This window comes from Xanthobacter dioxanivorans (assembly GCF_016807805.1).
Taxonomy (GTDB): Bacteria; Pseudomonadota; Alphaproteobacteria; order Rhizobiales; family Xanthobacteraceae; genus Xanthobacter; species Xanthobacter dioxanivorans.
Genome location: NZ_CP063365.1, coordinates 1 through 51,160, shown reverse-complemented (window position 1 = coordinate 51,160; position 51,160 = coordinate 1). Strand labels below are relative to the sequence as shown.

At 63.5% G+C, this 51,160-nt stretch carries 68 protein-coding genes and 4 pseudogenes; 30 read left to right on the top strand and 42 right to left on the bottom strand.

Annotated elements, in window-relative coordinates:
* Positions 1–61 precede the first annotated feature (61 nt).
* A complete protein-coding gene (locus EZH22_RS31315; protein WP_203197125.1) occupies positions 62–430 on the top strand; it encodes a protelomerase family protein in 369 nt (122 codons plus the stop codon).
* A 405-nt stretch (positions 431–835) separates the two neighbouring features.
* Here EZH22_RS31315 and EZH22_RS31310 read toward each other — a convergent pair whose 3' ends face one another.
* The 12 genes and pseudogenes from EZH22_RS31310 to EZH22_RS31260 form a co-directional block, all read right to left on the bottom strand.
* Entirely contained in the window at positions 836–1,228 is a 393-nt protein-coding gene (locus EZH22_RS31310; protein WP_203197124.1) for a hypothetical protein, read from the bottom strand.
* Positions 1,229–1,238: 10 nt separating this feature from the next.
* Positions 1,239–1,652: a hypothetical protein gene (locus EZH22_RS31305; protein WP_203197123.1), complete on the bottom strand. Its 414-nt coding sequence runs from the start codon at positions 1,650–1,652 to the stop codon at positions 1,239–1,241.
* A 1-nt stretch (position 1,653) separates the two neighbouring features.
* Complete coding sequence (locus EZH22_RS31300; protein ID WP_203197122.1) at positions 1,654–2,097, bottom strand: hypothetical protein; 444 nt, start codon at positions 2,095–2,097, stop codon at positions 1,654–1,656.
* Between the two features lie 26 nt (positions 2,098–2,123).
* Positions 2,124–2,336: a hypothetical protein gene (locus EZH22_RS31295; protein WP_203197121.1), complete on the bottom strand. Its 213-nt coding sequence runs from the start codon at positions 2,334–2,336 to the stop codon at positions 2,124–2,126.
* Positions 2,337–2,346: 10 nt separating this feature from the next.
* A complete protein-coding gene (locus EZH22_RS32305) occupies positions 2,347–2,784 on the bottom strand; it encodes a hypothetical protein (RefSeq protein WP_229646563.1) in 438 nt (145 codons plus the stop codon).
* Positions 2,785–2,895: 111 nt separating this feature from the next.
* A pseudogene (locus EZH22_RS33120) lies at positions 2,896–3,084 on the bottom strand (helix-turn-helix domain-containing protein); the annotation flags it as partial.
* Between the two features lie 332 nt (positions 3,085–3,416).
* Positions 3,417–3,635 carry a hypothetical protein gene (locus EZH22_RS31285; RefSeq protein WP_203197119.1) on the bottom strand — a complete coding sequence of 73 codons (219 nt, stop codon included), beginning with the start codon at positions 3,633–3,635 and terminating at the stop codon, positions 3,417–3,419.
* Between the two features lie 10 nt (positions 3,636–3,645).
* Positions 3,646–3,969: a hypothetical protein gene (locus tag EZH22_RS31280; protein ID WP_203197118.1), complete on the bottom strand. Its 324-nt coding sequence runs from the start codon at positions 3,967–3,969 to the stop codon at positions 3,646–3,648.
* A gap of 13 nt (positions 3,970–3,982) precedes the next feature.
* On the bottom strand, positions 3,983–4,417 hold the full coding sequence (locus EZH22_RS31275; protein WP_203197117.1) for a hypothetical protein: 435 nt from the start codon (positions 4,415–4,417) through the stop codon (positions 3,983–3,985).
* 122 nt (positions 4,418–4,539) lie between these two features.
* Complete coding sequence (locus EZH22_RS31270) at positions 4,540–4,968, bottom strand: hypothetical protein (RefSeq protein ID WP_203197116.1); 429 nt, start codon at positions 4,966–4,968, stop codon at positions 4,540–4,542.
* 12 nt (positions 4,969–4,980) lie between these two features.
* On the bottom strand, positions 4,981–5,229 hold the full coding sequence (locus tag EZH22_RS31265; RefSeq protein ID WP_203197115.1) for a hypothetical protein: 249 nt from the start codon (positions 5,227–5,229) through the stop codon (positions 4,981–4,983).
* A 14-nt stretch (positions 5,230–5,243) separates the two neighbouring features.
* The gene (locus EZH22_RS31260; RefSeq protein WP_229646564.1) at positions 5,244–5,846 is read right to left on the bottom strand and encodes a recombinase family protein; all 603 of its coding nucleotides are present in this window, start codon (positions 5,844–5,846) and stop codon (positions 5,244–5,246) included.
* A 143-nt stretch (positions 5,847–5,989) separates the two neighbouring features.
* On the opposite strand from EZH22_RS31260, the gene EZH22_RS31255 reads away from it, so the two are divergent.
* The 12 genes from EZH22_RS31255 (at position 5,990) to EZH22_RS31200 (ending at position 9,243) form a co-directional block, all read left to right on the top strand.
* A complete protein-coding gene (locus EZH22_RS31255; protein ID WP_203197113.1) occupies positions 5,990–6,232 on the top strand; it encodes a hypothetical protein in 243 nt (80 codons plus the stop codon).
* Positions 6,220–6,420, top strand: a complete 201-nt coding sequence (locus tag EZH22_RS31250; protein WP_203197112.1) for a hypothetical protein — start codon at positions 6,220–6,222, stop codon at positions 6,418–6,420. Before EZH22_RS31255 ends, EZH22_RS31250 begins: the two co-directional genes overlap by 13 nt.
* A 77-nt stretch (positions 6,421–6,497) precedes the next feature.
* Positions 6,498–6,803, top strand: coding sequence for a hypothetical protein (locus EZH22_RS31245; protein WP_203197111.1), 306 nt, complete (start codon positions 6,498–6,500; stop codon positions 6,801–6,803).
* A 12-nt stretch (positions 6,804–6,815) separates the two neighbouring features.
* On the top strand, positions 6,816–7,112 hold the full coding sequence (locus tag EZH22_RS31240) for a hypothetical protein (RefSeq protein ID WP_203197110.1): 297 nt from the start codon (positions 6,816–6,818) through the stop codon (positions 7,110–7,112).
* An 11-nt stretch (positions 7,113–7,123) separates the two neighbouring features.
* Positions 7,124–7,378 (top strand): hypothetical protein, encoded by a 255-nt coding sequence (locus EZH22_RS31235; RefSeq protein WP_203197109.1) that lies wholly within the window; start codon positions 7,124–7,126, stop codon positions 7,376–7,378.
* A gap of 11 nt (positions 7,379–7,389) precedes the next feature.
* Entirely contained in the window at positions 7,390–7,617 is a 228-nt protein-coding gene (locus tag EZH22_RS31230; RefSeq protein ID WP_203197108.1) for a hypothetical protein, read from the top strand.
* A gap of 11 nt (positions 7,618–7,628) precedes the next feature.
* Complete coding sequence (locus tag EZH22_RS31225; RefSeq protein WP_203197107.1) at positions 7,629–7,874, top strand: hypothetical protein; 246 nt, start codon at positions 7,629–7,631, stop codon at positions 7,872–7,874.
* 9 nt (positions 7,875–7,883) lie between these two features.
* Positions 7,884–8,096 (top strand): hypothetical protein, encoded by a 213-nt coding sequence (locus EZH22_RS31220; RefSeq protein ID WP_203197106.1) that lies wholly within the window; start codon positions 7,884–7,886, stop codon positions 8,094–8,096.
* Between the two features lie 11 nt (positions 8,097–8,107).
* Positions 8,108–8,362, top strand: a complete 255-nt coding sequence (locus EZH22_RS31215; protein ID WP_203197105.1) for a hypothetical protein — start codon at positions 8,108–8,110, stop codon at positions 8,360–8,362.
* 10 nt (positions 8,363–8,372) lie between these two features.
* Complete coding sequence (locus EZH22_RS31210) at positions 8,373–8,615, top strand: hypothetical protein (RefSeq protein WP_203197104.1); 243 nt, start codon at positions 8,373–8,375, stop codon at positions 8,613–8,615.
* Between the two features lie 17 nt (positions 8,616–8,632).
* Positions 8,633–8,905 (top strand): hypothetical protein, encoded by a 273-nt coding sequence (locus EZH22_RS31205; protein WP_203197103.1) that lies wholly within the window; start codon positions 8,633–8,635, stop codon positions 8,903–8,905.
* Positions 8,906–8,928: 23 nt separating this feature from the next.
* Positions 8,929–9,243, top strand: a complete 315-nt coding sequence (locus tag EZH22_RS31200; RefSeq protein WP_203197102.1) for a hypothetical protein — start codon at positions 8,929–8,931, stop codon at positions 9,241–9,243.
* Positions 9,244–9,385: 142 nt separating this feature from the next.
* Here EZH22_RS31200 and EZH22_RS31195 read toward each other — a convergent pair whose 3' ends face one another.
* Positions 9,386–11,236, bottom strand: coding sequence for a 3'-5' exonuclease (locus EZH22_RS31195; protein ID WP_203197101.1), 1,851 nt, complete (start codon positions 11,234–11,236; stop codon positions 9,386–9,388).
* Positions 11,237–11,367: 131 nt separating this feature from the next.
* Between EZH22_RS31195 and EZH22_RS31190 the strand changes: the two genes are divergently transcribed.
* Positions 11,368–11,553: a hypothetical protein gene (locus EZH22_RS31190; protein WP_203197100.1), complete on the top strand. Its 186-nt coding sequence runs from the start codon at positions 11,368–11,370 to the stop codon at positions 11,551–11,553.
* Positions 11,554–11,644: 91 nt separating this feature from the next.
* Positions 11,645–12,007: a DUF736 family protein gene (locus EZH22_RS31185; protein WP_203197099.1), complete on the top strand. Its 363-nt coding sequence runs from the start codon at positions 11,645–11,647 to the stop codon at positions 12,005–12,007.
* 76 nt (positions 12,008–12,083) lie between these two features.
* On the opposite strand, the gene EZH22_RS31180 is transcribed toward EZH22_RS31185, so the two are convergent.
* The 7 genes from EZH22_RS31180 to EZH22_RS31150 form a co-directional block, all read right to left on the bottom strand.
* Positions 12,084–12,452: a hypothetical protein gene (locus EZH22_RS31180; RefSeq protein ID WP_203197098.1), complete on the bottom strand. Its 369-nt coding sequence runs from the start codon at positions 12,450–12,452 to the stop codon at positions 12,084–12,086.
* Positions 12,453–12,775: 323 nt separating this feature from the next.
* Positions 12,776–13,924, bottom strand: coding sequence for a protelomerase family protein (locus EZH22_RS31175; protein WP_203197097.1), 1,149 nt, complete (start codon positions 13,922–13,924; stop codon positions 12,776–12,778).
* A 165-nt stretch (positions 13,925–14,089) separates the two neighbouring features.
* Complete coding sequence (locus EZH22_RS31170; protein WP_203197096.1) at positions 14,090–14,596, bottom strand: hypothetical protein; 507 nt, start codon at positions 14,594–14,596, stop codon at positions 14,090–14,092.
* 29 nt (positions 14,597–14,625) lie between these two features.
* Positions 14,626–15,228 carry a hypothetical protein gene (locus EZH22_RS31165; RefSeq protein WP_203197095.1) on the bottom strand — a complete coding sequence of 201 codons (603 nt, stop codon included), beginning with the start codon at positions 15,226–15,228 and terminating at the stop codon, positions 14,626–14,628.
* A 10-nt stretch (positions 15,229–15,238) separates the two neighbouring features.
* Positions 15,239–15,892 (bottom strand): hypothetical protein, encoded by a 654-nt coding sequence (locus EZH22_RS31160; RefSeq protein WP_203197094.1) that lies wholly within the window; start codon positions 15,890–15,892, stop codon positions 15,239–15,241.
* Positions 15,893–15,903: 11 nt separating this feature from the next.
* Positions 15,904–16,413: a hypothetical protein gene (locus tag EZH22_RS31155; RefSeq protein WP_203197093.1), complete on the bottom strand. Its 510-nt coding sequence runs from the start codon at positions 16,411–16,413 to the stop codon at positions 15,904–15,906.
* A 3-nt stretch (positions 16,414–16,416) separates the two neighbouring features.
* The gene (locus EZH22_RS31150) at positions 16,417–17,883 is read right to left on the bottom strand and encodes a hypothetical protein (RefSeq protein WP_203197092.1); all 1,467 of its coding nucleotides are present in this window, start codon (positions 17,881–17,883) and stop codon (positions 16,417–16,419) included.
* A gap of 179 nt (positions 17,884–18,062) precedes the next feature.
* Between EZH22_RS31150 and EZH22_RS31145 the strand changes: the two genes are divergently transcribed.
* A complete protein-coding gene (locus EZH22_RS31145) occupies positions 18,063–18,428 on the top strand; it encodes a hypothetical protein (protein WP_203197091.1) in 366 nt (121 codons plus the stop codon).
* A gap of 240 nt (positions 18,429–18,668) precedes the next feature.
* On the opposite strand, the gene EZH22_RS31140 is transcribed toward EZH22_RS31145, so the two are convergent.
* The 12 genes and pseudogenes from EZH22_RS31140 to EZH22_RS31085 form a co-directional block, all read right to left on the bottom strand.
* Positions 18,669–19,340, bottom strand: a complete 672-nt coding sequence (locus EZH22_RS31140) for a tetratricopeptide repeat protein (protein WP_203197090.1) — start codon at positions 19,338–19,340, stop codon at positions 18,669–18,671.
* A gap of 13 nt (positions 19,341–19,353) precedes the next feature.
* Positions 19,354–21,225: a TadE/TadG family type IV pilus assembly protein gene (locus tag EZH22_RS31135; RefSeq protein WP_203197089.1), complete on the bottom strand. Its 1,872-nt coding sequence runs from the start codon at positions 21,223–21,225 to the stop codon at positions 19,354–19,356.
* A 3-nt stretch (positions 21,226–21,228) separates the two neighbouring features.
* A complete protein-coding gene (locus tag EZH22_RS31130) occupies positions 21,229–22,089 on the bottom strand; it encodes a type II secretion system F family protein (RefSeq protein WP_231711642.1) in 861 nt (286 codons plus the stop codon).
* A 61-nt stretch (positions 22,090–22,150) separates the two neighbouring features.
* Positions 22,151–23,128, bottom strand: coding sequence for a type II secretion system F family protein (locus tag EZH22_RS31125; RefSeq protein ID WP_203197087.1), 978 nt, complete (start codon positions 23,126–23,128; stop codon positions 22,151–22,153).
* Positions 23,125–24,516: a CpaF family protein gene (locus EZH22_RS31120; protein WP_408647768.1), complete on the bottom strand. Its 1,392-nt coding sequence runs from the start codon at positions 24,514–24,516 to the stop codon at positions 23,125–23,127. Before EZH22_RS31120 ends, EZH22_RS31125 begins: the two co-directional genes overlap by 4 nt.
* Before the next feature lie 21 nt (positions 24,517–24,537).
* Entirely contained in the window at positions 24,538–25,932 is a 1,395-nt protein-coding gene (locus tag EZH22_RS31115) for an AAA family ATPase (protein WP_203197146.1), read from the bottom strand.
* Positions 25,929–26,672 carry a CpaD family pilus assembly protein gene (locus tag EZH22_RS31110; RefSeq protein WP_203197145.1) on the bottom strand — a complete coding sequence of 248 codons (744 nt, stop codon included), beginning with the start codon at positions 26,670–26,672 and terminating at the stop codon, positions 25,929–25,931. The genes EZH22_RS31115 and EZH22_RS31110 overlap by 4 nt, the downstream gene beginning before the upstream one ends.
* Positions 26,673–26,682: 10 nt before the next feature.
* Positions 26,683–28,145, bottom strand: a pseudogene (locus tag EZH22_RS31105) (type II and III secretion system protein family protein).
* Between the two features lie 31 nt (positions 28,146–28,176).
* Complete coding sequence (cpaB, locus tag EZH22_RS31100; protein ID WP_203197144.1) at positions 28,177–28,983, bottom strand: Flp pilus assembly protein CpaB; 807 nt, start codon at positions 28,981–28,983, stop codon at positions 28,177–28,179.
* 10 nt (positions 28,984–28,993) lie between these two features.
* Complete coding sequence (locus tag EZH22_RS31095) at positions 28,994–29,506, bottom strand: prepilin peptidase (protein WP_203197143.1); 513 nt, start codon at positions 29,504–29,506, stop codon at positions 28,994–28,996.
* An 82-nt stretch (positions 29,507–29,588) separates the two neighbouring features.
* Positions 29,589–29,771, bottom strand: a complete 183-nt coding sequence (locus tag EZH22_RS31090) for a Flp family type IVb pilin (protein ID WP_203197142.1) — start codon at positions 29,769–29,771, stop codon at positions 29,589–29,591.
* Between the two features lie 186 nt (positions 29,772–29,957).
* Positions 29,958–30,140 (bottom strand): Flp family type IVb pilin, encoded by a 183-nt coding sequence (locus EZH22_RS31085; RefSeq protein WP_203197141.1) that lies wholly within the window; start codon positions 30,138–30,140, stop codon positions 29,958–29,960.
* Positions 30,141–30,470: 330 nt separating this feature from the next.
* Between EZH22_RS31085 and EZH22_RS31080 the strand changes: the two genes are divergently transcribed.
* The 4 genes from EZH22_RS31080 to EZH22_RS31065 all read left to right on the top strand — a co-directional run bounded on the left by EZH22_RS31080 (position 30,471) and on the right by EZH22_RS31065 (position 32,808).
* On the top strand, positions 30,471–30,980 hold the full coding sequence (locus EZH22_RS31080) for a pilus assembly protein N-terminal domain-containing protein (RefSeq protein WP_203197140.1): 510 nt from the start codon (positions 30,471–30,473) through the stop codon (positions 30,978–30,980).
* 13 nt (positions 30,981–30,993) lie between these two features.
* The gene (locus EZH22_RS31075) at positions 30,994–31,572 is read left to right on the top strand and encodes a TadE/TadG family type IV pilus assembly protein (RefSeq protein WP_203197139.1); all 579 of its coding nucleotides are present in this window, start codon (positions 30,994–30,996) and stop codon (positions 31,570–31,572) included.
* Positions 31,573–31,606: 34 nt separating this feature from the next.
* The gene (locus EZH22_RS31070; RefSeq protein WP_203197138.1) at positions 31,607–32,167 is read left to right on the top strand and encodes a TadE/TadG family type IV pilus assembly protein; all 561 of its coding nucleotides are present in this window, start codon (positions 31,607–31,609) and stop codon (positions 32,165–32,167) included.
* 140 nt (positions 32,168–32,307) lie between these two features.
* On the top strand, positions 32,308–32,808 hold the full coding sequence (locus EZH22_RS31065) for a helix-turn-helix domain-containing protein (protein ID WP_203197137.1): 501 nt from the start codon (positions 32,308–32,310) through the stop codon (positions 32,806–32,808).
* 35 nt (positions 32,809–32,843) lie between these two features.
* Here the strand turns inward: EZH22_RS31065 and EZH22_RS31060 are convergent, their stop codons facing one another.
* From EZH22_RS31060 to EZH22_RS31050, 3 genes are read right to left on the bottom strand one after another with little or no spacing between them, the layout of a single operon-like run.
* Entirely contained in the window at positions 32,844–33,173 is a 330-nt protein-coding gene (locus EZH22_RS31060; protein WP_203197136.1) for a hypothetical protein, read from the bottom strand.
* Positions 33,174–33,185: 12 nt separating this feature from the next.
* On the bottom strand, positions 33,186–33,710 hold the full coding sequence (locus EZH22_RS31055) for a hypothetical protein (protein WP_203197135.1): 525 nt from the start codon (positions 33,708–33,710) through the stop codon (positions 33,186–33,188).
* Positions 33,711–33,721: 11 nt separating this feature from the next.
* On the bottom strand, positions 33,722–36,265 hold the full coding sequence (locus EZH22_RS31050; protein WP_203197134.1) for a TraM recognition domain-containing protein: 2,544 nt from the start codon (positions 36,263–36,265) through the stop codon (positions 33,722–33,724).
* Between the two features lie 252 nt (positions 36,266–36,517).
* On the opposite strand from EZH22_RS31050, the gene EZH22_RS31045 reads away from it, so the two are divergent.
* Positions 36,518–37,024, top strand: a complete 507-nt coding sequence (locus EZH22_RS31045; RefSeq protein ID WP_203197133.1) for a P-loop NTPase family protein — start codon at positions 36,518–36,520, stop codon at positions 37,022–37,024.
* A 19-nt stretch (positions 37,025–37,043) separates the two neighbouring features.
* Here the strand turns inward: EZH22_RS31045 and EZH22_RS31040 are convergent, their stop codons facing one another.
* Positions 37,044–37,667 carry an SOS response-associated peptidase gene (locus tag EZH22_RS31040; RefSeq protein ID WP_210352046.1) on the bottom strand — a complete coding sequence of 208 codons (624 nt, stop codon included), beginning with the start codon at positions 37,665–37,667 and terminating at the stop codon, positions 37,044–37,046.
* 99 nt (positions 37,668–37,766) lie between these two features.
* On the opposite strand from EZH22_RS31040, the pseudogene EZH22_RS31035 reads away from it, so the two are divergent.
* Positions 37,767–37,946, top strand: a pseudogene (locus EZH22_RS31035) (winged helix-turn-helix transcriptional regulator); the annotation flags it as partial.
* Between the two features lie 323 nt (positions 37,947–38,269).
* On the opposite strand, the gene EZH22_RS31030 reads toward EZH22_RS31035, so the two are convergent.
* From EZH22_RS31030 to EZH22_RS31005, 6 genes and pseudogenes are all read right to left on the bottom strand, one after another.
* Positions 38,270–39,178, bottom strand: a complete 909-nt coding sequence (locus tag EZH22_RS31030; protein WP_203197131.1) for a LysR family transcriptional regulator — start codon at positions 39,176–39,178, stop codon at positions 38,270–38,272.
* Between the two features lie 21 nt (positions 39,179–39,199).
* On the bottom strand, positions 39,200–40,138 hold the full coding sequence (locus EZH22_RS31025; protein WP_231711643.1) for an enolase C-terminal domain-like protein: 939 nt from the start codon (positions 40,136–40,138) through the stop codon (positions 39,200–39,202).
* 339 nt (positions 40,139–40,477) lie between these two features.
* Positions 40,478–41,353, bottom strand: a pseudogene (locus EZH22_RS31020) (dioxygenase family protein).
* Between the two features lie 160 nt (positions 41,354–41,513).
* On the bottom strand, positions 41,514–42,065 hold the full coding sequence (locus EZH22_RS31015) for a flavin reductase family protein (RefSeq protein ID WP_203197130.1): 552 nt from the start codon (positions 42,063–42,065) through the stop codon (positions 41,514–41,516).
* Positions 42,066–42,095: 30 nt separating this feature from the next.
* Positions 42,096–42,698 carry an FAD synthetase family protein gene (locus tag EZH22_RS31010; RefSeq protein ID WP_203197129.1) on the bottom strand — a complete coding sequence of 201 codons (603 nt, stop codon included), beginning with the start codon at positions 42,696–42,698 and terminating at the stop codon, positions 42,096–42,098.
* A 1-nt stretch (position 42,699) separates the two neighbouring features.
* Positions 42,700–43,503, bottom strand: a complete 804-nt coding sequence (locus EZH22_RS31005) for an IclR family transcriptional regulator (protein ID WP_203197128.1) — start codon at positions 43,501–43,503, stop codon at positions 42,700–42,702.
* A 335-nt stretch (positions 43,504–43,838) separates the two neighbouring features.
* Between EZH22_RS31005 and EZH22_RS31000 the strand changes: the two genes are divergently transcribed.
* From EZH22_RS31000 to EZH22_RS30965, 8 genes are all read left to right on the top strand, one after another.
* Complete coding sequence (locus EZH22_RS31000) at positions 43,839–45,344, top strand: 4-hydroxyphenylacetate 3-hydroxylase N-terminal domain-containing protein (RefSeq protein WP_203197127.1); 1,506 nt, start codon at positions 43,839–43,841, stop codon at positions 45,342–45,344.
* A gap of 54 nt (positions 45,345–45,398) precedes the next feature.
* The gene (locus EZH22_RS30995) at positions 45,399–46,754 is read left to right on the top strand and encodes an IS1380-like element ISPme1 family transposase (RefSeq protein ID WP_012112698.1); all 1,356 of its coding nucleotides are present in this window, start codon (positions 45,399–45,401) and stop codon (positions 46,752–46,754) included.
* 409 nt (positions 46,755–47,163) lie between these two features.
* On the top strand, positions 47,164–48,651 hold the full coding sequence (locus tag EZH22_RS30990; protein ID WP_203195512.1) for an aromatic/alkene/methane monooxygenase hydroxylase/oxygenase subunit alpha: 1,488 nt from the start codon (positions 47,164–47,166) through the stop codon (positions 48,649–48,651).
* 96 nt (positions 48,652–48,747) lie between these two features.
* Complete coding sequence (locus tag EZH22_RS30985; protein WP_203195511.1) at positions 48,748–48,996, top strand: toluene-4-monooxygenase system B family protein; 249 nt, start codon at positions 48,748–48,750, stop codon at positions 48,994–48,996.
* Between the two features lie 7 nt (positions 48,997–49,003).
* Positions 49,004–49,279 carry a Rieske 2Fe-2S domain-containing protein gene (locus EZH22_RS30980; protein ID WP_333473748.1) on the top strand — a complete coding sequence of 92 codons (276 nt, stop codon included), beginning with the start codon at positions 49,004–49,006 and terminating at the stop codon, positions 49,277–49,279.
* A 97-nt stretch (positions 49,280–49,376) separates the two neighbouring features.
* Positions 49,377–49,673: an MmoB/DmpM family protein gene (locus EZH22_RS30975; RefSeq protein WP_203195510.1), complete on the top strand. Its 297-nt coding sequence runs from the start codon at positions 49,377–49,379 to the stop codon at positions 49,671–49,673.
* 24 nt (positions 49,674–49,697) lie between these two features.
* A complete protein-coding gene (locus EZH22_RS30970) occupies positions 49,698–50,720 on the top strand; it encodes a ferritin family protein (RefSeq protein WP_203195509.1) in 1,023 nt (340 codons plus the stop codon).
* Between the two features lie 69 nt (positions 50,721–50,789).
* Positions 50,790–50,957, top strand: coding sequence for a 2Fe-2S iron-sulfur cluster-binding protein (locus tag EZH22_RS30965; RefSeq protein ID WP_203197148.1), 168 nt, complete (start codon positions 50,790–50,792; stop codon positions 50,955–50,957).
* Positions 50,958–51,160: the final 203 nt, after the last annotated feature.

The window sequence follows — 51,160 nt, the reverse complement described above, 5'->3', positions numbered from 1 at the left end:
AATTCGGCCGGGCGCTTCGTATGTCGCTGCGCGAGGGCGTCACTGAGGCATTCGACGACCTGTGGCGGAGACTGAACCTCTTGACCCCTACTCATTCCGCAGCCTCTACGTCACGGTAGCCTATCAGCAGTTCTGCTCGCGCCAAGTCTCTATGCCGAGCTACATCTGCGCGATCCTGGGACACTCCAATGAAGGCGGAAAGGGGCTTGAGACCGCCCACGCCTACATGGACTACTTCCTCATGGAGGAGGATGAGGAACCCAGCGCCGCCGGAGTTCGGCCTACCCGCCGGCGCCTGGATCAGGCCCGAGAGCGCATTCGCGAGCGGCTGGAAGCCATCGGCAAACTGCCGGCAGGAGATGCTGACAGCGACGAGCTCGAGGACCTGCAGGCCGATTTGGCAGCCGCCTTAGGGGACAGCTCCCCATAAGAGGCCGCCAGCGGGCCCTGGCGGCCGCGACCGCCTTCGCTCCTATCATCTGGACACCTGCCGCCCGGTCTGCGCCGGACATCAGGGCGTGCAGGATGGCGGATCAGCCTAGTGAACTAGCCAGAATCGATAGCCCAGCGGTCATAGCGGCGATGCCGCTCCAGAGCGCACCCCGCCTATTCAACTTTCCGCTGCTCTCCAGGGCCGAAACTACCCCCACGATCCAGCCGTTCGACGCTTGGTTCGGATCGACCGGCTCCGACAGGCCACTTGGTAGATCTCCGACCGCCCAGCTCGGGCCGACCGACACTGCCGATGCTCGGAACCAATAGAAGGCCGCCAAGAAAGCAGACAAGGCACTCGCGAACCCGAAGACAGGTGACAGGGCTGACACCATCCCCCTCCTCAGTTGGAAGCCTTCGGCCTGATGAAACCGGCCTTATCCATCGCCTGGCGCAGCGCCTGCAGGCCCAAGAAAGGATCTGCAGCCGCCTCCAGTGCCAGCGGATCTCCACGGCCCGCCAGGCGTAGCAGGAGGGTGCCGCACCGGTCCGCCATTCCCTCGGCGAGTTCCGTCGACGCATTCGTCCCGGTCTGATAGCTCCGGAAGGCATGCACGGCGCCTTTCAGGACCTGCACCACCTCCTTTCCAGCGACTGCCCGAGCTTCGAGCTCGTTGCCCAGCGCCACCAGCTCCGACCCGGCGCCGGTGGCGGCCGCCATGGCCACGCCCCGGAGCAGGAGATCCAGCTCCTCCCGCGACACCGACAGGTACAGGCGCTCCTCAACCTCGCTCATGACCCACTCCTCAGTTGGAAGCCTCGCTTGCCGCGCGGTCCGTGTCAGACGCCAGCGCGTGCAGGATAGAGGATTGGTCCGCTGGCGCGACGCCGCTGGCGGCCAGCACCTCCCGCAGGCGAACCTCCAGCCCATCCATCCGAGGATCACCCCAGGCTCCCGGCGCTCCATGTTCGGGCGAGGCGGCATCGAGCCGGCGGATAGTTATCACGAACTGCTCGTCCCCGCCTCCAAAGGACACCTCCCCCGCACTACCTGGCGCCGGCAGGTCGCCATCAAAAACGAAGGAGACGGCGGTCTTGAAGAACTCGCTTTGCGCATCCCGCGTTTCCAGCGCGACCGTGGGATCGGCACCGAACCGCGCCAGGACAATGCGTCCCCCGATCGCCGTATGAGCCAGCCTCATCTTCTGCAACCCACTCATCTCAATCTCCTCCGTTGGAAATAGGCGCTGCCGCCCTTGCGGCGGCTCGACGAGCAGCTGTGGCGGTCGGAAAGCCCCCGACAATGCCCGAGCGGCTCCCTGCAGTTCCGGTCCTGTAGGCCCACCAGCCAGCCTTCTCCGGATCTTCCAGGACGAGATCATCGGCGGCGCCTTGCTCCGTTGTCCGATGATGCTCGGCTCGGCCAGCTTCGGTGATCTGCCAGGCCTTGTAGGTCGCGTAACTAGTCGAAGCTTCCGCGACGTGCCCCCGCGCCTCGAGCCGCCGGCAGGCGGAGAGCACCTGGCTCGTCGTCAGCTCGCGCCCCCAACCGTAGTCGCGCCACGGCGCCGCAAGGGTGTTTCGCAGCACATAGGTCACAAGCCTGCTGTCTTTGGTCAGCACATCGATCACATCGCGGTCGAGCCGCCTCACGTCGATCGCCATGGCCGCTCCTCAGTTGGAACCCCAGCCTAAGACGGCAATTCCGGAAACAAATGGCGCCGCACCGAAGCGGTGACGCGCGCCAGCTCCTGGTCCGATCCTACCATCTCCTCCAGTATCCTCTTCATGTCGGCGCAGTCGTTGGCCTCCTGCCGCAGTGGTGGGAGGCTTTCGATCGACGCTATGGCGTAGGCCAGTGCCTTAATCAGGATCTGCCGGTCTCGGCCCGTGATGTCAGCCACTTTGCGCTCCTCAGTTGGAAGCCTCAGCGGCGGCCCTCTCGGTGTCGGACGCCAAGGCATGAAGGATGGAGGACTGGTCCGCCGGCGCCACGCCGCTGGCTACCAGCACCGCACGGAGCCGGACCTCGAGCCCATCCATCCCGGGATCGTCCCAAGAGCCGGCCGGCCCGCCACATTCTGGCTGATCCACCCCCGGCGCGGGAATGGCCTGGTGGTGGATTTCCCGCCGCATCTGGACGGATACCAGCTTGAGCATGGCGCGCCGCTCTTTGGGATCGTCGGTGGACGCCACGATCTGGCCGAAGTGCTGGGCCGCCAAATGCCCGAGCGTCCATGGCAGGACCGTCACGCTGGCGGACTCGGCGGCCTCGAAGGCCATAGCCACCAGCTCGGCGAAGAGCAGCGCATCCAGGCTCTGCTCCTTGAGAAGGTCCAAGCCGCTCGCCATGATCCTCTCCCCAAGACCCCCGGCAGCTTCCCCTTGGTCTGAAATGGGAGAGTTTTGAGTAGCTCCATTTAGCGCGCGCCTCGCGCATTCGAGCGGAGAAGGCTTCGAATAACGCGTGGGCCAAAGAGCCTCCGGCTGAAGCCCCAGGAATTCAGCTATCGCTCGCTCTCCGGCAAGATGACGGCGAACCAGCGCGCTGCGACATGCTGACGGATCTATGCCGGCGGCAGTTGCGATTGCCGTCAGGTTGCTTCCGCGCCTTTGAACTTCCGCCCTTATCGAGTTCTTATTCCAGGCCACCTTTGTCGCTCCTGTAGCTCCTCACTTTGAATGCATCTGCCGGACATCGAGCCGCGCCGGCGGCCGAGTGTCGGGCCTCACGGACAGTTCAATCTGCGGCCCCGGAGGCTCGCAGGCCTTGATGCCATCGTATTCGCTCACACCGAGCGCCCAGAGGCATTCACCGGCGCATCGCAAGGCAAGCTGCCGTTGTGCCGGCCCTATGGCAGTAACGGAGACAGCGTGCCAACCCGCGAAGGAGCTGAGAAGTGCTCGCCGCTGCCTGGCCTCGCATGATGCATCCATGTGGTCCCGCACCTCAATTGGAACCCGCGCCGGCGGGCCCCAGACATTCAACGACAGCTCTCGCAGGTCGCCGGCCGGCCGTCGTCCCCGATCAGCTCGCCTACCCACCACCACCATTCGCAGTCCGAGCAGCGCTCCAGGCCCGCATCAAGCATGAGGTCTTCCACCTGGTCCTCATCCACAGCGAGGCGCTCGGCGATCTCGCCGATGCCGGCGCAGGTCCCCTCAAACTCCTGCGCGGCATCCTTCATCTCCGCCGGCCACATGCTCGCCTCCTCAGTTGGGGTACGTAGGCTGGAGGTCGCCGTTCACGACAGCTCGGACGAGGCTCTCGAAGTCAGCCATGTGCATTAGGCCACAGCCCCCCTTCGCGACCGCGATGCCGTCGTAGAAGGCTCGCAAGGTGACGATCGCCGAGCGGCCTGTCGGCTTCCCTTCTACGATCTCCATAGACAAAACATGCCCGAGCGGAGGCCGGTCCTCGTCGTCGCTCGGCGCGACAAAGCAGGGCTCGTCTGGCGCCATCGGCATGAAGAATAAGCCGTCCTCGTTCCGGGGCACCAGCCGCTCGAACGCTTCCAGCATGTCCTGCGTAATCACCGCCTTTCCCTCCTCAGTTGGAAGCGCCGGCCTGCGCAGCAGACACCGCGCGCCGGCCCTCGTCGGTGTTAAGCCAATCGTCGGCAGCCCCCGACGTTTCAAAGCCGGCGCTCACGAGCAGACCGGCCCGTCGAGCGCGGGCGAAGTCCGCGTCAAGCCCTTGGCGACGAACCGCGGCGAGGGTGACATAACGTGGGTCGCACTTGCTCACGACCCGCGCCAATGACAGCAAGGCCTTTGAATCCACCACCGGCTCATCAGGGATCTCGCCTCGCGCTGCGGCCTCAGCCGCCTTAGCGGCGCCGGTGAAGCTGCTGAAGACGCGCACGCGTCCTCCTGGCGAGCGAACGATACCATGCTCCTCGGTACGAGCCGCAAACGGCCGGGTGGTGGGCGCATGCTTGTAACCGTCGGCCGACCAGCCAGTAGCAGAGTAGATGACGCTCACGTCGCCCTTCCGCCACGCTGCATGGCGATCATCGCTCCCAGCGTCCTCGGACCAGCCAACCGTCTCTTCCGCTGATGGCATGTTGGGGATCGTCAAATTCCACTCCTCAGTTGGAAGCCGCATCAATCGAAGCCAGCATCTCTACCCTCCTTCACTGCCCACGCCCCAATTTTCATAAGCGTTTCCACTTGGGACTTGATAGATGATTGAAACGTTTTGAGGAGCGCCATGCGTTCATGCGAACTGTCGGACAGAGGAACCAACTCTCTTAAGATGTATGCAGCCAACCGGCCCGATTGGGCATCCGACACTTTACCATTCTGTAATTCCGGACACGTGGCCCTTATCTCACCGGCACATTCAAATATCATACTAATGATAGCGTATAATACGACAATATCTCTGTATTCCACTTCAATCGATTTTCCACCCCGCGTGAATGGGTGCGGGAGCGCCATGAGTTCTTCCATTGTTTTTGTTCGATTTCGCCGTGGTTTGGCGCCATCACCTTCCTCACGCCGGGGAGCGCTTTCCTTGTTGTTTGAAGGCACCTCTTCCCCTCCTCAATTGGAAGCAGCCAGCAGCTCTCTGCCGGCTAGGGTCGGCTCGAACATCCGGCGGGTGGCGTCGAAGTCCGCCGGCTGCATCAAGCCCTGGGTCATGCCAGAGGGGATGACCAGGCGGTGCGCAGCGCCCACTAGGACAAGTGCCGTGGCAGCATCATGCGGTCCACGGACGAAGCCTTCATGATGCTCGTTCTCTACAATCCAGCGCAACGCCTGCACGGCGGTCTTTGCGACGACCTCCGACATTATGCACTCCTCATTTAGCTATCGCTGATCTCTTTGGCCTGTAGTGCAGCCAATTCAGCTCGGAGATCATCCCCGTTATTGTAAAGAGTGGACTTACTGACGCCCACCAGCGGCGCAATCTTGGTAAAGGTCAAACCCTTGCGCATGTGATCGACCACCAGCGCTCGTTTCTCCGGCGGTAGCGTCGAGCGGCGGCCCGGCATTCTGCCTCTCTCCTTTGCCGCTGCAATGCCAGCCTTGGTGCGTTCGGCAATCATTTCGCGCTCGAGTTGGGCGAATACTCCGATCAGATGATACATCGCCTTACCGATGGCGTTGGACGTATCGATCTGCTCGGTCAGTGAAATCAGCTCCGCACCCTTCGTTCGTACCAAGTCTGCGGTCTGGATCAGTTCGGACAAGTTCCGGCCAAGACGGTCGATTTTCCAAACGACCAGCTTTGCGCCGGGCCTTAGTGCCTTGAATGCCGCCGTGAGGCCAGGGCGGCGCTTCATGGTTGCGCCGCTCAAAGCTTCATCGGTAAAAATTCGGTCCCTTTCAACGCCGAACCTCGTCAACGCGTCAATTTGCAGATCTAGACGCTGATCGTCCGTGGACACCCTGGCATAGCCATACATGGCGGGCTTTTGCTGTCTCATATCTCCAACTTAACACGAGAAAATGGGGCCCGAAACATTTTATGGAATTATTTTTTGGAACGCCGATTGACGGCTAGATTGTTTTTTGGAATGATTTGTTGGACAACACAAGGACGTGACCGGTGACTGATAACGCAGTTTCGATCCTCAATGCCCTTGGTCACGGGACGTGGACGGAAAGTTATTCCGGGGGGATGATAAGCAACCCTGATCCGGTGTTCGGCGGAATTGTCGATAGTGCAATTGCGACCGCCGAGTGGTTCGTCATCTTCAACGCTCCGTCGCTCAAGGCGCTGGAAGGATTTCCCACGCGCGAGCGAGCGGCAGAAGCTTTCGTGATTGGAGTCAGAGTATGCGACGTGTAAATCTCAACATTGGCGACCGCATCACATTCAAGGCTGCGACACGCGACAGCTACAAGAAGATCACCCGCGTCGTCACCGGGTTTTGGTCCAATGGCTGCCCCACTGTACGCGCCCACGGCTGGTCTGATTTTGTCGTGCGCTGGAATGAAATCTCGGCGGTTCTGCCGACTGAGAAAGGCCGTCCCTGAAAATCGAACACCGGGCGGCCGTTCGACGCGCACCGCCTTGGCCGCAGATAGCCACTTCCAACTGAAAGACGCAGACCATGGCCATCTACACCAGCAAAGAAGACATGCACTTCGCCGAGTGCTGCCCCATCACGATCTACCGCGATGGCAGGCCGATACTTGCCGTTGTCGGCGAGGGTCAGCCGGCCGAAAAGGCAACTGAAGTGGACCGCGCTTTGGCTGAGGAGGTGCGCCGAGCTCTGGCCAACGCGCCGAAAATGCTGGAGCTGCTGCGCGTCATTAGAGGCCTGCCTGACGCGATGGTCGCCCTGGCACGCGCCGGGCATGGGGAAGCGTTCATGGCCGTCATGGGCGATGCCCCCGGCTGCGCCAATTCCAACTGAGGGACGAAAGCCATGACCATCAACAACGATCTTCCCGAGGCCTGCTACGCATTCGAGGAAAGCACGCAGCAGGTGATCGGCATTCTTCGCGGCGAAACGGGCTATCGCGTGGCCAGCAATGTCCCTCCGCACGTGGCCGGGAATGAGCTCGCGGCGCGGTCGTGGATCGACAACCGGAACAACAGCATGGGCGTTACGCCCGCCCAGCGCGAGGCGATGGTCTCAGGCTCGATGTTCGGTTGGCACCTGCCCATCGCCGACCCGGCCAAGCACATTAACGCGAAGCCCTACACCGCTCCTTCCCACTGAGGGACCAGCCGATGATTTTCCAGGTCCACTACGAGGTGCTTCGCTCGGTCGATTGCCACCCATGCGGCCCGCGCATTCGCACCTTCGATGCCAGCAACCACGTGGAGGCCTCCGACCTCGCCAGGCGTGCCTATGGCGAGGATCGCGTAGACGCTATCAGGATCGACGGGGTGAGCAGCCGCGATCACGCCGGCCAGGAGCTCTGGCACTTCCTCCGCCCCGGCTTCGCCTGGGGTGGCCGGCGCGCCGGCGCCATTTCCAACTGAGAGACGAGACCATGAGCAGGATCACGGCGCCAACGCGGGCGCAGGGCGACCTTCTGCGGCACATCCGGCGCAATGGCTGCATCGGTATGGACGCAGAGAGTGACGTGGGCTGCCAGGGGGCTGCGCTTGACCGTGTGTTCGACGCTATCCACCGCAGGGGCTGGATCGAGGGCGAATGGGGAGGGTCAATCGACCTGACGGCCAGCGGCCTCTCTGCCCTCAAGGCCATTTCCAACTGAGGAACGATCAAATGGCGAACCCTCGTCTGAACGTCACAGAACAACGGGAGCTGCGCCACCTCTCCGCGATCCGTGCCGCTGGAGGCACCCTTCCTGTTGTCACGGGCGCGGCGGGCGGAGGAATTGACGGCCGCAGCGCCAAGGCACTGGCAGGCAAGGAGATGGTCCGGCTGAGTCCGAACAGCGGGAAGCTCCTGTGCATCCTGACCGACCAGGGCGCGGCACGTCTCGCTGCCCTATTGCACAAATCCAGCTGAGGGACGCCCATGTCCGACTTCACCGCGGCCGCCGCGGCACTCCTGAAAGAGCCCCGCTACATCACCCGCGAAGAGGCGGAAGCCGCCGCCGCTGTGCTCCGCGCCTGCAACGGGCACGATCTCGACACCTGGTCGAACGGCGAGTTTGACGAAGAAGCACTCGGCGGCATGGGCGCCGACTTTCTCACCGCCGTGCGAAATCCGCGCCGCGTTTCCAACTGAGGACCAACACGATGGACCCGAACTATCTCGGCTGGTGGTACGCGACAGGCCCCGACAAGCCGTTTGCTCCCAGCGACCCTGCCTTCAACATCCACCACGTGGTGGCGGATGACAGCGCCACCACCGGGTGCGTCACGATCCGAAACGCCTGCGGCCAGACCTTCGCCCTGTCCCGAGATCTGATCGCGAAGATTGGTTCGCCTGCCGGCATGATCTGGGATCGCAGCCAGCGAGCCTATGTGCCGCTGGCCGGCGCGTCCTGCTGAGGGGTCGATCATGCCCGAGATGATCGACTGGAATCTGACCAACGCCGGCTCTTTCTGGTTGTTCGAGCCCCGTACCGATGAAGCTGCCGATTGGGCCGCCGAGCACTTCAATGAGGAGGCCAGCCTCGATCAATTCGGCAACTACCTGGTCGAGCCACGGTACGCCATGGACCTTGCGCACACCCTCTGTGAGGAAGCCGGGTTCACCATCACCATCGAGGGGCGGGAAGTCGCGTCGCTCATGCCCAACTGAGGCGAGAGACCTCAACCATGAACAAGCAGCGCCGAAAAGCTATCGAACACTTTCGCAAGCGGTTGGATGAGCTCAAGCTGGCAGCCGAGGAATTGCGCAGCGACATCGAAGCGCTGCGCGACGAGGAGCAGGAATACTACGACAACATGCCTCAGAGCTTCCAGGATGGAGAGAAAGGGCAAGCGGCTGAGGCCGCAGTTTCCTCCTTCGACGAGGCCATGTCCGCCCTGGACGAGATCGAAAGCCAGGTCGGCGAGGCAGATGGCCATCTTGAACAGGCCGCGGCCTGAGCGCGCCAAGGGAAGGACCAACCATGAAGATGCCTGCTCCCTACTGGACCATGACCTACTCGGCATCCCGGCGGGCGCACCATCACCGCTGTCGCGGCTGCAACCGCATTATTCAGGATGGCGAACCCATCCTCATGGCCCGGATTGTGAGCAGCAAGACCACTTGCCTCCACGAGGCATGCGCGGATCGTGCGAGCTTTGGGGGCTACACCGAGCGCCAATATCTTGAAGCGCATGGCATGGCCTATCTCGCAGCCTGCGGCTGGAAGGAGGCAGTACATTTCATGGCGACCGCCCCCATCTGCAAACCTGGCGACAAGATCGCCGCCTCCAACTGACGGACGAGAAGGATAGCCTGCACCTTCAGGCCGCCCCCAGAAGCGCGAAAGGCCGCCCCTGGCGGCCTTTCTCATATCAGAGGCCCCGCAAGAGGCCTGACCGGCCGAAGCCCGCCCGTGCCTCGCGCAAGGGCGTTCAGCTTCACATCGACATGGCCTCGGCGGTCGCCAGCTTCGCACGGCTATCGCGGCCGGTGAGTGCGGCCATCGCGACCGCCAGCCCCTGGATGCGGCCTGCGTTCACGGCCTCGGCCGGGATAAAGGCGCGCACCGCTGTGCATCCCGCCTCGATGTGCGGGCCGGACGTGAGCCACACCTGTGCGGCGGGATGGGAGCCGGCCAATTTCCCGACCGGCGCGGCAAGGCCCCGGGCGCCCCCGGTCCGGACATCCTCGACAATCTCCTCGACCAGCACGCCAAACTTGCCGTCCTGCTCGACGATGAAGCACGAGCGATCGCAGAGCACTTGCCGAAGCGGCTCCATCACCGCTTCGGGCGGCTGCGGCCCGTCATCGTCGTAATCACCTTGCATGTCGCCGAGGAAGCGGCAGTCCTCCTCCTGTCTCACCTCCACGCGCGCGGCAGTGGACACACGAATGACCTTCTCCGCGGCCACCGATGGCGCCGCGGCCGCCTCCCTGAGCACCGCCTGCAGGGTCTTGTTGATGTTCAGCTCCTTTCGGGCCCGCGTGGCGCCGACATACAGCAGATTCAGCTCCTCTCGGTACTCATCGACCTTGCCGGCGCTGCGCGCTTTCGCGAACTCCTCCCAATCGAAGCACTCACCGAGCTCGACGGTGTCCCACTCGAGCCCCTTCGAGCGATGCAAGGTGGTGAGGACGAGCTCTGCCTCCTCGGCCGTTCCCGACCGCAGCTTCAGCTCCGCCAGCCGCTGGGGAAGGACCACATCCTCGTTTTGAACGAGTTTGATGATCGCCTTGAGCTCCGGATCGTTGATCTGCTCGGCATATGCCACCACCCGGTCGAAGCTCTTGAGCTTCCGGATCTCGGAATCGCGGATTTCGCCACCGGTGTGCGCATAGAGCCGATGGACATCGAGGATGCGTTCCAGCCGATAGTTCTCGAGGCCGCCCTTGCCCACAAAGTGGAGCGTCTTTCCCGGCGAGTTGATCGCCTTCTGGATGACGCCAGCGTTGGTGCGCGCGAGGAACGTATAGGCGCCGCCCGGCGATGCCCCGTGCTGCACGGTAGACGACGCCCCACAGCCCTCGAGGAGCTTTTGCTCGCCCAACTGCCGCAGGACGGCGTTTGCCGCTGCAGCGACCTCCGGACCGAAGCGGTAGCTCTTCGTCAGATAGTGGCGCGCGCCATCGAACTGCTCCAGGGCATTGACCGCGCCCCGGAAGCTGTAGATGGATTGAAAAGGATCTCCGACAACGACCAGCGGCTTCTGCTGCCGCATGAGAATGCCGAGAGTGACCGGGTTTACGTCCTGGGCCTCGTCGAATATCAGCCCGTCGAACGGCACCGGCCGCCGCTCCAGGGCGAAGATTTTCAGATACCCGTCATGGGGCATCAGAATGTCTCTGTTCCGGGGATTGCTCATCCCGGCCCAGACCTCTTGCGCCAGCGGCAACGCTTCGGAGGCGCCCGCGACAGCCTCGAGGCTGTCCTCGTCCGAGTTGAAGAACCGCTTCAGCAGTTCCAGTGCTTTGCCTGCCTCCTGGAAGCTGACGCCGAAGGCCTCGGATATATCGACGGCCTTGGGATCGCCGACTTTCCCTCGGTAGCGGTACCCGACAGCCCTGTATGCGAGACCATGGCCGGTCAAGGGCGTGACGTTCTCCGGAAAGCGCTCCAGGGCGTCCTCTCGGTTGGCCTTGTTGAAGACGAGGTAGCCATACGTCATGTGCTCCCTTGCCCTGGTGTAGCCGACCATCGTTGTCGTCTTTCCGGTGCCGGCCCTGGCTTCCACCACCAGGCGCTCGTCCTGCGAGTTGATGATGGCACTCTGCTCCTCAGACCAACGCATGGCGAAATCTCCGGTCAAGTCCGCTCAGCATAGCTTATCATGATTGATCGAGGCTTGTCGCACGCCCATATTCGGCTGTGACGGCGCTCGGCGGACGGCCTGTTCACCGCGCTCTTTTGAGGGGTCCAACGATGAAATCCAGCGCGACGCCTTCTCTCCAAGCGGCGGACCGGTTCGACCAACGTGCTGCAAACGCGCGATCTTCCTATGCCCAGGCGGCATGGAGCATCACGGCTGACGTGTTTCGCGAGGTGGCGGCCGAGCAGCAGCGCGCCGAGCCGCCAGAGCCGGGGACGCCTGATCCGGCCGCCGAATAGTGCCCCTTGCCACTGCCAAAGCGACGATTAGTATTGGCTTGGGCCGGCTTATCGCCGCTCATCATCGTTCATCGCAGGAATAGGAGCACACATGGCGGAACAGAAGGCCAATACCATCGAATTTGACGACAAGCGCGAGCACGCCTCCGGCTGGATTGCCACCCACTGGTGCGACTTCCCATTCGAGGCCCACATTGACCCCGACGCGCGCAATTCCAATCGTCCGCTCTACCGGGTCTTCGGACGGTCGCCCAAGGGTACGCCGATCGAGATCGGCGCGATCTGGGAACGCAAGAACCGGGAGAATGGCAACACCTACCTCTCCCTCCAGATCCGTGATACGGGCGTTGAGGGACGCGAGTACAACGGCAACATCGGCCGTCTGCCCGGCTCCCACACCTCGAACGACGATCTGCTCCTGGCGATCATCGAGAGCCGCCCCTTCGCGGCCTGATCCGCAGGGCCGTGCCAGAACAACAAAAGGGCCGCCCAGGGGCGGCCCTTTTCGTTTCAGCGATGCTCCAAGGGCGTCAGCTCGTGGCCCACATCAGCACCCAGCTGACCAGGTAGGCGCAGACCAGCCCCACCAGCAGGACCGTCATCGGAGACACGGGACGGGTGCCCACGGCCCACCGCATCGCCTCCACCACCACCAGCACGAGGGCGGTCGCAAGCCACGTCGCCACAGACACCACCGCGGCAGCGTCGAACCGAAGACCGGAATGGCTGGCGACGGACACGAGGTGATCGACGAGAGTCAGAAGCGGGACCTCGAGCAGCCAAAGGCTGAGGACGGCGACGACCGCAACGAGAAACTTGGTGAGCTCCTGCGCGGCCCAGCCCGTGACCAGGGCCGGCCGCATCCCTGGGAAGTCGAACGTCTGATTGCGATCGCTCATGAGGAGAACGCCTCCCTTCGGTCGGAACCGCCCGGAGGCCAGCCCCGCGCGGCTTCACCGCTTCTTATCGTTGAGCCCACTGCCATCCTATCACCGTAGCGCCTTCCGGCACTTCTGTCCGCTCCACCCGCCGGCAGCGGAACCGGCCGACCATTCGAGCGCCCGGCCGCGCGGGACGGAACTCGAGGATTTCATAGGCCGTGCGACCGCGAGCCGCCATCAGGTACACCCCGATCGTGGGCAAAGGTCCATCCCAGGCGTTCACGGTCAGGGTCACATCCTGGCCCACCGCTCACCCCTCTGCAGCCATTCAGATCTCAACTTCATCCGAGGCCAGGCCCTCCGCCATAGTCCAGATGAGAAGCGGCAATGCCAGGCTCCTCCTCTTCCAACGCGGGGGCCTCCGTGACGGCCAGAAGCTCTTTGCTCCAGGCCGAGGAGACCGCCGGATCGTCGCCCTCGCCATGCACGTCGCCAATCTCGAGGAGACCGACCTCCTCGAGGCGATCGAAGATCCTCTTGCGGAGCACGTCCCGCCGGGTGGTCGCGGTGTCGAGGGCCATATCCCCGTCGCCCGGGTGCTCTGGCACGGCGAATTTCATGTAGGCGAAAGAGGTCTCCAGATCCTTGGCGGTGTGGCCCAGGACGGCGGCGAAGAAGCTGTTCTTGGTGAAGCGCCCCTTCGCAAAGTGCTCGAAGGCGAGCTCTGCATAGAGGGCTCGAAAGGTGTGAGCCGTCGTGCCCGCACCTTCGGGCATGAGATCGGCGAAATGCGTGGGCATCTGCTGCCGCAGCAGCCCGCGATCGGAGAAGGCCCGTTTGAAATCCTCCGCCGTCATGTCCGCCCACCGGATGCGGCGCACGTCGCCGGCGGCGACCGTGAGGTCGCTGGCCGCCGTCTCCGCCTGGCGCAGGCGGGCGAATGCCTCGACGATCTCGCCGGCGGGCGCAAGCGTCGGGATCATGAAGGCCTGGCCCGCGCGGGAGCCTTCGGCGCCGCGTGTCTTGGCCTGGCCGGCGAACATGACTGCCCAGCGGGAGAATGCCCGGCCGGGGCCCTGGTTGAGCTGGACACGCTGGACATCCCCGACCGAGAACACCTCCAACGGCCTGCGGCCAGTGAGGACGATCAGCCCGATCCCCACGTCGAGCGGGTCGGGCGACTGCAGGAGGTCGCGGGCGCGCTCGACGATCTCGCGCCAGCGCGGCACCGGCATCAACTCGGCCAGTGTCGCGACCCGCGCGACCTGGGCGCCCTGCACCTCGCGCACCCACTCGTCCGGCGCGACGGCGACCGGCAGATAGATGCTGTCCTCCCCAAGGGCGGCCTTGATCTCGGTCCGGTAGCGCGACACGTAGTTCACGCGGGTCGAGACCGCCTTGTCGGCCAGGCCCTCGAGCGCGAGCTTCCACAGTGCCCCTGCCTCTTCAAGGCTGGGTCCTGCCCGCAGCTGGTCCACGAAGGCGGCCATCTGGGCCTGCAGCTTCGGCGGCCGGCCGGCCTGGTTTAGCGAAGCCCTGGCGACACGATCGGCCGCCGTGACGACGGGCGCGGCCGTGGCCGTCTCGGAAGTGCGCGGCAACCGTATCATCGTTTCGATCCTCCCAGCCGGATGAAAGCCGCGACCGCGGCGGGGCTACGGCGCCGGCGACGCAGCGGCATAAAGGGCGAGCTCTAGGCGCCCTGCCTCGAGTGCCTTCTCATGAAGCGCACTCCCGAGCTCGGCAAAGCGCGCCACATGGGCCGCGGCCTGCTCGTCGGCCGAGGGGCCGGTGAACCCTCCCGCCCCCTCGAGCGCAACGACAGCAATTCCAGCTGCCCCGGCCTGCAGGGCCCATCCCTCCCGCTCGGCGAGATCCGCAAGCATCTGGGGCCAGCCGGGCACAACCTCGACGACGGCCCGGACAGCATCGCTGGGCTCCGGATTGTCGAAGGCAAGAATCTCGTCGTCCTGCTCGTCGTCCACACTGATGGGAAGCTCGGTGCCAACCAGGGCCGCGGCACCCCCGTCTGGCAGCTCGAACATTGCAGGCTCGAGGAGGCCCTGTGCGACGAGCACGGCATCCTCGGCAGAGGGCGCATCAACCTCGATCTTGGCGATCATGTCGGTCAAGGCCCCGAACCGGACCGTAAATTTGGCCATCTCGGCTCTCTCTCCCTGTTGCTCTCTGCTCAGGGGCCCCCCGGCCCGGCGGCCATAGGCGCCAGGTCGGGTGAGGGCGAATTCTTCTCGAGCAATGTGGCAATGGCAGCCTGGGGATCGAGGACGGGTCCGGACGTGTGCCAGACAACCTCCGCCAGCACGGAAGGGACAAACATCCAATCGTAGGGAATGAGGTTCAACTCCGGGAGGGCGTTTGCTCCGCCAATGCCGTCGTAGACATGCAGGATCGCCGGCGCGAGCCCAATAGCGAACTGCCTCATGTGGGCCGTGCCGACTTCCTCCCACACCTCCATCATCCGATCCTCCCAATTGGGAGGCTCCTCGGGGGACTTGTCCTTGGACTCGAGCATCGCTTCCCACAGACACACGGCGGCCTCCATGAGGAGTTCCTGGCCGTGCTTCGTCTCGAAGCCAACGCCGAAACCCTCCTCATGCAGACGCTGCAGTTCCTGCGCCGCGAAGGTATCCAGGACGGAATAGGACCCCTTTCCGTCCGGCAACCCGAAGTCGATCGCCTGCTGCCGTGCCGCCGAGGACACGGGCGTGAACGTCCACGTGTGGCCGCGGTTCTGGCTCCGGGCCACGGTGAAGTCCCTGGTCGCTGCCGTCATCGTCTGCTCCTCAAAGGGCCGGCGCCGTCATGGGCGCCAAGGCAGGCGCTGGCGAATGAAGGTCGCGCATCGCCGCGATGACGCCCTGGATGTTCATTGAGGGCCCATAACTCTCCCACTCGACATGGGCGAGCACCGCGGGGATGAATTCCCAATCATAGGGGACGAGGTTGAGCTCCTCGAGCGTGTCAGATCCCCCGAGACCGTCGTAGACGTGCAGGAACTCGGGGGCGAGGTCGGCGGCGTAGCGCCTCATCTGCACCGTGCCGACCTGTTCCCAATGTTGGTCCAGCTGCGCTTGCCATTCGGCCCCCTCCGCAGGGTCAGCTTTCCTCGCCTCCCGTTCCACGGGGCTTACACGTCTCGCCTCGAGCATCGCCTCCCAAATGCAAAGCGCAGCCTCCAAGATGGAATCTTGGCCGTGGTCCGTCACGAAGCGGACGCCGAACTCCTCGTCATGCAGACGCTGCAGTTCCTGCGGCGCGAAGGTATCCAGGACGGAATAGGACCCCTTTCCGTCCGGCACCCCGAAGTCGGTCGCCTCCACGGCCCACTGCCGTGCAGCCGACGTTACCGGCGTGAAGGTCCACGAGTTGCCGCCAACCTGGCTCCGGGAGACGGTGAATTCCGACTTCGCACTCTGGATCGATGAGATCGCTGCCATCGGTCTTCACCTCAAAGGGCCGGCGCCGCGGCGGCCGGAGCGGTTTCGGGGCTGTAATAATCGGCGAGATAGGCCGCGACCTCGCTGCGCACCGCGCCGAGCTCTTCGCCCACCGCGTCCAGGCCTCCGTTGAGGCCTTCAAGGAGCTGCTTCATCCCGCCATCGGTCGAGACGGTGCTGGCATAGGTGACTTCTTCGTTGAGCTCGCGGGAATCGAGCTCGATCCACGCCGCAGCCGCTTCGGTCTGCTGGACAACGGCCGCCTGGACCGTCTCGAAGAACCTGCCGAGCTCGGCTCCCAGGCTCGCCAGAAACTCCCGCACCTCGTCGGCGTTGGCCGGCACGGCCTCGATATGCGTTTCGAGGGCTGGCGCCTGCATGAAGCTCAGGCGCTCTACCAGCTCGCCCAGGGCCTCGCATAATGCGCCGGGATGGATCTTTCCGGGATAGGTCCCGTCCGTCACCGCCGGCAGGGTTCCATCCACCTCATCTGGAAGATCTGATTCAGGACGTGCCGACATGGCTCAGGCCCCCATGGAGCTGGACGGCGAGGCCGGCGCCTGGCGCCGTTCCGCCGCAAACTGCGGGTCGCGGCCCGCCACCGCCGCGATCGCGATCGCGGCCACGGCCTCGTCCGACAAGCCCTGCGGCTTGCCGAAAGGGGTGTAGTGCCGGACCCGGGGGTTTTCCGGCATGATCGTCTTGACCTGCGGCTCCGGCCGCGTCGCGAAGCCGCGCTCCTGCGAGGTAATGCCGGTGGCGATGCCGACGACGCCGGTGAACCACTTCTGGTCATCGAGCAGGCCCATATCGGCCTTGCCGTCCTGCAGGCGTGCCTTGACGCTCGGAAAGACACCAAAGGTGGAGCCGGGCATGACAACAGCTCGCAGCTCGCCGTTTCGCATCTGGTGCGCCAGGGCGGCCGCCTGCTCGAGATCGGCAGGCAGGATCTCGTCCCGGTACTGGAAGCGTCCCACGGCCTCCTCAACGCTGCGTCCGGACAGTGCTCCCACCAGGATCGCGGCGGCCATGCCGGACTGTCGCGTATGCTGCTGCCCGTACACGAAGGCCTGCATCATGCGCCGGGCGGCCATGCCCATGTCGATGTTGCTCAGATCGGCGCGGCCAGTGTCGTCGAGGGTGAAGAGCGCTCGAGCCGCAGCCCCAACGGGATCAACCAGCTCACCCCCCTGCGCGGACCGGTAGACGAGGTGAGGCAGGGCGTAGAGATTTTGCTGGCCGGCGTTGTCCTCGGTCGCGATCATGATCTTGCGCGAGGCGAGCTTGTTCTCGAGATCGATCGGATTGAACATCTGCTCGATCTCCGGGCCGAAGTCCGGGTTGAGCGCGACAGCCTTGTCCGGATGGATGATCGACGCCCGGAAAAGGCCGCTGTTCATCAGGTTCACGACCTGGATGATGCCGGCACGGGCTTCCTCGTAGGCGACCGGCGCCGCAACCTGGGACGGCCATTTCGCGAACAGCGTCCGCTTGCCCTCGATCTCATAGACGGAGTCGAAGCCGACGACAGCGCCGGGCTTGTATCGGTCCAGCATGGGGCGGTTGTTGAAGCTGTTGTGGAGGCGAACCTCCCGCTCCTCGAACGATTCATTGCTGGTAGGCGCCACAGGCAGGATCTCCGCTGCACGCAGGGAGCTCATCAGCGTCACGTAACGCTGCTGGCCAGTGGAGATGTCCACGCCCTTGACGGTGTTCGCGACCTCAGTCCCGGTGAGCGTGTCCTTGCTGGTCAGGACCTCCTCTACCCTGATCGCAATGTTCGGGACTTGCCGGACGTTGAGGTCGGGCACATTCCGGGTGGGCTGGGAGGCCTTCTTCGCCGTCTGCGGGCGGGTTCCGGCGCCATCCGCCGGCCGCGCCTGCGCCTCCGGCCCGCGCGGCGCAGCTGCCGCCGGCGAGCGCGGGCGGCCATCGGTCTTCCGACGTGCATCGGGGGTGTCGGGACGCGGGTTGCCCGGGCGCGTATTCATTGTACTTCCTCTCGATCATGGTGAATGGCGCGGCGCGAGCTTATCACGCTTCATCGTCGTTTATAATCGCTTATTGACGCAAAGCCCGAACGGTGCATGTCTCTGAGGCGCGCCGGCCGGATGGCGCAAAAGGCCGAGTGGGCGCATATTGCGGGCCATCAAGCTGGCGGGAGGCGAGGATGACGGTCGAGGATCTTGACGAAGAAGACGCGCAGCTCGTGCGCATGGTGAATACGCTCCGCGCCCAGCTACAGGGCCAGCGCATCGATCCGCGCATCGTGGCCGCCCTGGACCTCTTCGGAAGCGAGGACGGCTCCTATGAGCGTGGAGGCGCCACCTATAGCGTGGACAACGGCGGGTTCGACGTGTCGGTGTCATGGGGCGCGGACCCGAACCGCGCGGACCGCACCCTCTATTTGATGGGCGACACGCTCCTGTTCGTCGCCAAGGGCGACGGCGAGGAGGTGGAGGAGCGCCTTTCGATCCATGATGCCGTCGCCAACACCTTCCAGCTGGTTGAACTCTCCGAAAGCCTCAATTCCTGACGGGACGAGCACCGGTCATCAACGAAAAGGGGCCGCTCGATGCGGCCCTTTTTGCGTTCCAGCGGGCCTGATCCGCGGCCCACTCGCACTGAGGTACCGAACTGGCCCAATAAGCCGACACGAACTGGCTCTTTGCGGCGCTGCAGCTCTCGCTAAACACTGATGCGTTGGCTCTATCCCTGAAATGAGCCAACCGGCCGGGCGGCGAATTTCGGTTCGTCGCCCGCGGTCGTTTTTGGATCAGGCGCTGCGGCCCTTCGCCGGCGCGCGCATCTTCTTCAGCATCGAAACGTTGCTGGCGGCTTGGTCCGGCGGCAGATCTTCGCGATAGACCGCCTCGGCCTCCGCATCCTTGCCCTGCAGGGAGAGGACCATCGCGAGCGTCTGGCGCACCCGAGCATCCGCCGCGGGGCTGCCAGCGGCAGAACGCGCCATCTGCTCCGCCTCCTGCTTGCTTCCGCCCATGGCGAGGCTGAGAGCGAGGTTCGCTTCGATGCCGGGATCTCCGGGACGCAGGTTGAGGGCCCGCCGGAAATAGGCCTGCGCCGTCGCCTGGTCGCCCTTCTGCGCGGCCACGACGCCCTGCGCCACCAGGATCGAGGGGTCGGGATTGTCGGGCGTGTGCGCCCGAGCGAGCACCTCCTCGGCATCGCCCAGCGCGCCCGTTCCGATCAGACTCTTGCCGTAGGCCGCCCGGAGGGCCTGGTTTCCGGGATCACGCGCCACGGCGACGCGAAGCACGGCCGCGGCCTGCTCTCGCTGTCCCACCGCCTCAAGCTGCTTCGCTCGCGCGATGATCCCCGCGGGAGATTCTGGCGAGGCCTGAGCCGTGACCTCCTCTCCGGGCACCGAGGAGCATCCCGCCAGCGCGAGCGACGCTGCGCCCATCGCAATGACCATGAAGCGCTTCATCTGCATTCCTCCCTCACCACGACGCGTTGCTGGGGAAGGAGCGACCGCCACCCCACAGGATGCGAACGGCGCCGCCCTGGCCCTTGCCAATTCCGAGATAGACGACGCCCTGCAGGACCGGCGCATTGTTGCCGCCGGCGCCCACGACGACGGTCAGCACCTGGCCCGGCGTCACCGTGATGTTGTTCGCCCAGCTGAGCTCACCACCACCGCCACTCTGCTGCGGCGCGCCGAACGTGACCGTTCCGCCGCCACCGCCCCAGGACCCGCCGTTGGCGCTATTCGCCTGATAAGTGGACCACGCGCCATTCCCGCCGCCGGAACCCCCGTTCAGTCCGCCGGCCGCACCGTCCGGTCCCTGCCCATAGAGACCCACGCCGCCGCCGCCCTGACCTTGACAGCCGGCCACCTTGGTCACACCCGGATTGCAGGTGCTGGTCAGCTCGGCATCGCCGCCGCCGCCGGCACCGCCAGTCCCCACCTTGGGCGCGTAGGCGGTCTGATTTTTCGCCCGCGAGGTGCCGCCTTTGCCGCCATTTCCGGAATACCCGCCGGCCCCGCCTCCGCCGGCGGCGACGTATTGGACAAACAGCGAGGGAGCGACATAGCCAGCGCCTCCGCAACCACCCCCCTGTTTGGAGCCGCCACACCCGCCGTTGACCTTGGTGCCGCCGTTCGCGGTCAAGGTGAAACTGCCTCCCGTCACGGAGCTCTGGCCGCCGTTGTACTGGAACGACACGCTGTTGTAGGTCCAGGCGCCGCCGGCGCCTCCGCCGATAGCGACGGCCGAAATCGAGGTGATGCCGGGCGGCACCGTCCACTGATACGTGCCCGGCACCGTCCAGATCGCGTCGCCGGGATTCTGGACGCAATTGTTGGTCTGGTTCCGAACGCTGCCCGTGTCGGCCCAGCTGTTCCACTGATAGGCGCCCGTGGAGGCCGGGCAGTAGGCGCTGCGCTGCTGCTCCGCCTGCCACAGCGCCTGTCCCGTCTGCCCTGCAGGGCAGGAGGCCGAGCGATCAACCCATTGCTTTTGAGCCGCGGGCGCGACGCACGGCGCCGGCGGCGGCGCACAGGTGTTGCTCGCATTCCGCGTGGTCCCGGTCGCCGCCCAGGCGTTCCAAACCGGGGTGGCGCTGGGGCTGGGGCAATAGGCGGTGCGCTTCTGCTCCGCCTCCCAGGTGTTCGAGCCCGTGTAGCCCGCCGGGCACGCCGCCGACGAGCTCACCCATTGGGTCTGCGCCGCCGGCACGACGCAGGGCGTGTAGCAGGTGTTGACCACGTTCTGCTGCTTGCCGGTATCGGTCCAGGAGCCCCACACCGGAACAGCGGTTTCCGAGGCGCAGGTGGCGGCCCGGGTCTGCTCCTTCTGGAAGGTGATCGTGCCGACTTGGCCGCCGGGGCAGGTGCCCGAACCAGACACCCACTGCGTCTGCGCCGCCGGGGGCGTGCAGAGCGCCCGCGCGGTCGCCGCGGCGCCCACGTCCATGGTGTACCCAGCCACGGAATACAAGGCACCGAACAAGCTTTGGTACGCGGTCTGGGCCGTGAGCTTGACGACGCCATCAGCTCCCCGGGAGAGGTTGAGGGTGATGCTGGCCTGGGCCGACGAAAAGCCCAGCGACTTCATGTAGGCGTCCATCTGGCCGTAGACGAAGTTCTTGACCTCGGCGTCCGACTTGCCGCGCACCGCCTCGCGAACGGCGATTTCAGTCGCCTGCTGCAGCTTCTGATACAGGCCTGACGCGCGCGCATAATCGACGGCAAGTCCGCCGACCCCGATGAGGCCCGCGATAATCAGCCCGACCAGGACGAGGACATTGCCGCGGTCCGACCCGAGAACCTGGCGAAGACGCGACATAAATGCTTGACGCTTCTGTTTCATCGCTCAGTTCCACTTCATGAAATCGATGAGGGCGGGGATCACCGAAAGGATGATGAGAGGGGGGAGGAAGAAGACCATCACGGGCACGGTCATGTAGGTCGCCATCGATGCGCCCTTCTTCTCGGCGGCCGCCATCCGCGCCGCGCGCCCATCGGCGGCGAGGGCTCGAAACGTCGAGCCGAGGGATGTGCCCTTCTCCTCCGCCTGGATCACAGCCATGCAGGTACTGCGGACTTCAGAGACCCCCGTCCGCGTTCCGAGGTTTTCGTAGGCCTGCCGCCGCTCCGGCAGGAAAGTCAGCTCCGCAAGAGTGATGGTCAGCTCTTCGGCGAGCGGTTGGGACCGGCCGCCGATATCCATGACCACGCGCCGAAAGGCGAACTCGACGGTCTTGCCCGCCTCAACCAGGATCAGCATCAGGTCGAGCGCATCGGGCCACGCACCCTTGATGGACGCGGCCCGGGCCTGCGCGGCCCGGTCAAGCACCGTTTCCGGAACCTTCAACCCGACGTAGCCTGCGAAGAACACGATCCCAAGTGGGCCCGGCATCGGAAGGTCGGGGACATGCAGCACGAAGGCGTAGAAGGCCGCGATCACGGCAAGCGAAACAGCTGTGCTGAAGCGCGCCATGAGGAACATGGTCTCCGCTCGGGTTCCCCGTTTGCCCGCCCGCTGCAGCTTCTCGCGCATCGTGTCGAGCTCGAGCCATTTGCGCAGGTTCAGCGTGCCAACCACGATATCGGCCAGCCGCTCGCGCCAGGTCAGTCCCTCGGCGGCCTCTCCAGCCGCCGAGGCCGCGCCTGCGCGCTCCACATAGGTCTTGATCCGCCGGCTCTTTGCCGATGGCGTCACGAGGCTCGCCAAGCCCCACACCGACAGGCCAGCAAGCACACTCACGAGAACCGCTAGTACAGCAGGCTGCATGCTACACCTTCACATCCTGCATCTTCTTCATGACGAAGAAGCCGATCACCAGCCAGCCGAGGTTCGCCACAAGCGCAATCTGACCCGTGGTGGTCGTCCAGAGCAGCGCAGTCTTGTGAGCGTCGGTCGCGTAGTTCATGGCCACGCCGGCGAGCGGCAGCGCAGCCAGCAATGCCGCGCCGGAGCGCGCCTCGGCGCTCATGGCGCCGATCTTGTCGTGGAGCTTGATGCGTTCCCGCATGGTGTTCGACAGGCCGCTGAGCGCTTCGGCGATGCCACCGCCTTCGCTGGCCTGGATGGACAGCGCCAGGGCGAGAAAGCGGGTCTCTTCGACCGGGATGCGCTGGCTGAGCCGTTCCATCGCCTCTGCGAGCGTCTGTCCCAGCATCTGCGCATCCGCCACCTGCCGAAACTCGGACCGCACCGGCTCCTGCGCGTCCCGACAGATCTGACGCACGCATTCGTTGACATGCAGCCCGGCGCGGGTGCCGCGCACGATCGAATCGATCGCGTTGGGCAACTCCTTCACGAACTGCCGGATGCGCTTTGCGCGCATGTGCTGGACGTATTTTCTCGGCCCGATGATGCCGGCGGCGGGGCCGGCCGCCAGGGCCAGGAAAGGGTTGCCCAAGGCGATCATCACGGCGATGAAAACGGCCACGCCGACGCCAATCGAGATCAGCACGAACTTCTTCGTTGTCCAGGTGAGCCCGGCCTGGTGGAGCAGCGTCTTGAGCGGCAAGCGCCGACGATCACGTTCCTGCCGCGCCACTTCCTCCAGTCGGGTGGCGAGGAGTGCCCGCCGCAGCCGTTCCGCCTCGGCCCCAGACCCGCGGATCGACACGGGCGCCTGGTCTTTGACATTGCGCATTCGGCGACCTGCCGCAGCTCCGCCGAAGAACGTCCCGTAGAACAGCGCAAGAACGGCGAGTGCGACGGTTGCGGCCACCAGCAGGGCCAGCAGTAGCCCGTTGGTCATAGACGATCTCCCGAGGCCAGATCGAGAGCCCTGAGCAGGTTGTCCTGCTCCCCGTATTGCGCGGCGCGATCCATGAAGCGCGGGCGCAACACGCCCATTCCCTTGAGCACGTTGGCCTTGAAGTCGTACTTGAAGATATCCTGGGTAACGATGCTGTCGGTTTCCATGCCTCCGATCTCGGTGATGTGGGTGATGACCCGCTTGCCGGTGGTCGAAAGCTGCTGCGTCTGAATAACCAGATCGAGAGAGTCACAGATATCTTTGCGGATGATGTGGCTGGGCAAGGACTGATAGCCCGGACCCGTGCGGATCAACGCCTCGAGGCGGGCAAGGCCACCACGGGGGTCGTTGGCATGGATGGTGCCCATCGACCCCATGTGACCGGTGTTCATGGCCTGGATCAGATCGATCGCGGCGGCGTCGCGCACTTCGCCGACGATGATCCGGTGCGGCTTCATGCGAAGGGCGTTGCGCACCAGATCCTGCATGGCGACAGCACCCGCCCCCTCGCTGCCGGCCGGCCGAGTTTCCAGCCGAACAACGTGCGGCTGCTGCAGCTGCAGTTCCGCGGTGTCTTCGCAGGTGATGACACGCTCATTCTGGTCGATAGACCCGGTGAGGCAGTTGAGAAGGGTCGTCTTGCCGGAGCCGGTGCCGCCCGAGATGATGAGATTGATCCGGACCCGCCCGATAATCCTCAGAACTTCGGCTGCCTCCTCGGTCAGGGCGCCGAACTTGACGAGATCACTGAGGACCAGCTTGTCCTTCTTGAACTTGCGAATGGTCAGGTGGGTGCCGTCCACCGCCAGGGGCGGGACGATGATGTTGATGCGCGAACCATCGAGTAGGCGCGCGTCGCACATGGGGTTCTGCGTATCGACCGTGCGCCCGACAGCTTGCGCCATCTTCCGGCAGATGCGCACCAACGCATCTTCGCTGCGGAAAGTCAGGTCCGTCTTGACCATGCGACCGCCGCGCTCGATGTAGATCGCGTTGGCGGTGTTGACCATGATTTCGCTGATATCGTCTTGCGCCAGAAGCTCCTCGAGCGGCCCGAAGCCCACGACTTCTGCGGTGATCGAGTCGATCAGCCTCTCGCGATCCGTCCTCGGCAGATTGGCCGGGTCATTGGCGGCGATCTGCTGCAGGGCCTCGCGAACACGCCCGGATGCAACGTCCGGAGTGGCCCCGGCGGCGATCACATCGGAATTCTGGGTCAACTTCGAGTGCCACCGGGTCCACACGGTGTCGAACCGGGCGCGATCTTCGGCGCTGACGACCGCACGTGGCTCCGAGGCCGCTCGGAGGGCGTCTTGCGCCGGCGCGGCCGGAACCTCTTCCTGGACTTTCGGCACGGCCTGAGCTGGCGCCTTCCTCGATCCGAACAAACTCAAAGCGGCCTCCCCTGCTCACTGCGATTTGTGCTTCAGCCGGATGAATGGCAGTCGCTCCAGGATGGAGGAGCGCGGCTTTGCGCCGGCTTCCGCCTCGCCGCTCACGATCTGCGCGACGGCAGGCGCATCAGCGCTCTTGGGCGTCCCGCTCTTGGCCTTGTCGCCGGAACGCGAGCTCCGCAGCATCGCGCCGATCGCAGCCCGGGCTCTCTGGACAAGCCCCGCCGAGGCCACCACGTCCTGAGGCCCCACCAGTTCATCCACCACCTTGCGAAAGGCCTTGGCGGCTGCATGGGAGGGAACCAGATCGGAAAGCGGGCGCCCCTGCACAGCCCCTGCAGAGAACGCCTTCATCTCGGCCGCGATCTCGATCACGGGCAGGCCCAGCGCGCGCTTCACCTCGGAGACCGGCCATTCGTCCTTGTCCCGGGTGCCGACCTGATTGAGAACCACGATCGGCGAGTCCGTGCGCAGCTCCGCCAGGTGCCGCAGAAGCACCTGCGCGTGGGGAATGCCAGCGAAGTCGGGCGTCGTGACCAGAACGACCTTTGTCGCGTTCTCCAGCAGCTCTTCGGAGGCCTTGTTCCATTCGAGGGGGAGATCCACGATGGACGACTGGAACTCTGCGCGGAGGAGGGACGACAGGTGGCTCTGCCCCTCCGTCCTGGTGCGCCGGCGGGCGCGCTCCAGATCCGGGGCGGCGCAGAGGAGCGCCAGGCGCTCGGTCTTGCGCACGACGAGCCGGTCCAGCATCTCCGCATCGGCGATCCGCTCCGGGGTGTAGAGCAGCGAGGAGATTTCCGGGTCGGGGTTGCAATCGAACGCCGTCGCTACCCCGCCGAACGGAAGATCCAGATCGAGCAGGCAGGTGTTGTGCTGGCGCTCGGTGGCCAGCAACCAGGCGAGATTGGCTGCGACCGTCGTCGCGCCGGCGCCCCCGCGTGCGCCGACCACGGCGAAAAGCGCCCCAGCCTCGCCCTGCCCCTGCGTCGCGAGACGGTTCGACAGGGATTTCAGAACATCCTGCTGAGTGATGGGAGCGACCAGGTAGTCGGCAACACCCTCCTCCAGCAGCGTCTTGTAGAGCAGCACGTCGTTCTCGTGACCGACCACGAACACGTTCGTGGTCTCATCGCAGAAATCCGCCACCTGGCGGAGCTCACTCATGATCTGGTCACGAGTTGCGCCCATGGGGGTTTCATAGATGACGATCCCAAGGCGGCAGGACTCCGTCGCCTCCGTCACCAGGTGCTCGAAACGATCGACGCCGGCGACGGCCACGGAAGGCCGAACACGGGCCATGGTCGGATGCGCGCAGGCGTCGGTGACGGCCGTGCGCACTCCGGCAGACTGGCAGAGCGCGACCAGCGCCATGCGCGAGAATGGGGTGGAAACGGCGGCGAGCATCACTGCGTGCCTCCCTGAGACCCCTGCTGCCCGCTGCTGCCAGAGTTGGTCGGCCAGGCCGTGGAGGGGTCCTTTCCGTCACGCACCTGCTCGATATCGCCCACCCGCCGCACCAGGTCGCCGGGCGTCTCCTGACGCGGGCGCACCAGATCCAGGGGATCGGCAACCTGCCCGGCCAGATTGGCCTGGTAGGCGCAGCCGAAGTTCCAATAGGGCTCGTTCTGCCAGCCTTCCGTGCCGTTGCCGGCGGCCAGATCGAACGGCCACTTGCCGCACTCGTGCGTCACCCGGGCGACCATCGTCATGAACGCCAGTCGCAGGGGCGTCTCGCCGCCGCTGCCCAGCAGATACTTGATGTGGATGTTCTGCCGAGGAACGCCCGAGCCGATGAGCGTCTGGCGCACCGCCTCGAGCGTGTGGCGGACGTAGGGGTTCACCAGCTCCTTCGTCTGCCCCGGGACGAGCTCGGTCGGGGCGATGATCTGCAGGATCGACTTGCCCTTGACCTGATAGCTCCGGGCGAACGCCCGTACATCAGCCGCCTGCCGTGCATCGAGCTGGTGCGCGGAACGCGGGAAGACCTCGAGCACCTGGCGCTCGTCGGCGAGCTCGATCGGATGGCGCTGCCGATAGTCGAGAGGATAGGTGGGTTCGGTCCAGTATGGGTCGCTGGAGCAGCCTGCCGCAGTGAAGGCGAGCATGGCAACCGCCAGCAACCCGTGGAACTTGCGGATCTGAAACATCAATCGCCCCTCACTCGAGAATGAAGCCGATGTGGCCGTAGAACTGGCCCGGCGCGAACGCCGGCGCCGGCGGCTGCGGGCCACCCAGCACGCGATTGACCTGGCCGAAGAAAATGGTCCGCGGATCGGGCGCATCGGCAAAGCCCTGGTCCGGCCGCGTGACCTTGCGCGCCTCCATGGGGCGAGCGATCATCGGCTGCACCGAGATCACCAGCTCCGTCTCCTGCCGCACGTAGTCGCGCGACCGGAAGAGCGCACCGAGAACGGGAACATCCATCGCGCCGGGAATGCCGTTGATGGCCTGCCGACTGCCCTCCTGGATCAGGCCCGCCGTCACCAGCGTGCCACCGGACGGCAGTTCCACAGTGGTGGCCTGCTTGCGGATCTTGAAGCCGGGGATGGTGAAGGTCTGGGACGACGAGACGTTGTAGGTGAGCTGGTTCTGGTTATCGATCTCGCTCACCTCCGTTTCGATGTGCAGGCTGATGCGCCCTTCCGCCAGAACGAGGGGGTAAAGTTGAGCGTCACACCGAACTTCTTGAACTCGATGCTCGGCTGGCACGTGTTGTTGTTGGAGCACGTGATACCGGTGGGGATCGGGACCTCGCCACCGACGAGGAACTTCGCCGTTTCGCCGCTGATCGCCGTCAGCGTGGGCTCCGCCAGCAGCCGGGCGACGCCGACCTGTTCCATCGCCTGGATGGAGAGCTGACCGTTCTGGCCGGCCACCGTTGCCACGCTGCTGGTCAGCGCCTTTCCAGCGATGCCGTAGGGCGTCGCAAGCACCCCGCCCAAGGCGATGTCGCCGATCTGCCAGTTGCCGTAGCCATTAACGCCGAGCTGCTTGAGCACGTTGCGCTGCACCTCGGCGACCGTGACCTTCAGCATGACCTGATCGCGGGCGCGCAAGGTCATGGCGTTGACCACCTTCTCCGGCGCAGAGACGAAACCACGGGCGATGTCCACGATCTGCGCGGCTTCGCCGGACGACTGCACCGCCCCGGAAAGGATGACGCTGTCGCCCGAGGCCCGGACACTCACGCGGGAATTGGGGACAGCCGAGCTGATGGCCGCGGCGAGGCCCGAGGTGTCACGCGTCACGCGCACCTCCACGGTCGCGACCTGACGGCCGTCCGCGCCGCTCACGAGAACGGTTGTCGATCCGTCGCTCAGCCCGGTGATGTAGAGCTTGCGCGCCGTCTGCATGACGGCGGCAGCCACCTTGGGCTCGGCGACGAAGGTGTTCTGTGCCGCAGCCGGCAGATCGACGGCTACGGACCGCCCCACACCGATCTCGACCACGCGGCGCGTGGCGTCGGATTGGGCTTGCGACGACTCCGAAAAGGAGTCGTATGCAGGAAGGCCATCGACCCTGTCACCACCCTTGCTCCCGGCGAAGGCCGCCGGGGCAACAGAGGTGAACAATGCAAGTGCCCCCCCGAAGACAAAACTCACTACCCGCAGAGGTCGCATCACGCCTTTCCTTTACGTAAAGACATGACCTCTAACGAACCACTCCAAAGCGCACGGTCATAAATGACCCTTTATTCTGGTCACTTGCGTCGCTCGTGGGCTTTTCCCCGAACGGGCGCAGAGCCAGTGTTATTTCACCACTTGATGCCTTGATCGCCGCGGCAAGCGCTTCGGCCTGCCCCGGCGTCACTTCGAGCGTCGCCGTCTCGCCGACGACGGTCCGCTGCCCCTGGGCGTTCGCGTCGGACAGCTGCTGTCCGATGGCGAGCACCCGGATATCCTCGAGCAGCGCGCGCGCGCTGGCCGAGGGGGGCCCGCCCGCACGGGCCGTGCTGGGTTCGATCTTCGTGACCAGCACGTCCACCCGATCTTGGGGCAAGATGAAGCCACCAGCCGACCGGCCACCCCTCATGTCGAGGGGAACAGCCATGGCCCGCATGCCGCTCGGCAGCATAGTCGCCAGAAAGCCGGCTTCACCCTTGCCCACCACGCGTTGCCGGGCCACCGGTTCACCCTGCGCGACCTGGAGCCTCACCACCGATCCGGCAATCTTCTCGATCGCGTCGGGCGAGGCGGCACGCGTGATGGCGGTGGACGGAATGCTGTCGGCCGGCCAGTGCTGCCACTTCACGTCGGCCGGCGTCAGCCGATCGCCGACCTCAAATGCGCGCGTGGCGACCAGGATATCGGTCACGTCGAAGCCGGGCTCTGCCGGCTCGGGCGCGTGCTGCACCAGGACGACGGGCTCTGGCGGCTGAGAGTTCGCCAGGACCAGCAGGAAAGCTGCTCCGCCCGCCACCACCGCGCCGCCCGCCACCAGAATGCGCTTCATGTCCATTGCCGCGTTCCTATGCCCACGCCAACACGAGCGCGCTCATCGCCAGCGGAGGGCCGAACGGAATGACGCACTTCATGAAGGACTTGTTGCCGGAGAGAAGATCGTTCACCCACGGCAGCGCCGGCATCGACGGCAAGGGCATGGGCGTCCAGAAGGCCAGCATGCGGACCGCATAGGCGACGGCCATGAGCAAGTAATAGAAGAGACCAGCGAGCAGTCCGAAATAAGCGAAGTCCTGACCGAGGCCCGCCCACAGTCCAATGGCCCCGGCAAGCTTAACATCGCCGCCGCCCATCGGGCCGACGACAGCAGCCGCCAGGAAGAATGAGAAGAGCAGGACGCCTGCCGCGACGTGCGAGAGGAGATCCTCGTAGGACAGCCCCTGGAGTGCCGCCACGACCACGAACGTCGCAAGGATCAGCAGAACAAGGCGATCCGGAATCCGGAGGGCGACAACGTCCCACACGACGACGGCCAGCATAAATGCCGAAAACAGTAGTCGAGATGCGAGATCAATCGTCAATGCCAGCCTCCTGAAAGGTTAGTGCTGGCCCATCCCCGCGGCGGGCCAGCACTCACCCCGGCTCATGACCGGGGAAGCGCGATCACTTCGCGGCGGCGATCGCGGTGCCGACCTTGGTCATCAGCGCCGTGATGTTGGTGCCGATGGAGGTCACGGCGACGCCGGCCACGCCGACGATGCCGAGGGTGAGCACACCGTACTCGACGATCGAGGCGCCGCTGTCGTTGTTGAGCACCGCGACGGCCTTGGAAACCACGTTCTTCATGAGTGAAGCCTTTTCCGTTGAAAGGACGCGCCGACGCGCGGCCACAGAGAGGCTTAATGTGACGTTTATCGTGCGTCAATATCACTCTACGTCACGTAGTGGCTCTCATCTATGCTTATCGGCGCTGAGGGCACAGCTCCCTCAGCGCCGGGCCCAACTACCCCGGCCCCTCGCCGGCGGCGCGGCTCACTTCGCGGCGGCGATCGCGGTGCCGACCTTGGTCATGAGAGTGGTGATGCTGCCACTCAGGCTGGTCACGGCGACGCCGGCCACGCCGACGATGCCGAGGGTGAGCACACCGTACTCGACGATCGAGGCGCCGCTGTCGTTGTTGAGCACCGCGACGGCCTTGGAAACCACGTTCTTCATGAGTGAAGCCTTTTCCGTTGAAAGGACCGCCCGAACAGCGGTCGGCAGATAGGCTTAACTGACGCTTTACGCATGGTCAATATAACTGATTGGTTCTTTGTGCATCTTATTAAGGCTATGCGCCGCTCGTCGGATCACCTGGCCGCATTTATCGATCCAATGGCCTGCTGATGTGCTCGCCTCTGCGCTTTGGGCGAGAGATTCCACGGGAAGGGGTGGACCGATCGTCACGCATCGTTGCTTAGTGTTGTTCATTTACGCAAGGTCATCGCTGGTATTTTGTTCTGAGCTCCGCTGCGCCGATGACACCGCGGCCAGATGCGGGATAGAATGATTGACATCAAGCTTAATCAAGGCAAGGAGCCGCGTATGTTCCGTTCTCTGGCGCTCAGCGCCGTGCTTCTGGCGGTGGGCCTGCCCGCAGCCGCCCTGGGCGGCGATGCGCCGCCGGAAATCCCCGCCACCGTCGTTGTTTCACTCGATCAGGCCCGCGCCTTCACCGTGCCGGCAGGTGCTCGCGTGGTGTCCGTGGGCAACCCCGCAATCGCCGAAGTCACGGCCACGGGCGTGAAGGATGTATCGCTCATCACCGGCAAGGCCTTCGGAACGACCAACCTTTTGATGCTGGACGGAAATGGGCGCGTTCTGGTCGAGGCGGTCATCAACGTCGCGCGCAGCACCAAGGGAATGGTGACGGTGCAGCACGGCCTCGGCCAGCGTTCCACCTTCGCCTGCGCACCCACCTGCGCACCCACCGCCACTCTCGGGGACTCGGCCGACACGTTCGGCACCGTCAGCGCTCAGATGCAGCAGCGCGGCACCCTGGCCGGCAACCAGTAAGGGGGCCAAGGTCATGGTCGCTGTTTTTCGCCTGCCACGGCGTCTCTGGGGCGATCAGCGGGGCTCCAGCCTGATCGAATTCGCCCTGGTCTTGCCGCCAATCCTCCTCGTCGCCACGACCATTCTCGAGGTCTCGGCGGCGATGATAGCCCAGCAGGTCCTCGATACCCGAACGGCCGATGCGGCCCGCATGATTACCAAGGGAGGCCTCGACGGTCTCACGGTCGCCGCAGCCTCCGACAAGATCCGGGCGACGGTGTGCCAGGGAGAGGTTCTTCCCTTTCTCACGGGCGCTGCTTGCAGCAGCGGCCTGCAGATCGGAGTGCAAGCGGTGGCTGGGGGTGCCGCCATTCCACCTGCCGTCACCGGTGGCGCCATCAACGGCGCTGCCTTCTCTGTCACCGCCACCAGCGGGGCCTCGGTGTATCTCATCCGGACCGGCCTGACGCTTCCGTCCATGAGCGCCTACTGGAGCAGTTCCCTCAACAACCTCAGCAACGGACGGCGCTTCATCATATCCGGTGCAATAGCGAAGGTTGACCCCTATGCCAAATACGACAGCACCGGCTCCTCGCCGGCCCCTGTATTCTGACGACTTGCCGCGTCTTCGCAGCCTGCGGAGCGTGTTGAACGACACACGCGGCTTGGGGCTGGTCGAATTCGCGCTCGTTTTGCCGCTGATGCTCTTCGTCTATGTCATGGCTGTCGGCTTTTCCGACATCATGATGGTGAGGAACCGGGTCGTGAACGCGGCCTATGCTGTGGCTTACACCTCGGCAATGGATAGCAGCATCACGAATGCCGAGGCCGCGGCGATCCTCGCCGCCGGCCGGGCGCTGCTTTCGCCGGTTGAGGCAAGCTCCTCGATCATCCTCTCGAGCGTGGGCCCGAACGGCGCAAAGAACGGCTATGTCGTGCGCTGGAGCGACGGCTTGGGCGCATCTGGTCTCGCGGTGGGCTCCGCCTTCGTGTTCCCCAGCGGGGCGGCTGGATCGTTTGGAGCCGTGTCCAACAAGCCTGTGCAGGTGGCCCTCGTCACGGTCAACTACACCTCGACCCTCGCTTCCATCTGGAACAGCCTGCCCTGGAAGCCGTTTGACGTGCCGGTGGTCAACACCATGAGCGAACAGGCCTACGCGCTGCCTCTCGCCTCCGGCGGCGCTGAGTGGACAGCGCGCGTCCCCTGAGGCCGCGTGGCTAAAGGCGGGCGTTCTGGCAGAAGAGACAGCAGAAGGGGCGCCATGGCGCCCCTTCTTTATTGTGGCTAGGCTAGCCGAATTCGGCGGCCGGCTAGACGGCTCGAAGCACATTGAGCACGGGAAGGGCGATGAAGGAGATTGGCGGACGCCTGCACGCGATTAGGCAACGAGCCGGCCTTTCCCAGCGCGATTTCTCGGACCGGTTGGGCATCGGGTTCACGACGTGGCAGGCGATCGAGAGCGGAAGGAACGTTCCAAGTGGCGAGACCTTGCTCAAGATCGCGGCGCTCGGCTTCAACCCGGGCTGGATTCTGACCGGTCAAGGCTGCATGCGCACCGAAGACCCCGGCGAAATGGGCGGCAGTGAAGCTCGTGTCGATCCGGCGGGCGCCGGCGTGGACCCTGAGCTGATGGGGAGAGTGGTGGATACGATCGCGCGCGTCGCCAAGGCCGGCGGCGCTTCAATTCCACCCATCGACCTCGGCCGCAGGGCAGCGGAGAAGTACACCGAGCTCGTCGCCGCCACCGCAAACCCCGATGAACGGCTCGCCATGCTCAAGCTCCTGGCGGTACAGCTTAGGGCCGAATTCTCGGCCAACGCGATCAGCCATGAAAAAGGGGCGCCGTAAGGCGCCCCTATGCAAACCTGGCGTGCAGCGCGCGGTTAGATGCCGGGCTCGAACGCGCTCCGGGCCGCCTGCAGCGCCACTTGATCGTCCATGATCGCCGCATATTCGATGGGATTGTGCTCTTCCAGGAAGCGGAGCGCCCCCAGGTGATACGCGCTCCCGCCATCCGCCCGCTCCCGGACGAACGCCCAAGCCGCCTCGTCCGAATCGAACAGCACGTCAGGTAGATCCGGATCGTCCATGGCGTCGATCCGGCTCAGGGTCCAGGGGCCCGCCTCTCCGCCCCCATTGTCGAAGATGGACCAACCCTCACCTGCAGCCTCCCTGTTATCGAACACAGGCTTGTCGCTGACCTCGAGCCCCATCTCCGCCTCCTATCAGTAGGGCGTGGGGGCGGCGAAGCCCCGCGGCACTTCGTACTCGGCATCGTACCCGGGCTCTGGCTCGGGCTTCCGGCGCGCCACGAGCAGAGCGGCCTCGACGGTGGCGAAAGTCTCCTCGAAGTTGAGCAGGTTCTCCGGCGCCTGAAGATCGGCGACCAGCCTGCCGATCGAGTCCTCGAGCGCGGGCCCGGAAATCCCGGTGGCGAGATCCCGGAACAGCCGCTCCACCTCGGGGATGCTCTGCTGCTGAACACCTGCCCACTGCGTGTCGAGATGCTGCTTGTAGCCGCGCGCACGGCCCATGGCTTCCTGGCGTTGGGTCATCGGCGCATCTGGGTCGGCCGCCACTGCCAACGCCGCGTCGGCCCGTCGCACCGTGGCCTCGAGCGCATTCATGTGCGTCTTCCACATGGACATGGCGCGCTCCCGAGCCATGTCCAGCATGACGGTCTGGGCAAGGCTGCTGCCGGGTTCGAGCATCGGTGGCGCGAACTCGCGGGGTAGAGACAACTTCAACATGGCGTTGCTCCTTAAGCTGCCAGCAGTCTACGCGCCTGGCTGACGCGGCGCGCGGCGTCGCCCTGCATGGCAAATTCCGTCACACGGGCGGAGCGCAGGGAATTGCAGAGATCGTCCAGGACACGGCCCAGGAGGGCCCTATCTTCCTCATCGATCGCCGCGCCCTCGATCACGTCCCGCATGCACTCCTCGATCGGCTCAAGCTCCTGCGCGACCTTGTCGGCGATCAGCGCGGACATGCGCTCCTGCACGTAGTCGCGCACGACGGCGACGCCGGCGGCCGCCACCTGCTCATCCGTCATGTCGGCAGGCAGCTCCGCGAGCCTGGCCACCAGGAACGTCAGCACCGAGTCCGCGAGGCCGCTCTTGAGCCCGGCATTCTCCGGCAGCTCGAGGAAGGCCTCGATATCTTCTTCCCGAATGCCCGCCAGGGCCCGCTCCATGTGTTGCGAGGCCGCTATCTGGCGGATGCGCTGCTCCGTGGGCGGTTTCACCGCGACGAAGTGGTTCAGGCGATAGAAGGGCACCTTGGGCACGTTGCCGGTGAAGAACGCCGAATAGCGCACCACCCGCACACCGCCCTCCTTCGCCATCTGCGTGCCGCGCGATGCGTCCGTCTTGGTGCCCACCACCAGCGTGAACTGGCCGTCCTGCTGGCCGTTGAGGTCGTTCACGTTGAGACGCGGCACACGCTCGGCGCGGCTCTGCGCCGAAATGTCGAACTTCGATCCGATCTTGCCCCGCCGGTGGGTCATCTCCATGGCCGACGACACGAAGGCGGAGCCGGCGGCACCGGAGAACTTCTTGTAGGTCTCCGATTCCTCACCGCCGGTCATGCGGCCCGCATGTCGCAGGTTGGTGTTCTCCCAGGTCGCCTCGGCCTCGTTGGGGTCGCCCTTCTTGAGCGCCGCGAGATCCTGCGTCCCGAAGGTGATCGAGACACCGAACGAGCGCGCCTGCGCCGGGGCAACGGCAAAGCCCTCGACGACGTAGTAGCCGTACTCGTCGCAGAGGATGTTGTAGGGGATCTCCGAATTCGACGGCCGGCCTTCGATGATCTCGCGCCGGAAGCCCTCGAATGGCGTGTCCAGCAGCGAGGCGAGCACGCTCTTGATGCTCGCCACCGCCAGCTTGCCCAGCGCGCCGAGGCTGCTCGGCGAGCGCTCGAGCGACGGCAGGGCCGTGTACATGATCCGCCTGTTGAGCATCAGGTCGCGATAGTCGATCTCCCCCTCGAGCACGTTGAAGACGTGGCCGTACTCGAAGGTGAGGAGGGCCGTGGACCGCACCAGCTGCATTGTGATGTAGCCGTGCTGCTCATAGACCTTGGCCCGCGCCGCATCGGCGCCCTGGTTCTGCTGCGGCGCCGGGCGTCGCGGCCCACGCGCACCGCCGGCGGCTTCGGGGGCGGGCGTGGAGCCGCGTGCCATGGCTTCGGCATGCCGCTCGGCCCACGCTGCGATCGCCTCGGGACCTTCCTCGATCGCCGTCTTGATCTCCTGGTCCGACGATGGTGCGAGGACGTTGGCCGTCTTGGGCTTTGCCATGGCATAGCCCGGCAGCTGCTCGACATAGAGCTTGATCGGGCCGGAGACCTGGTCGAGCTGGAGGCGGGCGAAGTCCTGGGGTGCTTCAGCGCGCAGGTCCACCACCGTGCCGTCGTGGCGCTCGAGGAGCCCGAACCAGATCAGGTTCTCGATCCGGTCCAGGTTGTAGAAGTCCACCAGCAGACGGGGGTTGAAAAGGACATAGCCGCGTTCGGCAAGGAAGGAGAGGAGCGGCATGACGGCGGCGTTGAACATCACCGCGCGCTCCGACCACACGTCCTTCTTGCCGTCCGGAAGCATGCCGTTCATGAGCTCGGCCTTCATCGCCGAGCTGCCCAGGCTGAACGGGTTATAGGTATTGGACATCTTCGTTGCGGTCGCGTCGAAAATGTCCCGGCCACCCATGATGTAGTTGATGAGGAACAGCTCCTCCTCACGGCCGAACAGGCGGCAGATGCGGTAGATCGAATCGAACGACTGCTGCGACGCCTTGCCGTCGATCATCACCGCACCGGAATTGAGCATGAGGGCATTGAAGATGCTGCCCATCATCTCTTCCGTCTTGCCCGAGCCGGTGGTGCCAGCGACCAGCCGATGCGTTCGGGTGTCACCCGGTGTCGCCCACACCTCTTCCAACTTCTCGGTGCGGCTGGACCGGGCCGCGCCCAGGTAGACCAGCCCCTCGCCCAGCGCGCCCGTGGATCGGTCCTTGTACCCCTTCTCCGCGAGATAGCGGGGCACCCGGAACGGCAGGTCCCAGGTCCGGCCCTTGTAGCTGTAGCCGATGAGCCAGATGAGGAGCGCTGTGAAGAACACCAGCTCCGCCAGGAACGGCACCGGCGAGAACAGGAACGCGATGAGGGACAAGGTCCCGAACACCCGTAGCGTCCCCTCGGGCGAACCGATCGCGTCCAGGAATTTCTTGCGGGTGGACCGGCCATCATCCCGCCGGGAGATGACATCGACCTCCTCGTGTCGCTCGATGCCGTGGTACCGAACCCCTGCCATTCAGGCCTCCGTCGCGACAAATCACGATAAGGTCCGATATTCGCTCATAAACGGCTCGATTGGTAGCCGGTCGCGCTACTCGTCATGACTCATTGAGGCTTAATACGACAAACGAGGCGTGCCGAAACCCTTAGGGCACCCTGCGGCGCCATGAGGGCGCTGCTCTCGGTCCGCTAGCTGAATATCAGCCAAGGTGAATTTGCTACCCCGCATCTGTGGGGTGCGCTCACCAGAGGAGGCACGCTCGTGCTCATGTCGGGCTATGACAGGGCCCGCGTGCTTGGCGAAGTCATGGGCGATTGGCCCGGCCTGATCGTGCAATCCTCGAGCGCGCCACTGGAACAGTGCCGCGACAGCTTCATTGCCCTCGCCCGTGCCGGTGAACGACCGGTCTGGATCGCGACCGGAAGCGCCTGGACGGGATTGGACCTGCGGGACACCATGATCCCCGACGATAGGGCGCACGAGGACCGTTTGCTGAGTGACCTGGTGCTGCCCAACATCCCCTTCGGAGCATTGCAGACCTCAACGCACCGTGCCCGAACTGTCGCCTTTGGCGCGCACTTCGAGTTCATGCAGGCCGCCTTCCTGCTGAGGCAGGGCCTGGGGCGCCTTATGCGTCGCCCTGGGCTGGTCCGTCGCCGGATCTGGATGCTCGATGGGCGGCTGCTGGTGCCAACGCCAGCACCGTCCGCCCGGCAATCCCTGAGGGTACTATTGCCCTACAAGCAGCGCGAGACTTTCCAGCTCGGCAAATAGACGGCAGGTCGCGGCGCCCTCACACGCCCCGGGCCGGCGCGATCGTCTCCGGGTCCTCATCACCGGCCCCGGCCTTGTTCACCCGGCGCGCAACGATCCACTCCTGCAGCGCCGGCGGCGGCCGCCGAAGCACGTCCTTGCCGGCGGTGCCATCGAGCCAAGCCGCGAAGTCGTCAGGATGCAGCATCGCCGGCATGCGATCGTGGTAGCGATCCATCCAGTCGTCAGCGTCGCGAACGACGATTGTGCAGCTGGTGATGAGCTCGCCCTCAGGGCTCTTCCAGCGTTCCCAAAGGCCGGCGAAGGCGAGCAGTCCGCCATCTGCTGCCGAAAAATAGTGGGGCACCCGGTCCGACTTCTCGCCGGTCCACTCGAAGAATCCCGACGCCGGGATGATGCAGCGCCGCGCGCGGAACGCTCCCCGGAACATCGGAGACGTGTCCGCCGTCTCCACCCGGGCGTTGAAGGTCGCCGGCATGCCCCTGAGCGGCTTCTTCCACCAGGACGGCACGAGGCCCCATCTTGCGGACACCAGCTCAGGCTCGCGCTCGCCCGCGATCAGGATCTGCACTTCGGTGGTCGGGGCGATGTTGTACCGGGCCCGGAGATTACCGCCACCTTCCGGTAAACTGTTGATTTCCACTGAGAGTTGACCCGGCAGGCACGGATTTTTCCATCGAGAAGTGACCCATGTTTTCACCACGTCTCACGCGGCATCGCGGGGGACAGCGGAGTGATCGACATGGAGTTATTGAGCGTCATCCGACGCTGGCATTACCGGGATCACCTCTCGATCCGGGATATCTCCCGCCGCACCGGCCTTTCGAGGAACACCGTGCGCAAGTACCTGCGGGCGGACAGCGTCGAACCCCGGTTTCATCTTCCCGAGCGGTCGAGCAAACTCGATCCCTATGCCGATAAGGGGTCGGCTCCGGCTGAGGGCGGAATCCTACGTTAAGGGTTTTATCAATGTCCTACGTTTAGCGGCGGCTTCAGGGACCAGATTGCTCACCAATTGCTCACCCGAGCCGATTAATTCGCTCAGCCATGGCTTTGAGGGCGCTTTGCACGATGAGTTGGCTTTGGGGAGCAACGTCTGAAGAGCGAAACAACTCGACCAGGCGCTGCAAATCCGCGCCCCATTGCCGTTTCAGGCTGTCGAGTTGGTCGACGTGACGGGCGAAGTCACCGCAATCCACGGCAGACTGGAAGGCTCTGCTTCCTCGGTGAAAAGCCGGGTATCATCTATCGGTTTCTCGGCGAGGCGCGAGTCACGTTCAGCGCGATCTCAACGAACTTGCGGATATGGGTACTTTGCGCATCGACGCGGTAATTGGCCGAAACGCCGGTCGTTGCCTTCGGTTCGTCCAGACGGACGTAGCGGACACCCCGGCGCTCAGCCTCGCCCACGGAGGCGGGTACGATCGACACCCCTTCTCCGACCGAGACCAGGGAAATCGCTGTCTGAAAATCCATGGTGAACACGCGATCAGCCAGCTCGACGCCGCGATCACGGAAGATCCCGATGACCGTGTCGGCAAAGCCGGGACGGGGCGCCTCGGGGTAAAGAATGACTGGGAAGGCACTGACATCTTCGAGCCGTACCTCACGTTTTCCGGCCAGCGGGCTGGAATCGGGAACTGCCAGGACCAACGGCTCTTCGATGAGCGCGCGGGTAACGATCTCCGCATCCTTGATATCGGGGCGGGCAATGGCGATATCGATCTCGCGCCGGACGAGGGCTCTCCTCAGAGCGGCATTGTTCATCGGCATAAGACTCAGATTGATCCGCGGATAGTGGCTGCGGAACGATTTGAGGATGGTCGGCAAGACGCCATAGGTCGCCGATCCCACGAAACCGACGCACAACCGGCCTTCGGCGCCCTGACCGATGCGGCGCGCTTCAAGCCTTGCATCAGCCAGATCCTTGAGGATATCGGCCACTCGGCGACTGTAGGCCTCGCCGGCCTGGGTCAGCGTGATCTGGCTGCGCCCGCGGTTGAAAAGCTGCACGCCCAGATCGTCCTCGATCTGCTTGATCCTCCGGCTCAGGGGCGGCTGGGCGATACCCAGCCGCTCGGCCGCTCGGCCAAAGTGCAGTTCCTCAGCCAGTGTGAGAAAATACACCAGATCCTTTATCTGAGCGCCTTCCATCGGAGTCCTAGCCGGAGCCTGTTAGGCCCAAACGGTTCTGGAACAATCCCGAACCAAGTCATCGTTCAAGGATACACCCAGTCCCGCGCCGCCCGGGCAGTGGATATTGAAGTCATGATAGACGATTTCGCCCAACGTGGTATCGGTCACCAGAATCTTGGGGCCGAAGTGCTCGGTCCCCCAGTGCAACTCAGGCAAGGTAGAAAAGACCGCCAGATGCGCCGCCGCGCCGACGCCGGACTCGAGCAAGCATCCTCCGTACAACTCCATGCCATGAGCCCGCGCGATGGCCGCAGCCCGCTTCATATGCATCAGGCCACCGCTCTTGACCAGTTTGAGCGAAAGCACGTTGCCGGCGCCAAGCTGGCCCGCGCGAGCGATTTCGGCGTTGCTGAATGCGCCCTCGTCGATCATCACGGGAACCCTTGAGCACTTGGTGACATGGGCAAGCCCGTCCATATCGTCAGCCGGCAGGGGTTGTTCTATGAGCGCGACACCGAGCTCGGCGAGAGCGGGCATCCAGCGCTGAGCCTTTGCAGGGGTCCAGGCCTGATTGACATCAACAATGAACTCGCATCCCGGAAGTGCTTCGACTAGACGCGCGAGGCGCGCCAAATCTTCCTGCGGGGGCTTGAAACCGAGCTTCACCTTGAACCGACGATGTTCGCGTCGGGCGAGTTTCCCGCGGGCCTCTTCTATCTCCTGGTCGACATCGCCCGAGGCGAGCGCCCAGATCACCTCGAAGCTGTCATGCACTCGGCCGCCAAGAAACTGACTGGCGGGAACATCGAATGATTTGCCGACCGCATCGTAGATCGCAGACTCCACGGCGGCCTTGGCAGAGTTGTTCCGCGAGGCGGCCCGGGACAGGACAAGGGAAAGTTGCTCGAATTTTGTCGCTGTTTCACCCCTGATCGCCGGGGCGAGATAGACTTGGATGCAGCTTAGGATGGATTCCACGCTCTCTTCGGACCAGCGGGGCCTCCCAGCGTCGCGCCTTCGCCATATCCGATCGTCCCGTCGGAAAGGATGACCCGGCACAGCACGACGGATTGTTGCCAGATTTCCGTGTTTGACAGACGATGCGCACGAGTTGTCGGCAGATCGAGAATGCAGGCTTCGACCCGTACAATTGTCAGTTGCACCGCCTGCGTTGGGACGACCGGTACAAGGTTCAAGGCAGTAGACATGCAATTTCCGATTGGTTAGGATTGAAATCCCACTTTGGGTTGGAGCAATGGCAGCCAGCCGTTCCTTGGTATCCTAAGGCGACGCGGAGTTCGCCGCGTCGCCGCAGTGCTATTCAGCCGCGATCGCGTTGCTCGCTGCGGCGGCCTTGAGCACGAAGTCGAAGCGCAGCACAAGATCGGTCTCGGCGCCTTTCGGAGCTTTCTCGAATTTCCCGATGAGGCTTTCCTTCACAGCGAAAACCGCGTCATCATCGAGATGGACGCTGTCCGCATCGAAGATTTGCGTCACCAGCGTCCGATAGCCATCCTTGAACAGGATGAAGTGCAGGTGCCCGGGACGCATCGGATGGTGCCCCATGTAATGCAGCAGTTCGCCGGCGGTTTCGTCCTCGGGGATCGGATAGGGGACCGGCCGGACTGCCACAAGAGCATAGTGACCGTTCTCATCGGTCTCGAACCGGCCACGCAGATTGTAGTCCGGCTGGTCCGGGTCGTGGTTCTCGTAGAGACCGTTCGGAGCGTCTTCCCAAATGTCTATCATCACGCCGGGAACCGGCTTGCCGTCAGAATCGCGCACATAGCCTTCGACAAAGACCGTCTCTTCACCGTCGAAATGCTTCTGGACGGTCGAGGCACCCTTTGGAAGAATCGGCGGATTCTCGCGATAGAATGGGCCGAGTACTGTCGACTCGCTTTCCGGCCCATCAACCGGATGGGTGATCATGTCGACCAGCACCTCAACGCCCAAGATGTCGCCGAGAAGGATGAATTCTTGTCGCTTGTCGTTCGACGTTTGCCCGGCGCGCGCGAGATAGTCGCAGGCGGCGAGGAACTCGGCATGGGTCAGTTTGACATCCCTGCAGAAGCCGTGCAGATGCTGGATCAGAGAGGTCATGATCGTCCGCTGGCGATCCGTGATTTTGCCATGCTAGCCCAGCGATGCGACCACGGCATCAGTCACGTTATCGATGGTAACGTTTCTCATAATTTCCTCCACTTTTGGCTATGGGGGCAACCTCCGCCCCTCCTTTGCTACAAACGGACCTTACAGCCGATTGTCACGTATCAAGCTTACGGACGACCTGATCCCGCACCAATGCCCTCTACGGTATAGTGTGATACTGTTCCGAGCTTTGAGGCGTGCGCTACCAATGCCCGCCCTCGAATGGGAAATCGGGGTTGAGGATCGGGTTCGAGCGTTCCTCGTGCAGCTTTCCGAACCGGCCGCGATGGAACACCAGAGGCGTTTCCTCGGCCAAGGCCTCCATGCAGCGCACGCGCCCGACAAAAATGACATGATCCCCGGCATCGACTGCTTGCTCGACGCTGGTCGTAAACACCGCACAGGCATTGCGCGCGACGGGCATGCCGTCGAGTTGCCTTAACGGATCTGTCACGCTTTCGTTGGGGCGACCGGCAAAGTGCATCGCGGTCGCTTCCGATCCTCCGGCCAAGATGGACACGCCGTAGCGGCCCGATTTGTTGATGTACTCGAGCATCTTCGCCGTTTTTGCGATGGAGATCGCAATCAGTGGGGGATCAAGTGAGATAGACATAAACGCGTTCGCCGTCATGCCATGTTCCGTGTCGCCCACCTTCGTTGTGATGATGGTGACGCCGGTCGCGAAGCCCCCGCAGGCGTTGCGAAAGGCGATGGGATCGATCGTCGTCGAGTTTAGTTCCGCGGTATAGGGCACGGTCTGCTTCCTCCCGTTATGGACATTGTTTCAGAGCATCGTGCCGGGGAGACAGCCTGCCTCCGGCCAGCCGTGTAGAAGGCGAGCCTCTTCCCGCCGGCCCTCGCCGATCAGCGCCCTGAGGCGTGTGCTTGAGATCCGCTGCCCGTCGCACGCGGCGACATCTTTGAGAATGCGGAGCGGGAAGTATTTGCTCAGCAAGACGACGTCTCCGCTGCGGCCCTTACCGAAACGGAAATCCGCGCCAACCCAAAGCTCACGCGGATTGAGCCGTCCGAGTTCCGCGATGAAAGACATTGCCGGCCGTGCGGCATAGTCGCGGTCGAAGTGCGCCATGATGATGTGATCGACGTTGAATAGGCTGAAGCGCCGAAGCCGCTCGGCTGGGGGCGTCAACTGGAGCGCGCCGTGGAAAACGACCTTCGGCGACGTGTCGAATGTATAGACGACCGAAGGCACACCGTAGCGCTCTGCGGTGTCCACCACGCGTGTGAGCAGCGCTTGGTGCCCGCGATGAACGCCATCAAATGCGCCGATCGTGACGACAGAGGCGGAAAGCGCAAGCTCGCACTCCCGATGGACCCGTGGCTGCGCAAGCGATTTAACCCCCTGTCCGGGATCGTAGCCGATCATTTCATTCCCCCTTCGCCTTGTTTCGCCGGGTCTGTATCTGGCCGCCGGTAGACGGTGGACGCGGATCCCAACCCAGTCGCGTGGAAATCTTGTGTGCGGCCTCGCGGGTGATGTTGGCATAAGCCCGAGGCTGTGCCTCGAAGCGTCCTGCGGGAATAAAGAGGCAAAAAGTTCCCATACAAAGGCCCGCATGATTGCGGATCGGTGCCGCAGTCGTAGCGAGATCCGTCAGGAATTCGCCAGTTTCCTCCGCATAAGCGGCATCTCGCACCTTGGAGAGAGTGTCACGAAGCAGCGATTTCTGCGCGATCGTCCGGGGTGTGTTCTGCGTGAGCTCAATTCTGCCCAGGATGGATAGCAGCGCCGGGGTAGGAAGTTCCGCGAGCAGGATGCGCCCCGGAGCTGTGGCGTGAACCGGCGTCTCGGGAGAAACGATGTCGCGAGACACGCGAACCGCGTTGGTTCCCTCCTGGCCGACAAGAGACAACAAATGCCGGTCCATAAGCTCGACTACATGACAGGTCTGTCCGTAGCGATGGGCGAAATCGGACACGACTGGGCGCGCGGCCTCGATCATCAGATCAGTGCTGGCCATCACCTGGTTCAGCGCTGTGATCATGGGCCCAAGCCGGAATCGTCCGGGCGCCTGCTTACGCAAGAGACCTGCGTCCGCCAGCCCATTCAGCAATTCATGCGCCGACGAGGTCGCCACTCCAAGCATGCGCGCCACCTCGGAGGTGCCCAATTCAGGGCTCGTCCGGGTGAACAGACGTAGAACCTTTGCAGTTCTTTCCGTGGACTTCAACTCCCCAATTCCTCCGTCACGCTAGCTGCGGCCGATTTCTGGCTTACCTAAGTGCGGCAATATGTCGCGCTAGAGCGCCAGAATTGGCTAGCAGCTTCGGCAAGGCCGAAGCGCCGAGCGGCTGGGTGGCGGTTATTCCGAACCTAAGGGCCGCTTTATCCCTCCCTCCCGCTCGCGGAGTATTCCGAAAAACCAGACTCTTTGCACGGTATTAAGCGATACCTTTCGGAATTTTCGAATTGCGACCATGATGGCGACATCCTGCGAGGACCTCCGGCATCTTAAGGTTGCACGCGAGAACGGGTGCCAAGCAAGCAATACCCAGGGCGGAAACCATGGACGAGCAAATCAAGAGTAAAACCGCTGCCTATACGGGTGCGGAATATATCGACAGCCTGAAGGACTCACGTGAGATCTATATTCACGGTGAGCGTGTGAAGGATGTCACCACGCATCCGGGTTTCCGCAACTCAGTGCGGATGGTTGCGCGCTGGTACGACAAGTTTCACGAGCTGAAAGACACGATCGGCGTTCCGACCGACAATGGGTCTGACAACTTGACCCACCCGTTCTTCCTTGGCGACAGGTCAGCCGCCGACTGCGTCAAGAGCCGCGACGCCGTTAGTGAACTTCAGCGCGTGGCCTATGGCTGGATGGGTCGCTCGCCAGACTACAAGGCGTCGTTCTTGGGAACGCCGGGGGCCAATTTTGGGTTCTATGGAGAGTACGCCCAGAACGCCAAGAACTGGTACGCCAAATCGCAGGAGCGTCTGGACTACTGGAACCACGCCATCGTCAATCCGCCAATCGACCGCCACAAGGCGATCGAAGAAGTGCGCGATGTGTTCATCCACGTCGAAAAGGAAACTGACGCGGGCCTCGTGATCTCGGGCGCCAAGGTTGTGGCGACCGGTTCCGCGCTGACACACTACAATTTCATTGCCCATTACGGCATCCCGATCAAGGACAAGTCCTTCGCCGTTCTCTTCACGGCTCCCATGGATTCTGCAGGCGTCAAGCTGATTTCGCGCACGTCCTACGAGCTGAACGCCGCCGTTGCAGGTACGCCTTTCGACTACCCACTGTCGTCGCGGTTCGACGAAAACGACTCCATTCTGGTGTTCGACGAGGTTCTGGTGCCGTGGGAGAACGTCTTCATCTACGGCGATGTCGAGAAGCTCAACATGTTCTTCCCGGCGTCGGGTTTCATTCCGCGCTTCACGCTACATGGCTGCACCCGACTTGCAGTGAAGCTGGAATTTATTGCCGGTCTGTTCTCGAAGGCGGTCGAGGCCACTGGCTCTAAGGATTTCCGCGGCGTGCAGACCGCCGTCGGCGAGGTGCTGGCCTGGGCCAACCTCTTTAAAGGCCTGACCGACGCGATGGTTCACAACCCCATTCCGTGGGACGGCACGGACGGATATGTCTTGCCCAACGTGTTCTCGGGCCTGTCTTACCGTGTCTTCGCGCCGATGGCATATGGCCGCATCAAAGAACTGATCGAGCGCCACGTTGCCTCGGGTCTGATCTACCTGCCCGGCTCGTCGCTCGATTTCGAGAGCGATGCGGTGCGGCCCTACCTGGAACGTTTCGTGCGCGGCTCGAACGGCTATGCGGCGATTGACCGGGTCAAGCTTCTCAAGCTGCTCTGGGATGCGCTGGGTTCGGAGTTCGGCGGACGTCATGAACTGTACGAAACGAACTACGCCGGCAATTACGAGAACATCCGCATCGAGACGCTACTGACAGCCCAAGCGACCGGGCAGTTGGCCGCAATGCACAAATTCGCGGAGGAGTGCATCCCACATTCTCCAAGTAAGTCGCTGATTTCGCTGTCGTAATCGTGATATTTCGCATATAAATCATGGCGTTGACGGCTGCGAGGGGCGCGTTTCATGGATCACCTGGAGGGTGCGGGCTTGGCGCGGGGAGATCGGGTTGATTTCGACCGCCGTGTGCGTCTGGAGTTCCGTGGTGCGCAGATCAGTTCAGACGGTGGCCTGCTGGTGATGCGCGAGCTTGATGACGTGCTCGGCCTGTCCAATCTGGCGTCGGAGGCGCTGCGAGACAGCCGCACCGGGAAGAACACGCTCCATCGGCTTGACGGATTGTTCCGGCAATCGGTGTTCGGACGACTGGCCGGATACGAGGATGTGAACGATGCCGACCGCTTGGCCCTCGATCCCGTGATGCGTCAGGTCGTTGGCGGCAGGGCCGTCGAGGCGCAAGCTGCTTCGGCATCGCAGATGGGACGGTTCGAGACCGAGACGCTGGCTCTGGCCGCGAACCGGGCGGCGCTGGCCGATCTGAACGGCCAATGGATCGACCGGTTTCATGACCGCAACGGGTTGAAATACATCGTGCTGGACATGGACAGCTCGGTCAGCCCCACCCACGGCGATCAGGAAGGTGCTGCCTGGAACGGGCATTTCGACTGCACCTGCTATCACCCCATCTTCTTGTTCAACCAGTTTGGCATGCTGGAGCGCTGCGCCCTGCGTAACGGCAATGTCCACAGCGCCGATGGCTGGCGGGATGTCCTTGATCCCGTCATTGCCCGATATGCTGGCCGCGACCTTGGTGGACGCTTCTTCCGGGCCGACGCTGCCTACGCGATCCCCGCGATCTATATGCGGCTGGAAGAAGCCAGGTTCTTCTACGCCATCCGTCTGCCCGCCAACGCCGTCTTGCGCGAGAAGATCGCGCATCGGCTGACACGGCCCGTGGGACGGCCTTCGCTGACCAAGGTCAAACGGTTCTTCGAGGACTTCGAGTATCAGGCGGCGTCCTGGGACAAGCCGCGCCGCGTCATCGCCAAGATCGAATGGCATCCGGGCGAGCTGTTCCCCAAAGTCGGCTTCATCGTCACCAACCTGCCGATGGAGCCAGACTGGGTGGTGAGGTTCTACAACCAGCGCGGCACCGCAGAGCAGCACATCAAGGAAGGCAAATATGCCTTTCGCTGGACGCGGCTGTCATGCCGGAAGTTCCGGCACAACGAGGTGCGGCTGCAACTGCACGCGCTGGCCTACAACCTGGCAACCTTCCTGCGCTGCATCGAACTGCCCGAGGCCATGGCGGACTGGTCGTTGACCAGCCTGCAACTCAAGCTGATCAAGATCGGCGCCCGCGTCGTCCGCCACGCCCGCGCCATTACCTTCCAGTTGGCCGAGGTCGCCGTCACCGGCCCGATGGTGCGGGCCGTCCTTGCCGCCATCCGCCGTCTTCGAACGCCTCCGTCATGCGCATGACCACGATCCATGCCCAAGCTGAACGAAAGCGGCAGGACAGGTCCGTCTGCCGCGCGGAAAAGCGGCTCTGCCGGGCCAGAATGCTGCGGGTTCGAGGCTTGATCCACCCGACTTCGGCCGTTTGCGCGACGACAGACACCGCTCGGGGCGAAAAACGCTTGCCCAGCGAGCAAAATCAGGCGATCTTGAAGTCAAGCGGCAGGCCACTTGGGGAATGTCGGTGCATGAGCGAGTACGATCTCAAGGGTTGGACCAAGTCCGACCTGATCAATCCTTGGGATGTGAACGTTCTCAAGGCCGTCGCCAAGATGTGAGGTTAACCGCTTCTGCAGGCGCCGCCACGATCCTGCGGTAATAGCCACTCATGGATGTAATGCGGGAGTAATTCCCGACTAGGGAGGAGATTAGAATGCCCAAACTCCAAAGGCAGGACTACTACGATACAGCCAGAGACATGAACTGGGACTTAAGATATGTCACCGAGGAGGAAGCGTTCCCCGAGGTGCTTTCTAAGAGCTTTGGGACGACTAATCGCGATTGGTGGGGCTGGGATGAACCCTACAAGCTGACGTTCCGCGAATATGTCCACAACCAGGCTGGCAAGGACGCCGGAATCTACTCCATCCGTTCGACCATCGCGCGCTCGGACATGTACGAAAAGCTCGATCCGGGCTGGAAATCTGCGGTGAAGGCGCACTACGGTGCAATTCCGGTCCCTGAATACCTGGCCTCGATCGGCGAGGCACGTATGGCGCGTTTCGGTCGCGCAGCAGCTTGGCGCAACATGGCAACGTTCGGCACGCTGGATGAAGCCCGCCACGGGCAAGCCCAGATCTTCTTCCCGTACTGTCTGCTCGACAAAGACCCGCAGATGGATTGGGCACACAAGGCGGCGCATACCAACGGATGGGGTGCGATTGCCGCGGGAAGCTTGTTTGACGACATGTTCACCGCCAACGACGCGGTGTCCACGGCGATCCAGCTGACCTTCACCTTCGAAACCGGCTTCACCAATCTGCAGTTTCTCGGCATGTCGGCCGACGCACTGCATGTGGGCGACATCGAATTCGGAGCATTGATCTCTTCCATCCAGACCGACGAGGCCCGTCACTCGCAGCAGGGCGAGCCGACGCTGAAGATCCTGCGTAACGCCGGTAAGGGTCCGGAAGCACAGAAATTGGTTGACCAGATGTTCTGGCGGGCGTGGAAGATCTTTGCTCTGCTCACCGGCTTGTCGATGGACTACTACACGCCTCTCGAAAACAGGACCATGAGCTTCAAGGAGTTTATGCAGGACTGGATCTGCCGCCAGTTCATGGACCAGTTCAAGGACCTGGGCATGGATCTTCCTTGGTACTGGGAAGAGCATTTCCTGCCGGAGCTGGAATGGTTTCACCACGCGATCCATCTCGGCGTGTGGTTTTGGCGGCCCACCGTCTGGTGGAACCCGGATGCCGGCATCTCGATGCAGGAGCGGGACTGGCTCGAGCAAAAATATCCCGGCTGGAACGACAGGTTTGGCAAATACTGGGATGTCATCGTGGACAACGTGCGCGAAGGCCGGATGGAAAAAACCTATCCCGAAACGCTGCCCGTCGTTTGCAACTGCTGCCAACTCCCGATCTGTTCCCCCACGGTGGACAAAGCCCCGAGGTTGACCACGCACAAGGGGCGCAAGCTCACGTTCTGTTCGGATATCTGCCAATGGGTCTGGCAGAGCCAGCCTGAGCGCTACGACACTCATCTGTCGATCGTCGATCGCTTCCTAGCCGGTCACATTCAGCCACCCAACCTGGAAGGCGCACTGAAATACATGGGCATCACCCCAGATGTGGCCGGCAACGATGCCGATAACTACGCATGGGCCAAGGAACGGATGCCATTGGCGGCCGAGTAAGCGCCACACACACCAAAGAAACCAACATCCGCGCCGGCACCAACGGCCTATGCCAGGAGAAGTTTGCCTTCGGCTCGGGCGAAAGGGAGGAAATTCATGGCCATGATACCGCTTCAAACCAGCTTTCGCGGCGACTTCGTCGTGCAGCTGGTCCCCGTCGAAGATACCGACGACATGAACACCGTGGCGGAAAAGATTGCACATCACGCGGTCGGACTGCGGGTGGCGATCCGGGACGCGCCGAAGCGCGTCTATTTCAACGGCAAGGAACTGCCGCCCGAGATGACGGTGGCCGACAGTGGCATCGGGGTGATGGACTATGTCGAGGCTGGATATGTCGGATGATCCAGGCGTGAAATGGGTCAAGGTGGCCACGCTCGATGACCTTTGGGAAGGCGATATGTTGGACGCCAAGGTCGAAGGTGAAGAAGTGATCCTGATCCACCGCGAAGGCGGACGGATTGTCTGCTTCCAGGGAATGTGCCCGCATCAGGAAATACTCCTCGCAGACGGCAACTTCGACTTCGTGAAAGGCACGATCACTTGTTCTGCCCATGAATGGGAGTTCGACATGAAAGACGGCAGGGGCGCAATCCGCTCGGCTGCAAGCTCTTCCAGTACGACGTGAGGCTTGAGGGCGAGAACATCATGGTCGGCGTACCTACCGACGGACGCCTGCGTCGATTGCGTCACAGCGTCGAAGAAGAGGCATAGGGAGGAAGAACATGACGAATACTGAAGTCAGACTGGTCGGTCCGGTCATCCGCGGCGTTGATGAAGACATCATCAACGCCGTGATCGAAGCGGCCGAACAGGACAATCCTGACCGTGAGATCATAGTCGAGGATCGGGGTGGCTATGTCCGCATCCAGGCAGATCACGAATTCTGTCTGACCGAGAAGAGCATGGTCCAGATGCTCGGTCGGCCCTTCCGGCTGACCGAGATCGAACCGAGCCTCGTTTCCTTCGCCGGACGACTCAGTTCGACCGACGAGGCATGGACCTGGACGATTCACAACTAACGAGCTTTCTGGGAGGAAAGAAATATGGCAGTCAGATCAGCCGGCCGCAAACGCAAGACGACATGGAGCCAGTGGGAAGAGCGTCGCGTCCCCTCGGAATATGAGGCCGTCACCTACAAGTTCCACAACCATTTTCGGAAGGAACCAGCGCCTTTTGAACTGTCCGAAAACTGGTCGCTGAACGTCTTCTACAAGCAGAACCGCGAAGGCTCGCCGCTTGTTTCTTCCGTCGACGACTGGGAGGGCTTTCGCGATACACGCGCCTTCACCTATCGTCGCTACATCGAGATGCAGAAGGATCGCGAGGTCTACCTCGACAACCTCATCGACGAATTCGAGAGCCGCGACCATTATCGCTCGCTCCCGACCGCGTGGCTCGATTTCCTGCGCAACAATTACCTGCCCGTGCGCTTTCCCGGCCACGGCATGCAGATGAGCGCTGCCTATGTGGCGCAGATGGCTCCGTCGGCCTTCGTCACCAACACGTTCTATTTCCAGCTCGGGAATGAAATGCGGCGTGTGCAGCGTCAAGCCTATGTGGCGCAAGTTCTCGCGATGGATAATGAGCGCCCCGATCTGGCTGACAGTGACGCGACCCGTACGAGGTGGACCGATGGACCGCAATGGCAGGGCCTGCGTGAGCTGATCGAGAAGCAGCTCATCGCGTATGATTTCGGCGAAGCCTTCGCCTCGCGCAATCTGGTGGTGCGACCGATCTTCGACCACATCTTCAACAGCGAGATCGCGACGCTGGCTGCCGCCAACGGTGATGATCTCCTGCAGCTGATGCACGATGACTTCCGCAATCACGACCAGGTCTATGCCGAGGAAAATACCAAGGCGCTGGTCGACTACGCCGTCGGCAAGGCAGCCTCCAACGAGGAATTCTTGCGCAAGCAAACTGCCAAATGGCTGCCTCTTGGAGAGAAGGCGGCGCGCGGCTTGGCCGAGGCCTTGGCAACCGCACCTGGTGCCGAAAGTGCCGCTTCGATTCTGGATCGCACCTTGGCCGCACAGCGCCGTCTCATGGGCGAATGCGGCCTTTAAGCCGCTTCAGCACCGGGTCGATTTCGTGGCCCCGGTCATCGCGTCGAGCCAAATGAGATCGTGCCACCAATGTCACACAAGATCCAAATCGCACCTGATGGCCCGATATTCGAGGCACGGCCCGATGAAACCATCCTTCAGGCTGCACGGCGCAACGGCCAGATCCTGCCCTATGAATGCGGCTGGGGAGTTGCGGGACATGCAAAGTGGGGCTTGTCGAAGGTTCTGTCGACCTGATCTTCCAGGACGCCCCTGCCGTAAGTCCACGCGATGCGCGGCGCGGACGTGTTCTGGCCTGCCAGTCTCGCCCGACAAGTGACATCATCATCACTCCTCCCCCGGGACACTGGGAAGGACTGCCCTTGCCCTGCCAGGAATGCACCGGCGAACTGATCGCTGTCGAGGAACTTGCACCTGAAATCCGCCGTTTCACCTTTCGC

Excerpts from the sequence above, each read along its gene's own strand:
- EZH22_RS31310 (WP_203197124.1), bottom strand. The coding sequence starts at position 1,228 with ATGAGCGAGGTTGAGGAGCGCCTGTACCTGTCGGTGTCGCGGGAGGAG.
- EZH22_RS31305 (WP_203197123.1), bottom strand. The coding sequence starts at position 1,652 with ATGAGTGGGTTGCAGAAGATGAGGCTGGCTCATACGGCGATCGGGGGA.
- EZH22_RS31300 (WP_203197122.1), bottom strand. The coding sequence starts at position 2,097 with ATGGCGATCGACGTGAGGCGGCTCGACCGCGATGTGATCGATGTGCTG.
- EZH22_RS32305 (WP_229646563.1), bottom strand. The coding sequence starts at position 2,784 with ATGGCGAGCGGCTTGGACCTTCTCAAGGAGCAGAGCCTGGATGCGCTG.
- EZH22_RS31285 (WP_203197119.1), bottom strand. The coding sequence starts at position 3,635 with ATGTGGCCGGCGGAGATGAAGGATGCCGCGCAGGAGTTTGAGGGGACC.
- EZH22_RS31265 (WP_203197115.1), bottom strand. The coding sequence starts at position 5,229 with ATGTCGGAGGTCGTCGCAAAGACCGCCGTGCAGGCGTTGCGCTGGATT.
- EZH22_RS31260 (WP_229646564.1), bottom strand. The coding sequence starts at position 5,846 with ATGTATGGCTATGCCAGGGTGTCCACGGACGATCAGCGTCTAGATCTG.
- EZH22_RS31250 (WP_203197112.1), top strand. The coding sequence starts at position 6,220 with ATGCGACGTGTAAATCTCAACATTGGCGACCGCATCACATTCAAGGCT.
- EZH22_RS31245 (WP_203197111.1), top strand. The coding sequence starts at position 6,498 with ATGGCCATCTACACCAGCAAAGAAGACATGCACTTCGCCGAGTGCTGC.
- EZH22_RS31240 (WP_203197110.1), top strand. The coding sequence starts at position 6,816 with ATGACCATCAACAACGATCTTCCCGAGGCCTGCTACGCATTCGAGGAA.
- EZH22_RS31235 (WP_203197109.1), top strand. The coding sequence starts at position 7,124 with ATGATTTTCCAGGTCCACTACGAGGTGCTTCGCTCGGTCGATTGCCAC.
- EZH22_RS31230 (WP_203197108.1), top strand. The coding sequence starts at position 7,390 with ATGAGCAGGATCACGGCGCCAACGCGGGCGCAGGGCGACCTTCTGCGG.
- EZH22_RS31225 (WP_203197107.1), top strand. The coding sequence starts at position 7,629 with ATGGCGAACCCTCGTCTGAACGTCACAGAACAACGGGAGCTGCGCCAC.
- EZH22_RS31220 (WP_203197106.1), top strand. The coding sequence starts at position 7,884 with ATGTCCGACTTCACCGCGGCCGCCGCGGCACTCCTGAAAGAGCCCCGC.
- EZH22_RS31215 (WP_203197105.1), top strand. The coding sequence starts at position 8,108 with ATGGACCCGAACTATCTCGGCTGGTGGTACGCGACAGGCCCCGACAAG.
- EZH22_RS31210 (WP_203197104.1), top strand. The coding sequence starts at position 8,373 with ATGCCCGAGATGATCGACTGGAATCTGACCAACGCCGGCTCTTTCTGG.
- EZH22_RS31205 (WP_203197103.1), top strand. The coding sequence starts at position 8,633 with ATGAACAAGCAGCGCCGAAAAGCTATCGAACACTTTCGCAAGCGGTTG.
- EZH22_RS31200 (WP_203197102.1), top strand. The coding sequence starts at position 8,929 with ATGAAGATGCCTGCTCCCTACTGGACCATGACCTACTCGGCATCCCGG.
- EZH22_RS31195 (WP_203197101.1), bottom strand. The coding sequence starts at position 11,236 with ATGCGTTGGTCTGAGGAGCAGAGTGCCATCATCAACTCGCAGGACGAG.
- EZH22_RS31190 (WP_203197100.1), top strand. The coding sequence starts at position 11,368 with ATGAAATCCAGCGCGACGCCTTCTCTCCAAGCGGCGGACCGGTTCGAC.
- EZH22_RS31185 (WP_203197099.1), top strand. The coding sequence starts at position 11,645 with ATGGCGGAACAGAAGGCCAATACCATCGAATTTGACGACAAGCGCGAG.
- EZH22_RS31180 (WP_203197098.1), bottom strand. The coding sequence starts at position 12,452 with ATGAGCGATCGCAATCAGACGTTCGACTTCCCAGGGATGCGGCCGGCC.
- EZH22_RS31175 (WP_203197097.1), bottom strand. The coding sequence starts at position 13,924 with ATGGCCGCCTTCGTGGACCAGCTGCGGGCAGGACCCAGCCTTGAAGAG.
- EZH22_RS31170 (WP_203197096.1), bottom strand. The coding sequence starts at position 14,596 with ATGGCCAAATTTACGGTCCGGTTCGGGGCCTTGACCGACATGATCGCC.
- EZH22_RS31165 (WP_203197095.1), bottom strand. The coding sequence starts at position 15,228 with ATGACGGCAGCGACCAGGGACTTCACCGTGGCCCGGAGCCAGAACCGC.
- EZH22_RS31160 (WP_203197094.1), bottom strand. The coding sequence starts at position 15,892 with ATGGCAGCGATCTCATCGATCCAGAGTGCGAAGTCGGAATTCACCGTC.
- EZH22_RS31155 (WP_203197093.1), bottom strand. The coding sequence starts at position 16,413 with ATGTCGGCACGTCCTGAATCAGATCTTCCAGATGAGGTGGATGGAACC.
- EZH22_RS31150 (WP_203197092.1), bottom strand. The coding sequence starts at position 17,883 with ATGAATACGCGCCCGGGCAACCCGCGTCCCGACACCCCCGATGCACGT.
- EZH22_RS31145 (WP_203197091.1), top strand. The coding sequence starts at position 18,063 with ATGACGGTCGAGGATCTTGACGAAGAAGACGCGCAGCTCGTGCGCATG.
- EZH22_RS31140 (WP_203197090.1), bottom strand. The coding sequence starts at position 19,340 with ATGAAGCGCTTCATGGTCATTGCGATGGGCGCAGCGTCGCTCGCGCTG.
- EZH22_RS31135 (WP_203197089.1), bottom strand. The coding sequence starts at position 21,225 with ATGAAACAGAAGCGTCAAGCATTTATGTCGCGTCTTCGCCAGGTTCTC.
- EZH22_RS31125 (WP_203197087.1), bottom strand. The coding sequence starts at position 23,128 with ATGACCAACGGGCTACTGCTGGCCCTGCTGGTGGCCGCAACCGTCGCA.
- EZH22_RS31110 (WP_203197145.1), bottom strand. The coding sequence starts at position 26,672 with ATGTTTCAGATCCGCAAGTTCCACGGGTTGCTGGCGGTTGCCATGCTC.
- cpaB (WP_203197144.1), bottom strand. The coding sequence starts at position 28,983 with ATGGACATGAAGCGCATTCTGGTGGCGGGCGGCGCGGTGGTGGCGGGC.
- EZH22_RS31090 (WP_203197142.1), bottom strand. The coding sequence starts at position 29,771 with ATGAAGAACGTGGTTTCCAAGGCCGTCGCGGTGCTCAACAACGACAGC.
- EZH22_RS31085 (WP_203197141.1), bottom strand. The coding sequence starts at position 30,140 with ATGAAGAACGTGGTTTCCAAGGCCGTCGCGGTGCTCAACAACGACAGC.
- EZH22_RS31080 (WP_203197140.1), top strand. The coding sequence starts at position 30,471 with ATGATTGACATCAAGCTTAATCAAGGCAAGGAGCCGCGTATGTTCCGT.
- EZH22_RS31075 (WP_203197139.1), top strand. The coding sequence starts at position 30,994 with ATGGTCGCTGTTTTTCGCCTGCCACGGCGTCTCTGGGGCGATCAGCGG.
- EZH22_RS31065 (WP_203197137.1), top strand. The coding sequence starts at position 32,308 with ATGAAGGAGATTGGCGGACGCCTGCACGCGATTAGGCAACGAGCCGGC.
- EZH22_RS31060 (WP_203197136.1), bottom strand. The coding sequence starts at position 33,173 with ATGGGGCTCGAGGTCAGCGACAAGCCTGTGTTCGATAACAGGGAGGCT.
- EZH22_RS31055 (WP_203197135.1), bottom strand. The coding sequence starts at position 33,710 with ATGTTGAAGTTGTCTCTACCCCGCGAGTTCGCGCCACCGATGCTCGAA.
- EZH22_RS31050 (WP_203197134.1), bottom strand. The coding sequence starts at position 36,265 with ATGGCAGGGGTTCGGTACCACGGCATCGAGCGACACGAGGAGGTCGAT.
- EZH22_RS31045 (WP_203197133.1), top strand. The coding sequence starts at position 36,518 with ATGTCGGGCTATGACAGGGCCCGCGTGCTTGGCGAAGTCATGGGCGAT.
- EZH22_RS31030 (WP_203197131.1), bottom strand. The coding sequence starts at position 39,178 with ATGGAAGGCGCTCAGATAAAGGATCTGGTGTATTTTCTCACACTGGCT.
- EZH22_RS31010 (WP_203197129.1), bottom strand. The coding sequence starts at position 42,698 with ATGATCGGCTACGATCCCGGACAGGGGGTTAAATCGCTTGCGCAGCCA.
- EZH22_RS31000 (WP_203197127.1), top strand. The coding sequence starts at position 43,839 with ATGGACGAGCAAATCAAGAGTAAAACCGCTGCCTATACGGGTGCGGAA.
- EZH22_RS30995 (WP_012112698.1), top strand. The coding sequence starts at position 45,399 with ATGGATCACCTGGAGGGTGCGGGCTTGGCGCGGGGAGATCGGGTTGAT.
- EZH22_RS30990 (WP_203195512.1), top strand. The coding sequence starts at position 47,164 with ATGCCCAAACTCCAAAGGCAGGACTACTACGATACAGCCAGAGACATG.
- EZH22_RS30985 (WP_203195511.1), top strand. The coding sequence starts at position 48,748 with ATGGCCATGATACCGCTTCAAACCAGCTTTCGCGGCGACTTCGTCGTG.
- EZH22_RS30975 (WP_203195510.1), top strand. The coding sequence starts at position 49,377 with ATGACGAATACTGAAGTCAGACTGGTCGGTCCGGTCATCCGCGGCGTT.
- EZH22_RS30970 (WP_203195509.1), top strand. The coding sequence starts at position 49,698 with ATGGCAGTCAGATCAGCCGGCCGCAAACGCAAGACGACATGGAGCCAG.
- EZH22_RS30965 (WP_203197148.1), top strand. The coding sequence starts at position 50,790 with ATGTCACACAAGATCCAAATCGCACCTGATGGCCCGATATTCGAGGCA.